This is a genomic window from Specibacter sp. BI4 (assembly GCF_056680095.1).
Window position 1 is genome coordinate 4243103 of record NZ_CM155265.1, and the last position, 57671, is coordinate 4300773.

General features: G+C 62.7%; 46 protein-coding genes and 1 pseudogene (2 of these 47 running past the window's edge). 25 read left to right on the forward strand and 22 right to left on the reverse strand.

The window, feature by feature from the left end; translation table 11 throughout:
* On the forward strand, positions 1 to 641 hold the 3' portion of the coding sequence (locus tag AC1L6K_RS19225; RefSeq protein ID WP_480950434.1) for an MFS transporter. 817 nt of this gene lie to the left of the window's left edge; the window shows 641 of its 1458 coding nt (coding positions 818–1458); the start codon falls outside the window, past its left edge; it ends in the stop codon at positions 639 to 641.
* A 57-nt stretch (positions 642 to 698) separates the two neighbouring features.
* On the opposite strand, the gene AC1L6K_RS19230 is transcribed toward AC1L6K_RS19225, so the two are convergent.
* The 4 genes from AC1L6K_RS19230 to arfA form a co-directional block, all read right to left on the reverse strand.
* Entirely contained in the window at positions 699 to 1610 is a 912-nt protein-coding gene (locus tag AC1L6K_RS19230; protein ID WP_480950435.1) for a carbohydrate ABC transporter permease, read from the reverse strand.
* A 16-nt stretch (positions 1611 to 1626) separates the two neighbouring features.
* Positions 1627 to 2568 carry a carbohydrate ABC transporter permease gene (locus AC1L6K_RS19235; RefSeq protein ID WP_480950436.1) on the reverse strand — a complete coding sequence of 314 codons (942 nt, stop codon included), beginning with the start codon at positions 2566 to 2568 and terminating at the stop codon, positions 1627 to 1629.
* Positions 2569 to 2678: 110 nt separating this feature from the next.
* Positions 2679 to 3992, reverse strand: coding sequence for an ABC transporter substrate-binding protein (locus AC1L6K_RS19240; protein WP_480950437.1), 1314 nt, complete (start codon positions 3990 to 3992; stop codon positions 2679 to 2681).
* Between the two features lie 188 nt (positions 3993 to 4180).
* Entirely contained in the window at positions 4181 to 5692 is a 1512-nt protein-coding gene (arfA, locus tag AC1L6K_RS19245; RefSeq protein ID WP_480950438.1) for an arabinosylfuranosidase ArfA, read from the reverse strand.
* A gap of 282 nt (positions 5693 to 5974) precedes the next feature.
* On the opposite strand from arfA, the gene AC1L6K_RS19250 reads away from it, so the two are divergent.
* Positions 5975 to 7024 carry a LacI family DNA-binding transcriptional regulator gene (locus AC1L6K_RS19250; RefSeq protein ID WP_480950439.1) on the forward strand — a complete coding sequence of 350 codons (1050 nt, stop codon included), beginning with the start codon at positions 5975 to 5977 and terminating at the stop codon, positions 7022 to 7024.
* A 43-nt stretch (positions 7025 to 7067) separates the two neighbouring features.
* Positions 7068 to 7889 carry an SMP-30/gluconolactonase/LRE family protein gene (locus AC1L6K_RS19255; RefSeq protein ID WP_480950440.1) on the forward strand — a complete coding sequence of 274 codons (822 nt, stop codon included), beginning with the start codon at positions 7068 to 7070 and terminating at the stop codon, positions 7887 to 7889.
* Between the two features lie 21 nt (positions 7890 to 7910).
* On the opposite strand, the gene AC1L6K_RS19260 is transcribed toward AC1L6K_RS19255, so the two are convergent.
* On the reverse strand, positions 7911 to 8927 hold the full coding sequence (locus AC1L6K_RS19260) for a LacI family DNA-binding transcriptional regulator (protein WP_480950441.1): 1017 nt from the start codon (positions 8925 to 8927) through the stop codon (positions 7911 to 7913).
* Positions 8928 to 9059: 132 nt separating this feature from the next.
* Between AC1L6K_RS19260 and AC1L6K_RS19265 the strand changes: the two genes are divergently transcribed.
* Complete coding sequence (locus AC1L6K_RS19265; protein ID WP_480950442.1) at positions 9060 to 10973, forward strand: glycoside hydrolase family 127 protein; 1914 nt, start codon at positions 9060 to 9062, stop codon at positions 10971 to 10973.
* Positions 10974 to 11042: 69 nt separating this feature from the next.
* Here the strand turns inward: AC1L6K_RS19265 and AC1L6K_RS19270 are convergent, their stop codons facing one another.
* Positions 11043 to 11510: a winged helix-turn-helix transcriptional regulator gene (locus AC1L6K_RS19270; protein WP_480950443.1), complete on the reverse strand. Its 468-nt coding sequence runs from the start codon at positions 11508 to 11510 to the stop codon at positions 11043 to 11045.
* Between the two features lie 494 nt (positions 11511 to 12004).
* Here AC1L6K_RS19270 and AC1L6K_RS19275 point away from each other — a divergent pair, with 494 nt between their 5' ends.
* The 4 genes from AC1L6K_RS19275 to AC1L6K_RS19290 all read left to right on the forward strand — a co-directional run bounded on the left by AC1L6K_RS19275 (position 12005) and on the right by AC1L6K_RS19290 (position 15940).
* On the forward strand, positions 12005 to 12520 hold the full coding sequence (locus AC1L6K_RS19275; RefSeq protein WP_480950444.1) for a PaaI family thioesterase: 516 nt from the start codon (positions 12005 to 12007) through the stop codon (positions 12518 to 12520).
* Positions 12517 to 13785: an MFS transporter gene (locus AC1L6K_RS19280; protein WP_480950445.1), complete on the forward strand. Its 1269-nt coding sequence runs from the start codon at positions 12517 to 12519 to the stop codon at positions 13783 to 13785. The genes AC1L6K_RS19275 and AC1L6K_RS19280 overlap by 4 nt, the downstream gene beginning before the upstream one ends.
* Positions 13786 to 13974: 189 nt before the next feature.
* Positions 13975 to 14970 carry an NADP-dependent oxidoreductase gene (locus AC1L6K_RS19285; protein ID WP_480950446.1) on the forward strand — a complete coding sequence of 332 codons (996 nt, stop codon included), beginning with the start codon at positions 13975 to 13977 and terminating at the stop codon, positions 14968 to 14970.
* Positions 14971 to 15037: 67 nt separating this feature from the next.
* Positions 15038 to 15940, forward strand: a complete 903-nt coding sequence (locus tag AC1L6K_RS19290) for an alpha/beta fold hydrolase (protein WP_480950447.1) — start codon at positions 15038 to 15040, stop codon at positions 15938 to 15940.
* 136 nt (positions 15941 to 16076) lie between these two features.
* On the opposite strand, the pseudogene AC1L6K_RS19295 reads toward AC1L6K_RS19290, so the two are convergent.
* A pseudogene (locus AC1L6K_RS19295) lies at positions 16077 to 16789 on the reverse strand (SDR family oxidoreductase).
* Between the two features lie 111 nt (positions 16790 to 16900).
* A complete protein-coding gene (locus AC1L6K_RS19300) occupies positions 16901 to 17977 on the reverse strand; it encodes an alkene reductase (protein WP_480950448.1) in 1077 nt (358 codons plus the stop codon).
* Positions 17978 to 18144: 167 nt separating this feature from the next.
* Between AC1L6K_RS19300 and AC1L6K_RS19305 the strand changes: the two genes are divergently transcribed.
* Positions 18145 to 18744 carry a TetR/AcrR family transcriptional regulator gene (locus AC1L6K_RS19305; protein WP_480950449.1) on the forward strand — a complete coding sequence of 200 codons (600 nt, stop codon included), beginning with the start codon at positions 18145 to 18147 and terminating at the stop codon, positions 18742 to 18744.
* Between the two features lie 31 nt (positions 18745 to 18775).
* Here AC1L6K_RS19305 and AC1L6K_RS19310 read toward each other — a convergent pair whose 3' ends face one another.
* The 4 genes from AC1L6K_RS19310 to AC1L6K_RS19325 all read right to left on the reverse strand — a co-directional run bounded on the left by AC1L6K_RS19310 (position 18776) and on the right by AC1L6K_RS19325 (position 22788).
* Positions 18776 to 19549 carry a type 1 glutamine amidotransferase domain-containing protein gene (locus AC1L6K_RS19310; RefSeq protein ID WP_480950450.1) on the reverse strand — a complete coding sequence of 258 codons (774 nt, stop codon included), beginning with the start codon at positions 19547 to 19549 and terminating at the stop codon, positions 18776 to 18778.
* Positions 19550 to 19931: 382 nt separating this feature from the next.
* Positions 19932 to 21152 carry an MFS transporter gene (locus AC1L6K_RS19315; protein WP_480950451.1) on the reverse strand — a complete coding sequence of 407 codons (1221 nt, stop codon included), beginning with the start codon at positions 21150 to 21152 and terminating at the stop codon, positions 19932 to 19934.
* A 305-nt stretch (positions 21153 to 21457) separates the two neighbouring features.
* On the reverse strand, positions 21458 to 22147 hold the full coding sequence (locus AC1L6K_RS19320; protein WP_480950452.1) for a nucleoside/nucleotide kinase family protein: 690 nt from the start codon (positions 22145 to 22147) through the stop codon (positions 21458 to 21460).
* Positions 22144 to 22788: an ABC transporter permease gene (locus tag AC1L6K_RS19325; RefSeq protein WP_480950453.1), complete on the reverse strand. Its 645-nt coding sequence runs from the start codon at positions 22786 to 22788 to the stop codon at positions 22144 to 22146. The genes AC1L6K_RS19320 and AC1L6K_RS19325 overlap by 4 nt, the downstream gene beginning before the upstream one ends.
* A gap of 316 nt (positions 22789 to 23104) precedes the next feature.
* On the opposite strand from AC1L6K_RS19325, the gene AC1L6K_RS19330 reads away from it, so the two are divergent.
* From AC1L6K_RS19330 to AC1L6K_RS19345, 4 genes are all read left to right on the forward strand, one after another.
* Entirely contained in the window at positions 23105 to 24622 is a 1518-nt protein-coding gene (locus tag AC1L6K_RS19330) for an APC family permease (protein ID WP_480950454.1), read from the forward strand.
* A gap of 127 nt (positions 24623 to 24749) precedes the next feature.
* Positions 24750 to 25973, forward strand: coding sequence for a saccharopine dehydrogenase family protein (locus tag AC1L6K_RS19335; protein WP_480952826.1), 1224 nt, complete (start codon positions 24750 to 24752; stop codon positions 25971 to 25973).
* A gap of 68 nt (positions 25974 to 26041) precedes the next feature.
* Positions 26042 to 26626 (forward strand): TetR/AcrR family transcriptional regulator, encoded by a 585-nt coding sequence (locus AC1L6K_RS19340; protein WP_480950455.1) that lies wholly within the window; start codon positions 26042 to 26044, stop codon positions 26624 to 26626.
* Positions 26627 to 26768: 142 nt separating this feature from the next.
* Positions 26769 to 28307 (forward strand): multicopper oxidase family protein, encoded by a 1539-nt coding sequence (locus tag AC1L6K_RS19345; RefSeq protein WP_480950456.1) that lies wholly within the window; start codon positions 26769 to 26771, stop codon positions 28305 to 28307.
* Positions 28308 to 28347: 40 nt separating this feature from the next.
* Here AC1L6K_RS19345 and AC1L6K_RS19350 read toward each other — a convergent pair whose 3' ends face one another.
* On the reverse strand, positions 28348 to 28989 hold the full coding sequence (locus tag AC1L6K_RS19350) for an ATP-binding cassette domain-containing protein (protein ID WP_480950457.1): 642 nt from the start codon (positions 28987 to 28989) through the stop codon (positions 28348 to 28350).
* Between the two features lie 53 nt (positions 28990 to 29042).
* Between AC1L6K_RS19350 and aztB the strand changes: the two genes are divergently transcribed.
* From aztB to aztD, 4 genes are read left to right on the forward strand one after another with little or no spacing between them, the layout of a single operon-like run.
* On the forward strand, positions 29043 to 29951 hold the full coding sequence (gene aztB, locus AC1L6K_RS19355) for a zinc ABC transporter permease AztB (protein ID WP_480950458.1): 909 nt from the start codon (positions 29043 to 29045) through the stop codon (positions 29949 to 29951).
* Entirely contained in the window at positions 29948 to 31180 is a 1233-nt protein-coding gene (locus tag AC1L6K_RS19360; protein WP_480950459.1) for an ABC transporter, read from the forward strand. Before aztB ends, AC1L6K_RS19360 begins: the two co-directional genes overlap by 4 nt.
* The gene (gene aztC, locus AC1L6K_RS19365; RefSeq protein ID WP_480950460.1) at positions 31177 to 32133 is read left to right on the forward strand and encodes a zinc ABC transporter substrate-binding protein AztC; all 957 of its coding nucleotides are present in this window, start codon (positions 31177 to 31179) and stop codon (positions 32131 to 32133) included. Before AC1L6K_RS19360 ends, aztC begins: the two co-directional genes overlap by 4 nt.
* A gap of 36 nt (positions 32134 to 32169) precedes the next feature.
* Positions 32170 to 33396 (forward strand): zinc metallochaperone AztD, encoded by a 1227-nt coding sequence (gene aztD, locus AC1L6K_RS19370; protein WP_480950461.1) that lies wholly within the window; start codon positions 32170 to 32172, stop codon positions 33394 to 33396.
* Positions 33397 to 34065: 669 nt separating this feature from the next.
* Here aztD and AC1L6K_RS19375 read toward each other — a convergent pair.
* From AC1L6K_RS19375 to AC1L6K_RS19390, 4 genes are all read right to left on the reverse strand, one after another.
* The gene (locus tag AC1L6K_RS19375; protein ID WP_480950462.1) at positions 34066 to 34662 is read right to left on the reverse strand and encodes an RraA family protein; all 597 of its coding nucleotides are present in this window, start codon (positions 34660 to 34662) and stop codon (positions 34066 to 34068) included.
* A 29-nt stretch (positions 34663 to 34691) separates the two neighbouring features.
* Entirely contained in the window at positions 34692 to 35855 is a 1164-nt protein-coding gene (locus AC1L6K_RS19380) for a RidA family protein (protein WP_480950463.1), read from the reverse strand.
* Positions 35852 to 37228, reverse strand: a complete 1377-nt coding sequence (locus tag AC1L6K_RS19385) for an MFS transporter (protein ID WP_480950464.1) — start codon at positions 37226 to 37228, stop codon at positions 35852 to 35854. Before AC1L6K_RS19385 ends, AC1L6K_RS19380 begins: the two co-directional genes overlap by 4 nt.
* Positions 37229 to 37402: 174 nt before the next feature.
* On the reverse strand, positions 37403 to 38563 hold the full coding sequence (locus AC1L6K_RS19390; RefSeq protein ID WP_480950465.1) for a helix-turn-helix domain-containing protein: 1161 nt from the start codon (positions 38561 to 38563) through the stop codon (positions 37403 to 37405).
* 263 nt (positions 38564 to 38826) lie between these two features.
* Between AC1L6K_RS19390 and AC1L6K_RS19395 the strand changes: the two genes are divergently transcribed.
* The 6 genes from AC1L6K_RS19395 to AC1L6K_RS19420 are packed head-to-tail and all read left to right on the forward strand — an operon-like array spanning position 38827 to position 47461.
* Positions 38827 to 40152: an MFS transporter gene (locus AC1L6K_RS19395; RefSeq protein ID WP_480950466.1), complete on the forward strand. Its 1326-nt coding sequence runs from the start codon at positions 38827 to 38829 to the stop codon at positions 40150 to 40152.
* On the forward strand, positions 40149 to 41765 hold the full coding sequence (locus tag AC1L6K_RS19400) for a thiamine pyrophosphate-dependent enzyme (RefSeq protein WP_480950467.1): 1617 nt from the start codon (positions 40149 to 40151) through the stop codon (positions 41763 to 41765). Before AC1L6K_RS19395 ends, AC1L6K_RS19400 begins: the two co-directional genes overlap by 4 nt.
* Positions 41766 to 41777: 12 nt before the next feature.
* Positions 41778 to 43184 (forward strand): gamma-aminobutyraldehyde dehydrogenase, encoded by a 1407-nt coding sequence (locus AC1L6K_RS19405; protein ID WP_480950468.1) that lies wholly within the window; start codon positions 41778 to 41780, stop codon positions 43182 to 43184.
* A gap of 9 nt (positions 43185 to 43193) precedes the next feature.
* The gene (locus tag AC1L6K_RS19410) at positions 43194 to 44897 is read left to right on the forward strand and encodes an amidohydrolase (RefSeq protein WP_480950469.1); all 1704 of its coding nucleotides are present in this window, start codon (positions 43194 to 43196) and stop codon (positions 44895 to 44897) included.
* Positions 44898 to 44927: 30 nt separating this feature from the next.
* Entirely contained in the window at positions 44928 to 46211 is a 1284-nt protein-coding gene (locus AC1L6K_RS19415) for a M20 family metallo-hydrolase (protein WP_480950470.1), read from the forward strand.
* Positions 46208 to 47461 carry an aminotransferase-like domain-containing protein gene (locus AC1L6K_RS19420; RefSeq protein WP_480950471.1) on the forward strand — a complete coding sequence of 418 codons (1254 nt, stop codon included), beginning with the start codon at positions 46208 to 46210 and terminating at the stop codon, positions 47459 to 47461. Before AC1L6K_RS19415 ends, AC1L6K_RS19420 begins: the two co-directional genes overlap by 4 nt.
* Before the next feature lie 573 nt (positions 47462 to 48034).
* Here AC1L6K_RS19420 and AC1L6K_RS19425 read toward each other — a convergent pair.
* Positions 48035 to 49621, reverse strand: a complete 1587-nt coding sequence (locus tag AC1L6K_RS19425; RefSeq protein WP_480950472.1) for a glycoside hydrolase family 68 protein — start codon at positions 49619 to 49621, stop codon at positions 48035 to 48037.
* 271 nt (positions 49622 to 49892) lie between these two features.
* Between AC1L6K_RS19425 and AC1L6K_RS19430 the strand changes: the two genes are divergently transcribed.
* A complete protein-coding gene (locus AC1L6K_RS19430) occupies positions 49893 to 51524 on the forward strand; it encodes a glycoside hydrolase family 32 protein (protein ID WP_480950473.1) in 1632 nt (543 codons plus the stop codon).
* A gap of 3 nt (positions 51525 to 51527) precedes the next feature.
* Here the strand turns inward: AC1L6K_RS19430 and AC1L6K_RS19435 are convergent, their stop codons facing one another.
* Positions 51528 to 52562, reverse strand: a complete 1035-nt coding sequence (locus tag AC1L6K_RS19435) for a LacI family DNA-binding transcriptional regulator (RefSeq protein WP_480950474.1) — start codon at positions 52560 to 52562, stop codon at positions 51528 to 51530.
* Between the two features lie 186 nt (positions 52563 to 52748).
* On the opposite strand from AC1L6K_RS19435, the gene AC1L6K_RS19440 reads away from it, so the two are divergent.
* Positions 52749 to 53633: a VOC family protein gene (locus AC1L6K_RS19440; RefSeq protein WP_480950475.1), complete on the forward strand. Its 885-nt coding sequence runs from the start codon at positions 52749 to 52751 to the stop codon at positions 53631 to 53633.
* A gap of 65 nt (positions 53634 to 53698) precedes the next feature.
* Here the strand turns inward: AC1L6K_RS19440 and AC1L6K_RS19445 are convergent, their stop codons facing one another.
* The 3 genes from AC1L6K_RS19445 to AC1L6K_RS19455 all read right to left on the reverse strand — a co-directional run.
* Complete coding sequence (locus tag AC1L6K_RS19445) at positions 53699 to 55258, reverse strand: glycoside hydrolase family 32 protein (protein WP_480950476.1); 1560 nt, start codon at positions 55256 to 55258, stop codon at positions 53699 to 53701.
* Positions 55259 to 55339: 81 nt separating this feature from the next.
* A complete protein-coding gene (locus AC1L6K_RS19450; protein ID WP_480950477.1) occupies positions 55340 to 56809 on the reverse strand; it encodes a glycoside hydrolase family 32 protein in 1470 nt (489 codons plus the stop codon).
* A 10-nt stretch (positions 56810 to 56819) separates the two neighbouring features.
* Positions 56820 to 57671, reverse strand: partial view of a LacI family DNA-binding transcriptional regulator gene (locus tag AC1L6K_RS19455; RefSeq protein ID WP_480950478.1) — the 3' portion only. Its footprint extends 168 nt past the window's final position; only the last 852 of its 1020 coding nucleotides appear in the window; the start codon falls outside the window, past its right edge; its stop codon occupies positions 56820 to 56822.

Below are 57671 nucleotides of genomic sequence, written 5' to 3' on the forward strand. Positions count from 1 at the left end.
TCGCCTCGATCGCCCTGGGCTTCGCGTTCTTTTCCTCCGCCGTGTTGTTCCCCCAGATCCTGCAGCTTCCCACCAACACCGGAATTGGGCTGGGCCAGTCGCTGATTTCGATCGGCCTGATCCTTGCCCCCGCCGGCTTGGTGCAGATCGCCATGGCGCCGGTGGCCGCCCGGCTGAACCGCAACATCGGCGGACGGGCCACCTTGGTGATCAGCGCCGTCGTTATTTCCTTCGCCTATGTGCTGGCACTGCTGGCGTCCGCGGAAATCTGGCAAATCCTGGTGGCCAATGCACTCGTGGGGGCCGGCATCGGCATCGGCTATGCCTCCATGCCGATGTTGATCATGGGCGCCGTCAAAGCAACGGAAACAGGGGCAGCAAACGGGCTGAACTCGCTGATGCGCGCCCTGGGCACGGGCAGTGCCGCCGCAGTCATGGGCGCCATTCTCGCAGCCTCAAGCGCCGGCCATTCAGCCCCCACGGCGGCAGGATTCCAGCTGGGGTTCGCCATTGCCCTCAGCGCCACGGTGGCGGCGGGCGTGCTGGCCCTGTGCATTCCCAAACCGCCGCCCGTGCACGCACATCTCGTCGAGCTGCCGCTGGCTGCCGAGGCCGGGGACGACGGCGGCACGCGCCACTGAGCCGGCCTGGCACTGCCGTTCCCTGAAGCGGGCGGCGGTGCATGGCGCCCCGGGCGGTCAGTCCTTGATGGCACCGAGTGCAAGCCCCGACTGCCAGTAGCGCTGCAGGCACAGGAAGGCGACGACCAGGGGAATGATCATCAGCAGGGAGCCGGTGATGACGACGTTTTGGATCAGTTCGCCATTGCCGGCCGTGGAGCCCAGTTTGTTCCATTGGTTGATGCCGATCGTGAGCGGATACCAGGCGGGGTCCTTCAGCATGATCAACGGCAGGAAGTAGTTGTTCCAGATGGAGACCACCGAGAACAGCAGCACTGTGACAGTCGCCGGAGCCAGCAGCGGCAGCGCGATCCTCAGGAAGATGCGCAATTCACCTGCGCCATCGATGCGGGCGGCCTCGATCAGCCCGGTCGGCACCGCCTGATCGGTAAAGACCCACATCAGGTACAGCCCAAAGGGGTTGATGAACGACGGAATCAGGATTGCCCACGGCGTATTGGTGATGCCAAGTTGCGCGAAGAGCAGGAACTGCGGGATGGCCAGCGCGATCCCCGGCACGGAGATTGAGCCGAGCACGATCAGCAGGAACGCCCGCCTGCCGGCAAAGTCGAACTTTGCGATGGCGTAGCCGCCCAGGGCGGCAAGGAACGTTGAGACAAGCGCACCCACGACCACGTACAGCACGGTGTTCATCAGCCAGCGGGCGAAAATGCCGTCCTGGAACGTAAACACCTGCACGACGTTGTCCCACAGCGCGAAACTGTCGCCAAAGGACAGGCCGAAGGACGAGACGAAATCTTCCTGCGACTTGGTGGCGTTGATGATCAGCCACACGATGGGGAGCAGGCAGTAGAGCGCAAACAGCCCTGTCATGAGCGTCAGCACGGCGCTCTTCTTGGGATCGGTCAGCGAGAACTGCTTCTTCCGGCGCTCTGGTGGGGTGGACGCCGTCGACCCTTCAGTGTCCATTCGGGGCACGGTACGGCTACTTGTTAAAGACATTTTTCATTCCCTTAATCTGCACGGCGTACGCGATGACGATTGTGAACGCAGCCATGACCAAGGCGAGCGCGGCGGCGTATCCCTGCTGCGAACCGGTGAACGCGAGGTTGTAGGCGTACATATTCGGTGTGTAGTAGGAGGTGATCCCACTGTTGGAGACCAGTGTCGCCAAAATATTTGGCTCGTTGAAGAGCTGAAAGGTGCCAATGATCGAGAAGATGATGGTGATGCTCAGTGAGCCGCGCAGTGCCGGAAGCTTGATGTATCGGATTACCTGGAATTCGTTGGCACCGTCGATGGCTGCCGCCTCGTAAATTTCGCGCGGGACGGCCCGCAGCGCTGCGTAGAAGATCAGCATGTTGTAGCCGGTGAATCCCCACGTGACCATGACGCCAATCGAGATCATGGTCGTTTCGGGCGCGAAGGGGTTGAAGGACGTGCCGGCAACCTTGTTCAGGTTCCCGATGAGTCCGTAGCGGACGCCGAGCATGAAGCCCCACATGAGCGTTGAGACGATGGCCGGGATGGCGTAGGGCAGAAACACAATGATGCGGAAAAACTTGATGCCGTGCAGCTTCAGTGAGTCAATGGCCAGGGCCAAGGCGATCGCGCTCAGGAGCATGACGGGCACCTGGATGGCTGTGAACACCACTACGCGGATGGCGCCGTCGTAAAACTGGGGATCCTGGAAAAGCTTGAAGTAGTTGTCCAGCCCGATGAAGACCTTGCCGCCAATGAGCTTGTTCTGAAACAGGCTGATGTACGCCGAATAACCAATCGGAATGATGAAGACAAAGAGGAACAGCACGCTGAACGGTGCAATGAAGAACAAGCCGGCCTTGCTCCGCTTCTTTTGGCGAAATTGCTCGTGATGGGGGACGGCGGCTGCAGTCGGCTGGGAAGTGGCGAGCAGTTGTCGGCTCATGGGGAATTCCTTTCTCAGGTGTACATCGGCAAGGCTGGCGGGTGGTTGCCGCACGGCGCACGGTCGCGTGCATGACACGGTCGCGTGCGTCGTGCGGCAATCCAACGCGGCTACTTGACGGTGAAGCCCTGTTCGTTGCCGTAGTCGGTGCTGCGCTGCTTCCAGGTCGCCAAAACCTCGGCGAGGGAGCCCTTTTTGCTGTCATAGAAGGGAGCCGCAACATCTTCGTAGCTCGTGCGTGCCCAGCCAAAGAATGGCGGGTACTGCCAGCCGGTGCCGACAGTCTTGGATGCCTCGGCGAGAACCTCGTTGTACTTCTGGTCGCCGAAGTACTCGCTCGTGGCGTTCAGGAACGTCTCGTCGTTGAGGTTGGACAGATTCGGCACGAATGCGCCGGCATCGATGCGCGACTGCAGCCCGTCCCCGTGTGTGAAGTATTCAAGGAAGGCATAGGCAGCCTCCTTGTTCTTTGCATCGGCAGGAATGGCCATGGCACTGCCGCCGTTTTCGGCTCCTGACTTCTCTCCGGCTTCCCACTGTGGGAGTTGGGCGACACGGAAGTCCCCGGATGCCTTGGGGGCACGTTCGGGGAGGGTGGACGTGAACCAGCCACCGATGAGCTGCGTGGCGAGCGTGCCCTCGTTGAGTCCGCGGTTCCAGTCGTCAGACCAGCCGGAGACCTTGGTATTGACCAGGTCTTCGTCAATAAGTTTTTGCCAGTACTCCACGGCACGCGCAGTGCCGGCGTCCTCGAAGTCGATGGTGACGTTCGTGCCGTCCACCTTGAAGGGGCGTCCGCCGCCTTCCCACATCAGGGACATGAGCAGGAAAATGTCGGCAGAGTCGTTGGTGATGTAGTGGTCCCCGCCCAGGGCACGGACCTTTTTGGCAGCTTCGTAGTATTCGTCCCACGTGGCCGGCGGGGCAGCTACGCCTGCTTCGGACAGCACCTTCTGGTTGTAGAACATGGCTGCCGGGCCGTAGTCCGACGGCAGCGCATATGGCTTGCCATCGATCGACACGTTGCCCCATGCAGCGTCGACATAGTCAGGAGCCAGCTCCTGGGCACCGAATTCGGACAGATCCGTCAATTTTCCGGGGATCGCGAACAGCGGCAGGGAGAAGTATTCAAACATGGCGATGTCGGGGACCCCGGAACCGGCCTGGATCGCGTTGTCCAGGGCCGTATATTCATCCGTTGACGACCCGGCGTTGACTACCTTGACCGTGATGTTCGGGTACAGCTTCTCGAACCCCGGCACGGCCTCCTGGACGGTCCCGTCCCAACTCCAGACGGTCAGGGTGACGGGCTTGTCCGTGGGGACTCCGCCGCCGGCCGGCGCACCACTTGTTCCTGAACAGCCCGCAAGGGCCACGACGGTGGCGACTGTCGCCAACCCGGCGATGAGTTTCTTCTTAATCACTGCCAACTCCTTTGTATGAGTGTTTCTGTGTATGAATGTTCGACGTCGGCCCTCCCGCAGGTGCCCATGTCACGGGCGCGCCCCGCAGGGACAACGTTGTACCTCTTGTGCCAAAAAAAGCTGCCGCCCGTTCCTAAAGGCCCTGGCAGGAGCTGGCGTCTTCTGGCGGTCCGGCGGGTGTCCCGAATTTATTGCAGGGCCAGCGCGGTCCAGGACACGGGCGGCAGCGCCACCGTGACGGATCCGGCATCGATGCGGGCTGTTTCATTGCCGTGAGGCGTCACCCGCAGCGGATCCTGCAGGGTGTTCTTCGCGTGCATGTCCTCATCGTGGAGCGTTTGCGCGCTCTCGATGCGGGTCACGCCCAGGTGGCCCACGTCGATGCTGACCTCCACGGTTTCGGTGAGGCTGCGGTTGACCAGGAACACCGACGTTGCGCCCATCGCGTCGTCGAGGGTTGCCACCGAATCGACCATGGGGACGTCCCCGTAGGCGTCAGTGTGCACGGTCGGGGAGCTGAGCTTGAGTTCAAGAACAGTTCCCTGTGCCAGTTGTGACGTGATCGCGAACGGGTAAAACGTCGTCTGCCGCCAGGCCGGGCCGTTGGGTTCCGTCATGATCGGGGCAATCACGTTGACCAGCTGCGCCAGACTTGCCGACGTGACGCGGTCGGCATGGCGCAGCAACGAGATGAGCAGGTTTCCGAAGACGACGGCGTCCATCACCGAGTAGGAATCCTCCAGCAGTCGTGGGGCGTGGGGCCACTCATTGGCATCCGTGATCTTCTCAACGTTGTTGTACCGCGAGACATACCAAACGTTCCATTCGTCAAAGGAAAGGTTGATGGTCTTGTCGCTTTGCCGCACGGCCTTCACATGGTCGGCCGTGGCAATGACAGACTCGATGAATTTGTCCATGTTCACCGCTGACGCCAGGAAACTCGCAAAATCATCATTTTGAGGTTCGTAGTAGGCGTGGCAGGAGATGAAGTCGACGTCGTCATAGGTCTCGAGGAGAACTGTGCGTTCCCAGTCGCCAAATGTTGGCATGGTGGCGCTGGAACTGCCGCACACAACGAGCTCCAGATCGGGATCAACCTGGCGCATGGCGCGTGCCGTCTTGCCTGCCAGCTGGGCATAGTCCATGGCTGTGCCGTGGCCCAATTGCCAGGGGCCGTCCATCTCATTTCCCAGGCACCACATGCGAATGGCGTGGGGCTTCGGGGTTCCGTTGGCGATGCGCCGGTCCGACAGCGCGGTGCCCGCGGCAATGTTGGCGTACTCGAGCACATCCAGGGCTTCCTGCGTTCCCCGTGTTCCGAGGTTGACCGCATACATGAGCTCCGCGTCGACTTCCCTGAGCCACCCGGCGAACTCATCGAGTCCGACATCATTGTTTTCAATGGAGTGCCAGGCAAGATCGAGGCGGTTGGGGCGCTCTGCCCGGGGACCCACGCCATCTTCCCAGCGGTAGCCGGAGACGAAGTTCCCGCCTGGGTAGCGGATGGTGGAGGTGCCAAGCTCGCGCACAAGGTCAATGACGTCCTGCCGGAAGCCCCCGGCGTTCGCAGTGGGATGGCCCGGCTCGTAGATCCCGTCATAAACACACCGGCCCAGATGCTCCACGAAGGAGCCGAACAGCCGGCGGTTGATGCGTCCCACCTTGAAGTGGGGATCAAGGGTCATGTCAGCATTGAGCATGTTTTTCCTGTCAGGAAGAAGGTGGGCGCGCAGATTCCCCGCTTGGGTTCTGATTGGCACTAGGCTAGGTACAACGTTGTACCCAAAATGCTAAACGGCTTGCTGTTGAGCGTCAAGGCTTTCTTCACATCGCCGCCACACGGCAGGAAAAACGCGTCACATTCAATCCAACTGCCGGCCGCCCTGGACAGTTCAGGGTCACGGGCTGGCTATGATCTAGGAGTTGCCCATGCAGAGTGCCCCATCGCCGATGCCGCAGGGCCGGAGGAGCGTGAAGTCGTTATGAGCCCGACGATCCATGACGTGGCGCGCGCGGCCGGGGTGTCAATCAAGACGGTCTCCAACGTCATCAACGACAACCCAAAGGTGGGTCCCGCGACCCGGCTGCGGGTGCGCCAGATCATTGACGAACTGGGCTACCGGCCCAACCTCTCGGCACGCGGGCTGCGCTCGGGGAAAACCGGCGTGATTGGCCTGGCTGTGCCATCGCTGCGCGAGAACTACTTCGCAGAGCTGGCCGATTCGGTAATCCGGGCCGCGGAAAAACGTGGCCTGCGTGTCCTGATTGAGCAGACCAACGGGGACAGGGAGCAGGAAATATCCACCCTTTCCGGCGGGCAAATGCGTTACATTGACGGCTTGCTGTTCAGTCCGGTGGAAATCGGCCAGCAGGACGTGGATGTCCTGCGCACCGGGGACCCACTGGTTCTCCTCGGTGAGAGAATCTTTGGCGGGCCAACGGATCACGTCACCATGCACAACACGTCCTCCGCAAGGGCGGCTGTGGAGCATCTGCTGGAGATCGGCCGCACGCGCATCGCCTTGATCGGCGCACCGGACTTCGCCGACGATGATGCAAGTTCGGCAAGTTTGCGCGAGCGCGGCTACCACCAGGCGCTGGCCGCCGCAGGAATCGAGGGGGATCCGCAGCTTGTCGTCCGGGGCGGCAAATGGAACCGGGAAACCGGGCTCGCCAGCGTGCGCCAGCTGTTGCGCAACGACGTCAGTTTTGACGCCATCTTTGCCCTCAACGACACCCTGGCCCTGGGCGGGCTGCGCGCCTTGGTGCATGCCGGACGGCGCGTGCCCGAGGACGTGGCGTTGATTGGCTTCGACAATATTGACGAGGGCAGGTTCGCACTGCCATCACTGACGAGCGTCGATCCGGGGCGGCTTGAAATCGCGGAGACGGCCGTGGACCTGCTGGTGGAACGCATCAATGAAAAGGGCGACCGCTCTGCACCCCAAACCGTCAAGGCCGGATTCTCCATCGTGAAACGTGAGTCCACCGGATTCGCGAATGACGATTCCGGGACCCCGGACGCACGGTAGCCCTTCCGTGCCACACCCATCGCCAACAGAAAAGGCACACTCCATGATCCGCTCCCCCTGGCAGCCCGTCAGCATGTCCCGGCTCGAGTTGGGCGAAGGCCTGCGCATGATTGACGGCGCCGTCCACTGGGTCGACCTCCTGCGCGGCGAGCTCTATTCGTGGACACCGGGTTCCGGGCGGAAAGGCACACTGCTGCGCGCCTTCGATGCGCCGCTGGGCTTCGTCGAAAAGGCACCTGACGGGCGGCTGATCGGGGCGGTGGGGACCGGGCTCTCCTGGCTCCGCGAGGATGGCACCGCCGTCGAACTTGCCACGACCGGGCTCGACAGCACCCGGCACCGGGTCAACGACGGCTGCTTCGCCCCGGACGGGTCATGCTGGTTTGGCACCATGGTGCATAACGGTTCCACACCCGAAGGCCACCTCTGGCGCTGGGATCCCGAGACCGGAGACGTCACTTCCGTCATGAGCGGGCTCGACATCCCCAACGGCCCGGTCTTCCTGCCGGAAATCCAGGCCATGCTCATCGGCGACACCGTGGCCGGAGAAATTCTGAGCATGCGCACCGTGCCCGGTTCCAGGGTAGAACCGTTCGCCACGGTCAACGGCGGATCACCCGACGGCATGCACGTGGCTCGCGACGGCCGTCTCTGGAACGCCGTGTGGGGCGGCAACCGCCTCGACGTGTATGCGCCCGGGGACCGCTCCCCCACAACTGTCGGCCTGCCCGTCTCCCAGCCCACCAGCGTCCTCCTCACGGCAGGCCCCGATCCGCTCGTCATCGTCACCAGCGCGTCCATCGGTTTGGACGCGCCTGCGGAGTTGGATGGCCATACGCTGGCCGCCCCCTTGTCGCAGCTCTGACCTGGTCGGAGGCGGCACGTCCTAGGCAAAAGGCGCGGGTGTGGCGCTGGATTCGCGCATGACGAGTGCCGGCTCAACCTTCTCGCGGCCTTTGGGGACTTGTTCGCCGTTGATGGCATTGATGATGACAGTGGCGGCGCGGCGGCCAATTTCAGCGAGATTGAGGTCGATGGTCGTCAATGGCGGGCGTGCTGCGTCAACCATGACGTCCCAATTGTCGACGCCGACGACGCCGACCCGGGCGGGCACCGCGACGCCGGACTCCCGGAGCCCCGTCACGAAGCCGCGGGCTATCTGGTCGCTGCCGCAAAATGCGCCGTCGAAATCGACCCCGTCCCGGATGAGGCGCATGGCCGCTTCACGTCCCCATCGTTCGGACCATTCCCCAAACTGGGGCGGTGCGGCCCATTGGAGCCCGTGACGAGCCAGGGCGGCGGATGCGCCGCGGTGCCGTTCTGCGGTGGCGGCTTGGGACTCATTTCCGGCAATGTGAAGCAGCCTGCGCCGGCCGCTGCCCACCAGGTGGTCGATTGCGAGCGATCCAATTTTGTGGCTGTCCGGGACTATCGAATAGTCGTCAGCTCCGGTGGAGGGTGCATAGGCATAAACGACCGGGACGGATCCCGTTCCCCGAATCGGCGGCCTGGGGTCATTGCCGCGGCCGGTGACGATTATTCCATCCACCCGCCGTCGCATCAGGCTGTCGACGTAGAACTGTTCCCGCAGGGCGTCGCCGCGCCCGTCGCACATCAACACCGCCACCCGGCCCGGCCCGAGCGTGTCTTCGGCGCCCAGCATGATGGGCATGGTGAATCTCCCGAAGCTGTCGGAGGTGACCACGCCGACGGAATAGGCGAGATCAACCGATGCGCCCGGCTCTGCCCGGGTACGCGCCACGTACCCCAGGCGCGCCGCCTCGCGATGGACCCGCTCCCGGGTTTCGGGCGACACCCGGCCGGTTCCGTTGAGTGCCTTTGACACCGTTCCGATGGCCACGCCGGCGGCCTGTGCCACGTGGTTGATCGTTATTGCTTGCATGGCCACCCTCTTGGGAAAAAATAATCCGTTGAACTTTCCCTTTCTTTCCCATACTGTTCAAAACGCGGGCCGAAGTCAAGAGTGCCGCCGCCCCAATTCCTGGCCCAATCACTTACTTAGAAGGAGTCGTCAATGCAGACAATCCGCGCCGAGCAACAAGGCCCGACCGGCCTGACCCCCTCCAGCCGCACTGCCGTGCGGCCCCTGACCCGGGGAAGCGTGCGGTTCAGCGATGCCGGCTTCCTCGGGTCGTGGCAGGAGTTGAACAGGACAGCGACAATCCCCCATTGCATTCAACAAATTGAGGCAAGCGGAACCGTGGACAACTTCCGCAGGCTGATCGGAGAGTCGGCTGCTGCCTTCCGCGGCCCGCCATTCGCCGATTCGGACGTCTACAAGACGCTTGAAGCGATCGCCTGGGAGATCGGCCGCACGGGAACCTCGGACTACGACGCGTTCGTCGATGAGGTGGTTTCGCTGATCGGTCGTGCGCAGGCCGACGACGGCTACCTCAACACGTGGGTGCAGGGTGGCAGCTCGGACCAGAAACTTTCCGCCATGCGTTGGTCGCACGAACTGTACTGCCTGGGGCATCTGATCCAGGCAGCAATCGCGTTCGCACGGACCACTGGCAGGCGCGATCTCCTGCAGACGTCCATCCGGTATGTGGACCTGGTTGAGCTGGAGCTTGGGCCGGGAGCACGGCCCGATCTCGATGGGCACCCGGAGATTGAGACGGCCCTGGTGGAACTGTGGCGGCTGACCGGGGAACGCCGGTTCCTGCGGCTGGCGAAGCATTTCATCGACGCCCGTGGCTACCAAACCATGGGTCCGGACCATTTCGGAGCGGACTACTTTCTGGACCACCAGCCGATCCGGGAAGCCTCGGAGGCCGCCGGCCATGCCGTTCGGCAGCTGTACCTGACCGCCGGCGCCACTGATCTCGTGACCGAGGACGGCGACGCCGAGCTGGAGGCAGCACTTGAGCGAATCTGGGTGAGCGTCCACAGCCAGAAGATGTACATCACCGGCGGCTTGGGATCCCGCCATCGGGGTGAATCCTTCGGTGACCCCTATGAATTGCCGCCGGACAGGGCCTATTCGGAGACCTGTGCAGGGATCGCCAATTTCATGTGGAACTGGCGGATGCTGCTGCGCACGGGCGAAGCACGATTCGCCGATGAAATGGAACGCGGGCTCTACAACGTCATAGCTGCTTCGACTTCAATGTCGGGCACCGAATTCTTCTACGTCAACAGGCTGCAGCTGCGGGAAGGACACACCTCCGACGAGAATGCGTCGGCGACCCGGCTGTCCTGGTTTGGCTGTGCATGCTGTCCGCCCAACCTCGCCCGCCTCATCGCCTCGATTGACACCTACGCGGCCACAAGCAACGACGAGGGTGTCCAGCTGCACCTCTACGGCGACGGGGACGTGGTCTTGGGGGATGAACCGGACAGCCCGATCGCAACCGTCAGCACCGCGTATCCCTGGGACGGGCACGTCGGCGTAACGCTCGACCGCCCCCTCGGCATCGAACTGCGGCTTCGAGTCCCGGCATGGGCGGATGGCTGCTCCGTGACGATCGACGGGATTTCAGCGCACCCCGCACAGGTCGACGGATATCTCGTGCTTGAGCCGGGCTCGGTGAACAATTCCATCGAGCTCGATTTCCATGCCGCCCCCGTGATCGACCTGCCGCATCCGCGACTGGACGCGTCACGCGGGACCATGGCAGTGCGGCACGGCCCGATCGTCTACGCCTTGGAGCAGGCGGACCTGCCTGACGGCGTGGACGTCCAAGACGTCTACCTGCCCAGGGGGACCCGGCTCGAGGTCGCCGGGGCGCCCGACGGCTTGGATGTCCCCGCAATCACCGCCAGCGGAGCAATGGTCCGCCCCTCGGCCAACGACCCCTTGTACTGGAACCAGCGCCAAACCACACCATCAGGGGACCGGGAATTGGGCCCACTCACCTTGATTCCCTACTTCCGGTGGGGCAACCGCCGACCAGCGGCGATGCGTGTCTGGATCCCGGCTCTGTGATCCAAACTCCTCCTGCAATGACAAGAAAACCGCTGGATCCTCCCGTGGCGGTGGCTCTAATGGCTTGGGTCAGGGGGTGGAGACGCGAACGAAACCTACGTTCTCGTGGGCCTCGATCGTTCCACCGGCACTGACCAAACTTGCCCGCACACGCTGCTGGCCGTCCCGGGTCACGGGCACCACGGCCAATCCTTCGTCTCGCGGGAGGTGTGCCTCGCCCCATTGCTGCATTGCTATCAGCACGACCTTCAGTTCATCGCCGGCAGCGGTCAGTTCGTAGGCGTCACGTGTGCGTTGCCCTGGTTCCCGGTAGGGAATTCGTTCCAGGACGCCGTGCTCAACGAGCGCGTCCAGGCGCGCGCTGAGCACGTCCGTTGCGATCCCCAAGGAATCCCGGAATTGCGCGAATGTGTGCCTTCCAAGGTGTGCCTCGCGCAGCAGGAGGAAGCTCCATGAGTCGCTGAGAACCCCCAGGCTGCGTGCGATCGCACATTGGCCCGTCAACGCATTGGTCAACGCTTGCGACGTTCTAGGCATGTTCCATTCCTAACTCTGGCTTTCCATGGTCGATCCAGGGGCATCCGGTGCACAATAGGCCGCTGTGCGCCGGATTCAGCTGCCCGGCGCGAGCTGCAGTTCTCCCCTGCCGAAGGAAAAATTCTCCTTCGGCACCGCAGCAGGGATGACTGCATCGCCACTTCGACTCATCCCATATACCCGGGGTTCAAGTGAAGCTCGTCCGGGTGGTGGGAGGTGCTTGCGACGAACCGATCCTCGGGGACATGAACTTGAAATACAGGCATGGGCAAGAGCTCCTCATGTGACGTGGCTTGACGCGCAACTATATGAGCTGGGTTGCTATAACAAAGCTAGCACCAATAAGATCGAGCCAGCCGCCCGCACTACTTGATTTACCTTCCGTCAGGGAGCTGCGTGCGCTGCAAAACATCGGGGCAGCGGTAGCATCATCAACGACGCCGACCTGGTGCCGCTCGCAAATCCCGCTCTGATCGATCACCCGGAGGAAACCAATGACATCACCGCAAGACCCATTGACGAATCGATCGCGCACCATCCACTTCCACAGTCCCGAGGAAGACAAAGCGAAGCTGTTCGATCGGACCGGGCTCGAGCAGTTGCGCGCGCTGGCCGACGGTCGGACCCCACCACCCCCTATCAGCAGCCATGTCGGGCTGGAATTCGTGTCCGTCGCCGAGGGCGATGTGGTGATGACAGCACAGCCTGACGAGTCGCATTACAATCCGATCGGCTCGGTCCACGGCGGATTCTTTGCAACGGTTCTTGACTCGGTGTGCGGGTGTGCCGTGCACAGCACCCTGCCCGCAGGAGTCGGGTACACGAGCCTGGAAATCAAGGTGTCGTTCCTGCGGCCGATCACTGCCGGAACCGGGGCCGTCACCGCCCACGGCTGGGTCACCCGCCGCGGCAAGACCGCCGCCTTCGCAGAAGCCGACATCCGCGACAGTGACGGCAGGGTGTTGGCCACCGCCTCAAGCACCTGCCTGATCATCCACCCCACCCCATGAACCGCCTCAGCACGGTCCTGCCGGATTCCATGCACCCTCCCCGCATCCGACGTCGAATGGGAAAACGCGGGGCGTTCTGGGCGACGGCGGCCGTGCTCGCCTTGGTGCTCTGGTCTTCCGGAGCCCCAAGCACGCTGTACCCGATCTACGCGGCACAGTGGGACCTCAGCCCGCTCACCGTCACCACCGTGTTCGCGAGCTACCCACTCACGCTGCTCGTCGTGCTTCCGATCTTCGGGAATCTCTCCGACCGGTTCGGACGCCGACGAATCATGATTGCCGGCGTCGCGCTCATCGCCGCCTCGGCCATTGTCTTCGCGCTCGCCCCCAGCGTGGCATTCCTGTTCGCCGGGCGCGTGCTGCAAGGCGCCGGCACAGGATTGGCGATGGGAGCAGGGACCGCGGCGCTGATGGAGAACAACACCACCAACAGCCCTCGCTTCGCCAGCTCCATGGCAACCCTGTCCACCGCAACAGGACTCACCCTGGCCCTCGTAGTCAGTGGAGTGCTGGCGCAGTTCGTCCCGCTGCCCCTGTTCTGGAGCTACATCGTCCTGCTCGTCCTGTCCTTCGCATCAATCGCTGCACTGGTGTGCGCCCCAGACGACAAGCCAGACCATGCCCAACGTTGGCAACCCCGGGCACCCAGCGTGCCCCGAGGCATTCGACTGACTTTCTCCGTCGCCACCTTGTCGGTCACCCTCGCCTATTGCGTTGGCGCCATCTTCCTCTCCCTCGGCGCGCACATGATCACCCAATCCACTGACACCGGGAGCACAGCGATCGTCGGAGCCCTCCTGGGCTGCTCCGCGGCGGCCATCGGCATCACAGCACTTTTCCTGTCCCGCGTCCCGGCCTACGCCTCGGTCTGGATCGGCGCAGCTCTGACGATACTCAGCCTCGGACTCATGGCCGCGGCCAGCACCTTCGGGTCCATTTCGCTCTTTCTCGGTTGGTGCATTGTCGGCGGGATCGCCTACTCCTTCGCTTTCACCGGAGGACTCGGTCTCATCAACCAGGCTGCTCCCGCACATCACCGCGGTGCCACCATGTCCCTGCTCTACTTGATCGCCTACGCTTTCCAGGCAGGCACCGCCATCGGCGTTGGCGCACTCGCGACCAACAACGGATTAAGCGCGGCCGTCGGCATCGCCGCACTATCACTGGCAGGCCTGAGCGCCTCTCACTTCGTTCTTATGATCGTCGATGCCAGGACGCGAAGATCGACCCGCGACTCCCCACCCGCCTCACCCAAACGCACTTAACCCACCGCGAACGGTGTTCCGTTGTGCCAACCCGGCGCAGGATGGCTCCAGCCGCGGCAGCTGCCCACCCAAGTTGCCGGTAATCCTCACTTGCACAAAATTATGAGTATACTCAATTATGACTGTACTCTGACTTGCTTTATGGCAGGATTTTGGGGCAGGCATCATTGAACGCGAGGGAGACATGCCATGAAGGCTTTCGTTATCAGCCGGTACAAGGGTCCGTTGGAGGCAGCGGACGTGCCCGAACCCGTGGTTGGGGAGCACGAGGTCCTTATTCAAGTGCGGGCGGCGGGACTCAACCAGTTGGATGAGAAGATCCGTACTGGCGAGTTCAAGCAGATATTGCCGTACAAGTTTCCGTTGGTCCTTGGCCACGACGTTGCGGGTGTCGTACTCCGTGTTGGTGCGAAGGTGCAGGCGTTCAAACCCGGTGATGAGGTCTATGGGCGGCCTCGCAAGGAGCGTATCGGCTCATTTGCCGAGCGAATCGCCGTACCCGAAGCGGACCTGGCACTGAAACCAGCCTCGATCAGCTTCGACGAAGCAGGCGCAATGCCGCTGGTGGCCTTGACCGCATGGCAGGCGCTCATCGAGCGGGGCAATGTCCAGCCCGGGCAAAAGGTCCTGATCCATGCTGGCGCCGGTGGGGTGGGCTCGATTGCCATTCAGCTTGCCAAACATCTCGGAGCGACCGTCGCGACAACCGTCAGCACGGCCAATATGGACTTCGCGCGTGACCTTGGCGCGGACATTGTCATTGACTACCGCAATGAGGATTTCGAACAGCTTCTCTCTGGTTATGACCTGGTGCTGGACGGCCTCGGCGGGGAAAACCTGCAGAAATCCCTGCGTGTTCTCAAGCCGGGCGGCAAGGCGATCGGCATCTCCGGGCCGCCTACTCCGGACTTCGCCCGCGAGGCCGGTCTCAACCCTGTGCTGCGCCTGGCGATCACCGGACTCAGTGCCGGCGTCAGGCGTCAGGCCGGCAAGCTTGGAGTGAGCTACGAGTTCTTGTTCATGCATGCCAGCGGCGAGCAGCTGGGCCGGATCTCATCCCTCGTTGATGAAGGCGCACTTCGTCCAATTGTTGGACGGGTGCTCCCCTTCGACCAGACGGTCCAGGCCCTGAAAGATCTTGACAGGGGCGGCTTCCGCGGCAAGATCGTGGTCAGCGCACCCTGACCGCGTGCATCTGCCGAGTCCCGTCCAGGTCCGTTGAAACCGTTCGAAGCCAGACCACAGGAGCATCATGAGTACTAGTGGACATGCCCGAAATGGCGTCAGTTCCTCTTATGTGGACGCCCCGGAACGCACCATTACCGCCGGTGGCGTTAGCTACGCTTATCGGGAATTGGGTCCCACGGGAGGCGTCCCTGTCATCTTCTTTGTCCATCTGGCCGCGAACCTGGACAACTGGGATCCGCGCATCGTTGACCCCCTGGCCCAACTCCACCACGTCATCACCTTCGATAACCGCGGTGTGGGCGCTTCAACAGGCGAGGTGCCTGGCAGCATCGAGGAAATGGCCGACGATGCGCACTCCTTCATCAAGGCTCTCGGCTTCAACTCGGTCGACGTCTTTGCGCTGTCTTTGGGAGGAATGGTGGCCCAAAGCCTTGTGGACAGGCACCCTGCGTTGGTCCGCAAATTAATCCTCATGGGCACGGGGCCCAAGGGCGGCGAAAGCACTGACAGGGTTGCGGCAATTACCTATTTCGACATGGCCCGGGCCGCGTTGAGCAGATCTGATCCCAAGGAGTTCCTGTTCTTCAACCGGGACGAGGAGGGAAAGCAGGCTGGGAAGGCGTTTGTGAAGCGCCTCAAGGAGCGCACGGTGGACCGTGACGCGCCCATCTCGTTCAGGGCTTTTCAGTCACAACTGAAAGCCATAAAAGACTGGGGACGCGGACCCAAAATGGATCTGGCCAGGATTGCCCACCCCACCCTGATCGTCAGCGGCGATAATGACCGCATGGTGCCGACCCGATTCTCCCAAGATTTGCACCGGCGCATCAACGGCTCCGAACTGGTCATCCACCCAAATGCAGGCCACGGCAGTATTTTCCAGTTCCACGAACAATTCCCTCCGGTCGCCATCGAATTCCTCGACAGGCCGGCTGCCACCCAAAATCCTGCCATCGGGGATCACTGACCCGCCCTGCATCCCCAAGGACATGGCTCGAACGTCACACCACCAATGACCGGCAGCCAGCCCCGCGACCGCGGGGCTGGCTGCCGGTCATTGCCCGCCCGAAACGGGCACAGGCCTTGGGACCGGAGGACGCCGTTTACGCCGTTGTGCGGCTCAATTGGGGGTAGACCGCTTCGAGCGGGGCACTGAGCCCGGCCTTCAGCTGTGCCGATGCGGCATCGGCCAGGACCTCGTGCTCGCCGGCTTCGACGGCATTGAAGACGATGTTCACCAGATCCGCCGGGTCCGTCTTCGGATCCGTTGAGTGCGCGGCCATGGGCGTGTCGACATAGGCAACATGCACCCCGACGACCTGTACGCCCGCGGGGGCCAGTTCCAGGCGCAGTGAGTTCGTTGCCGACCACAAGGCCGCCTTGGTGGCACTGTAAATTCCAGCGACGGCATACCAGCTCAGTGCTGAATGCATGTCGATCAGCACCGCATTCCCCTTGGCCGACAGAACCGGTGCAAACGCCCTGGCAACAAACAAGGGACCGAGGAAATTGGTTTCCACGTTGGCCCGGATTTCGTCGTCCGTGTGGTTGAGGATTCCGGCGCCGCCCACCGAGGCTCCCGCATTGTTGATCAACACTGTCACGTCCCCGGCAGCTTCAACTGCGGCCTGGATTGACGCGGCGTCGGTGACATCCAGGGCAAGGGGGACGATCCGCTTGTCCTCCCATGGCCGGGGGTGCGGGCGGTGGCATAGACCTTGCTCGCGCCGCGGGCCAGGGCTTCGTGGACGAAATGGGTGCCGATGCCACCGTTTGCTCCGGTGACAAGGACAACTGCACCGTTAAGTGATGTCATGTTCATGAACTTTCTGCTGGTTGGGTGGCCGCACCGATGCGCACGGCCTTCAAGCGTGGGTTGTGATTCAAATTTCCCGCTGCTGCGGGCAGGGTGGTCCAAGATGCCAGGTCAGACGTGGGCCAAGGCGGGATAGTCGACGTATCCGGCTTCGCCGCCGCCGTAGATGGTTGCGGGGTCCAGCTCATTGAGCGGGGCATCGGTGCGCAGGCGCTCCACGATGTCCGGGTTGGCCAGGGCAAATCGGCCCAGCGGGGCAATGTCGGCAAGGCCGGCGTCGATGTCATTGGCAATCTGCTCGCGGGTGCGGCCATAGCGGACCACCAGCACCGCCGTGGGCCAGACATCCCGGAAGGAGCGCAGCAGTTCATCATCACCGACATGGTGAAGGTGCAGGTAGGCAAGGTTCAGCTTCGCCAGTTCACCGACCAGGTGCCGGTATTGTGCCCGCACGCTCCCGGTGTCACCCTCGTCGATCCCGCCTAGGGGCATGGACGGTGAGAGCCTGATGCCAACGCGGTCGGCTCCGATCTCGTCGGCGACGGCCTGGGCCACCTCAACAACGAACCTGGACCTGTTCTCCACCGAGCCGCCGTAGGAGTCGGTGCGGTGGTTGGCGTTCGGGGAGAGGAACTGATGCAGCAGGTAGCCATTGGCGCCGTGGATTTCCACGCCATCGGCGCCCGCGGCGATGGCGGAGGCTGCCGCATGGCGGAACTCGGCGGTCACGGTGGCAATGTCCGCGGAGCTGAGTTCACGCGGAACCGGCATCTTCTGCAGCCCGGTCGGCGTCGAGATGTCCTTGCCTGCGGAGATCGCCGACGGCGCCACCGGGGCACGGTGGTGGGGTGTGTTGTCCGGGTGCGCCGAGCGGCCGGCATGCATCAGCTGGATGAACAGCGACCCGCCGCCGGCATGCACCGCATCGGCAACCTGACGCCAGCCGGCGATGTGCTCAGGCGTGTAGATTCCCAGGGTGTTCAAATATCCCTGTCCGGCCGCCGAGGGCTGGACACCCTCGGTAATGACAAGACCAAGGGAAGCGCGCTGCCCGTAGTACGTCGCGGCGAGGTCGCCGGGGGTGCCATCAGGATTGGCCCGGTTGCGGGTCATGGGAGCCAGTGCGAGTCGGTGGGAAAGTTCCACGCGGCCGAGAGTGAACGGTTGCCAGAGAGAAGATAAAGCCATGGGAAGAGGTCCTTTGCCTTGTTCGATCACGGACGTCGGTACGGCAGGCCACCAGATGAATGTCCTGCACCCTCGTGGGAGAATGAGTGGACACATATCCGAGCCCACACAACACCGACTACACTCATAACTGAGTGTGATCATATTCTATTCCCGGAAGGATCCTTATGGCAGTCGTCTCCCAACCAATTGGCCGGCGCGAGCGAAACAAGCAGGACAAGCTGGACCGGATCGTGGCTGCCGCCCGAGAACTTTTCGCCGAGCACGGTGTTGCTGACGTGACGACGCAGCAGATCGCCGACAAGGCAGATATTGGCGCCGGCACCCTCTTCCTTTACACCAAGTCCAAGGGAGAGCTGCTCCTGCTTGTGCAAAACTCCACCTACGCGCAAGCGCTGACTAATGGCAGGGCCGCCGCCGAGTCAATAACCGACACCCTTGAGGCCGTCATGGCCATCGTCCGTCGGGTAGTGGAATGCAACCGCACCCAGGTCGACAACGGGCGGACCTACCTGCGGGAAATGGTTTTTGGCGATCATGAGGAACCGCGCCACCGCGATGCCCTGGCTCTCTCAGCCCAGACCGAGGAAGCCATTGCCGACGTGCTGCTGCGGGACAAAGGCATTCAACCCGAAAGCGCGCCAACTCTCGCGCACATCATCTCGGCGGTCATGTTCCTGGGCATGGCAGCCAGCATCAACGCCACCAAAACCGTCGACGAGATACTACAAGAACTCAGAACGCAGATCCGAGTCCTGCTGGCATAAACGCCCTGTCGGAGCAAACGTCCAGGCGGGATCAGTGCTCCGTGTGGGCGCGCGCCGCGGCAGCCTTCTCGGCATCCTTGCGCGCGCGCAGTTCCTCCGACTGGTGCTGCTCTTCAGCCTTTTCGTGGTGAATCACCTCGGCCAGGAGCTTTTCCATCTCCTTGGCGACTCCGGCTGCCGACGCCGGGTTCTGGCCGGTGACGAGCCTGTCGTCCACCACGACCTGCTCTTCGAAGACGCCGGCTGAGACGTGGGTGGCCCCCTGTTCCACGATCCGGTCGGCGAGGAAGAACGGGATCACCTTGTCCTTGCCCGCAGCCACTTCTTCGTCATTCGTGAACGCAGCCACCTTCCTGCCGTTGACGAGGTGGATGCCGTTCTCCATCACCACGTTGATCAGGCCCGCAGGTCCGTGGCATACAGCCCCGACCACGCCACCGTTGCTGTAGACGCTGGCGACCAGGCGCTGCAGGCCGTCGCTGTCCGGGAAGTCCCACATGGTGCCGTGGCCGCCCACGAGATAGACGGCGTCGTATTGTGCAGGATCGACGACGTCGACGCGGGCAGTGTTGTACAGGCCGGCACGGGTGGCCTCGTTCTCGGTGAAGGCAACTTGAATGGGATCGTCCCGGTCCACTTCATCGCGGGGTGGCTGGCCGCCCTGAATGGACGCGAAGTCGACAAAGTGCCCGGAATCCTTGAACACCTTCCAGGGATGCGCAGCCTCAGCCACGTTGTACCCCGTCTGCTCTGCCGTATCGCCGATCGTGGAAACGCTGGTCAAAACCATGAGAATTTTCTTCATGACTTGCTCCTTTCGTCCACTTTCCACCCTAAGCCGCAGCCGGGCACCCTGGCTAGGACCGGAATTTGGGCCATCCCGCTTGTTGCCCTTCCCTCTTTTTTCACAGCACGACGGCGGGAGGTCACCATTGTTGAAAAGGCTTGAGTTCCAGTGGTCGTGTTCTGGGAAAGTTGGCTAGCCATTCAGTGGACCCTGCCGTGGGCGGCCGTATCGATGTTGCGCGTCCACCTGATGGATTGGCGTCGGGGAACGCACGGGGCCTTGCCCGAATCGGGACCACCTTCACAAAAGGGACGGAGTTTGCGTAAAAAGCAGGTGGCAGGCAACCGTCCTTTGCGCAAACACCGGCCGATGTGGGCCGGCCCCACTATTTTGGGCCGGGTCAGGCGGAAACGGATTCCGGTTCGGTGGCGCCCTTGCGCTGCACCGGCTTGGCGGCGGAGGTGAGCAGGGATGCGAGCGTCACGACCACGAGGACGAGAACCATGGCGCCGCGCAGACCGAATTCTTCGCCCAGGAAGCCCAACAGCGGCGGGCCGACGAGGAAGGCCACGTAGCCGGCGGTGGCGACAGCGGCCACCGAGGAGGTGGGGTCGTCGCTGTCAGCCGCGGCAGACAAGGTCACCGGGAAGCCCAGTGCGGCGCCGACACCCCAGAGCAGCACCGCGGCACCAGCGACGATCGGGCTGTCGGAGAAGACGACGAGTGCAACTCCGGCGGCGGAGACGAGCGTGCTGGCGCGCAGGACTGTGGCATTGCCGAATTTCTTCAGCAGCGGCGCTCCCAGGAAGCGTCCGATCGTCATGGCGGCCGCGAATCCTGCGAAAATCGCCGAGCCGAGTGTGGGAGTGAGCCCGTGGCCGTCGACCATGAGCAGGGGCAGCCAATCCATGGCCGATCCTTCTGCGAGCGCAAGCGCGAGAATGATCATGCCCAGCATCAGCAGGCGCGGTTCGCGCCAGGCTGCAAGCCAGGGCTTCCGGGGCGCCTGCGCCTTGGCTGTCCGGGGCTGCCGGGTGACGCGGCCTGTCACCGGGGAGACGAAGCGGGTCAACAGGCCCAACACGCAGGCGGCGAGCAGTGCAACGTAAATGAGCTGCCAGGTGACGGAGAAATTGATGGCCGTCAGGATGATGCCGGCGGCGGCGCCTATCACCGTGCCGAGGCTGAAACAGCCGTGCAGGGCCGGCATGATGGATTGTCCCGACAGCGTCTCCAACGCCGCGCCCTCGATGTTGATGGCGATTTCCGAGACACCGATGCCGAAGCCCACCAGTGCCAGTCCGGCAAAGACGCCGGGAAAGGTGGAGAGGCCTGCGAAGATGCCGATCATGGCGACGCCCGCGATGAAACTGGAACCGCCGACGGCCACCGTGAGGCGCACGCCGTGGCGCCGGACAACGGCGGCCGAGGACAGCACACCGCTCATCGATCCGACGGACAGGCCCAGCAGCACCAGGCCCATTTCAGCTGTCGACGCCTCCAGCAGATCCCGCACCGCAGGGGTCCGCACAACCCACGAGGACATGCCAATGCCGAACATCAGCATGAAGGCGAAAATGGCAATGCGGCGCCGTCGGAAATCCGCGAGGGTAGTCGTCATGTGTAGGATCCTATGCCGTTATTGTGCGATCGTTTGCATGGTTACGGGGTGCTTCGCGGGAACGCTTCGACAGATGCCTGCCGCCATGCAGATCATCCACATCGGAGCGGCTGCCCCCTCGCCACTACAGGGCTTTCAAAGTTTGTTACAGGGCAGGAAGCACGACTCCTCAGCAATCGCCGCAGGAACCTACCCTCGAGATGGCAGTGGCCCTGGTTGTCACCACTGAATGGCGGTGACAACCAGGGCCACTGTTGATGTCAGCATGCGGCACAACAAATTTTGCCACGCTTCGATTCACACTGCTATTTTCCAGATCCAGTAGCCACAGCTGAGGGCGTGTGTTCGACGACAAGCGTGCTCCGGTTGTTTCCATCGGCGACCAGCCGCGCGTTCCGTTCGTCGTTGCCTGTGGCACGCCACTCCGCAACGGCAGCGTCGTTGTCGAAAAGCAGGTGCCGGGCTGTGAGCCGACGCAAGCGCTCATCCTGGTCGAGCTCGACGAACCAGGTCTCATCCAAGAGATCGGCAACATTTTTCCATGGGGCTTCATCCAGAAGGAGGTAGTTGCCCTCGGTGATAACAAGTCGTGTCTCTGGTGGGATGGCAATTGCACCGGCAATCGCGTCATTCACGTCCCGCCGAAAGGCCGGCGCATAGATCTCCTGAGTGGTTTGTGCCCGTATCTGAGTCAGCATCGCCACATAGCCGACACCGTCAAAAGTGTCAGGTGCGCCCTTTCTGTGCTCCAGCCCACGGGCTTCAAGCACCGATTGAGCCAGATGGTAGCCGTCCATGGGCACGAGTGCGACCTGGCGCGGATAGCGCGTGAGCAGGTGTTCAAGGAGCCATTCGGAGATGGTCGACTTACCGGCGCCAGGAGCGCCGGCGATTCCAAGAATGGAACGCCCCGGGGCTTGGATAAGCGCCTCGGCCCGTGCCAGCAAAGACTGCTGCCCGAGGTCGTTCCACCGCATATGCAAAGGAGCGTTCATGGTCGTTTTCCTACTCTGGCTTGGACGAGAACGACCATCAACAAGAACGCTCCACGAATGACTGATTGCCAACAGGAACTGATTTGCACAGTCCCCATTCCGTTTTCAAATACTATTACGTTGAAGATCAACTGCATGAGCATGAGTCCGATGAGTGTGCCGGCCACGGAGCCGATGTCTCCCGTGAGAAGCGTGCCACCAACGACGACTGCTGCAATGGCAATTGGTTCCCAACCAGTTCCGGTATCTGTACTGACAGACCCCGTCTGGGCAGCAAGTACGATCCCGGCAAGTCCGGATGGAAGACCAGACAGGACGTAGACAGACATTTTGGTTCCGGTGGTGCGGACTCCCAGAAGTTCGGCGGATTCCTCACTTCCGCCAATGGCAAGCACGCGCCTTGCCCAGGCAGTGTACTTCAGTGCAAAGGCGCCGAGTGCAAAGACTGCAAACATAAACCATTTCAAGCCGGGAGACCGACCCAGTTGGCGCTGCCGATCGCCAGGAGTGGACTGTCCTTTTGTACGACGGTTGGCTGGGCGGACGCCAGTTGCAGCCCAGATTCTTGCAGCGCCACAGCAGGTCCGGTACTGCGCTGCACGATCCAGGTGACACGGCGACCTCTGCCAGGCATTCGCCATCCGCCGCTCCACATTGGCTTCACCCAGGAGACTGCACCGTTCAGGGATTCGCGCCGCCTTGTTGGCGGCCCGTCGGCTTCACGCCGATTTCATGCACACGACACAATTCCCCACTCCCCCGCTAAGGCACCCCGGCGCGAAATCATGCCCGGCTCAGCCGCGCCCGGCCGCAAGCGACACCGCCACCAGGGCGGCCACCGCCAATTGTGCCAACCTGCCTTGTTGACAGAAATGTGACGCAGGCTATACCGTAGTGAGCGACCAACCAGTTGGTCGGTAACTTAAAGAGCCGTTACAAGAGACGATGAGGTCCCTCATGCAACAAAAATCCGTGACAGCCAGCCCCCAACGGCCGGCGGCAGCAACGGATAAGGGGCTTGCCGCCGGGAAGCTCGGCTTGATGTCCTCGACGGTCATTGGCCTGGGCTCAACCGCCCCCTTGTACTCGCTGGCCGCCACCCTGGGCTTCATCGTGATGGCGGCAGGCGCACAGGCTCCCGTGGCAATCATCGCCGCATTCATCCCCATGTGCCTGACGGCCTTCGCCTACCGCGAGCTCAACACCGCCGTGCCGGACTCGGGCACCGCATTCACGTGGGCCGCCAAGGCCTTTGGCCCACGCACCGGCTGGTTCGCAGGCTGGGGCGTGTTCGTTGCCGGCGTCATCGTGATGGCCAGCCAGTCGGAGGTGGCCTCCCGCTACCTGCTGCTGTTGATGGGCGACGGCTCACTGGCCCAGTCAAAATTCATCGTCACCACGCTCGGGGCGCTCATCATCATTGTCATGACCTGGGTGTCGTACCGGGCGGTGGAGGCCGGGGCATTCGCCCAGTCGGCGCTCATGGCCCTGCAATACCTGGCGATCATCGCCTTTTGCGTGGGCCTGGTCCTGGCGCTGGCCGAGGGCGGCGGCACCCTGCCGTTCGCCTGGGACTGGTTCAACCCCTTCGCCTCAGGCAACCCGGCCGGCTTCATGCAGGCAGTGCTCATCGCCATCTTCATCTTCTGGGGCTGGGACACGTGCCTGTCCCTGGCCGAGGAAACAAAGAACCCGCGCACCACCCCCGGTCTTGCCGCCCTGCTCTCCACCGTCACACTGCTCATCACCTACATTGGCATGACGGTGCTCGCCATGATGTTTGCCGGCGTCGGAACCGGCGGCAAGGGACTGGCAAATCCCGAAGGTGCCGAGGACGTTTTCTACGCGCTGCGCGGCGACGCACTGGGCCAATACGGGTGGGTCCTGGTCTTCGCCGTGTTCATCTCCGCCCTGTCGACCTGCCAAACCACGATCCTGCCCACAGCCCGCGGCAGCTTTTCGATGGGCGTCTACAAGGCGCTGCCCAAGGCGTTCGCGGGCGTCTCCCCCAAATACCAGACCCCCGCGTTCTCCACTGTCTTCATGGGTGTGGTCTCGGTGGCCTTTTATGTGGGCATGACGATCATCAGCGGCAACATCCTGGCCGACACCATCGAATCAACGTCCCTGGCCGTGGCGATGTACTACACCATCACCTCGTTCGCCTGCATCGTCTACTTCCGCAAAAACCTCTTCGATTCGCTGCGCAACACCGTGTTCCGCCTGGTCCTGCCCCTGATCGGCGGACTCACGATGGGAGCCGTCTTCATCTACTCGGCCATCAGCATGTTCGACCCGGACTACGGCACCACCACGCTCCTGGGCACCTCGGGCACGTTCGTCATGGGCGTCGGCTCACTGCTCCTGGGCCTGGTCGTCATGACCGTGTACTCCCGCTTCCGAAGCGGCCGCCAATACTTCTCGGGCGAGAGCCTCAACCGCGACACCGAGGTCCTGGTCCCCGAGACCAACTGACCATCCGCACCCACCCGGCCGGCCGCCGTCGTCAGTCCTTGCAAGACACGTACGACGTCGGCCTGCCACCTTCCAGCCTGCCGCGCCAACCGCGCGGGGAACCTCACCAGAAAGGGACACCATGTCCATGCATATCCTGATCGTTGGCGCCGGCGGCGTCGGCTCCGCGGCGGCCCGCATTGCCTCCCGCCGTTCATTCTTCGAAAAACTTGCGATCGCGGACTACGATCCGGCCCGCCCGGAATCCCTCGTGGCGGCCATCGGGGACCCGCGCTACACAGCAGCCCAGGTCGACGCCTCCAGCGAAGAGGCGATCGTGGCGCTCATCAAGTCGACAGGCGCCACGCACGTGCTCAACGCCGTCGACCCCCGCTTTGTCATGCCGATCTTCAACGCCGCACGCACAGCCGGGATCACCTACCTGGACATGGCCATGAGCCTGTCCACCAGCGACGCCGACAAGCCGTACGAGAAGACGAACGTCATGCTGGGCGACGAGCAGTTCGCCAAGGCCGGCGACTGGGAAGCCGACGGCCAGCTGGCACTGGTGGGCATCGGCGTCGAGCCCGGCCTCTCCGACGTCATGGCACGGTACGCGGCGGATGAACTGTTCGACGAGATTGACACGCTCTCGGTGCGCGACGGCGCCAACCTCACGGTTGACGGCTTCGACTTTGCCCCGTCATTCTCGATTTGGACCACCCTCGAGGAGTGCCTGAACCCGCCCGTGCTGTACGACGTCGACAAGGGCGGCTGGCACACGGCGGAACCCTTCTCCGATCCCATCGTCTTCGATTTCCCGGAGGGCATCGGCGAGGTCGAGTGCGTCAACGTAGAGCATGAAGAGGTCTCCCTCATGCCGCGCTGGATCAACGCAAAGAAGGTCGAGTTCAAGTACGGCCTGGGCAACGAGTTCATCGAGGTGCTCCGGACCATCGAAAAGCTTGGCCTGGCCTCCACCGAACCCGTCAACGTCAAGGGCCAGATGGTCTCCCCGCGCGACGTCGTTGCCGCCTGCCTGCCGGACCCCGCCACGCTTGGCCCGCTCATGAAGGGCAAAACCTGCGCCGGCGTCCACGTCACTGGCAAGCGCAAGGACGGCAAGGAGGGCGGACTGTACCTGTACCACGTGGCCGACAACGAAGACACGATGGCCCGTGACGACTCCCAGGCAGTGGTCTGGCAGACAGCGATCAACCCTGTCATCGCCCTGGAATTGCTGGCCAATGGCACATGGTCGGGTGCCGGTGTGCTGGGGCCGGAGGCGTTCACAGCCAAGCCGTTCCTGACCCTGATGGCTGCCTCCGAGCCCGAGGGCTACGGATCGCCCTGGGGTATCATCGAACGGTAAATGGCCTTGCTGTGGCGGCGCACTTCCGTGGATTTGCGCCGCCACAGATCATGCAGCAGAGGAAACAATTGGCTCACACCAAGCCTGAACTGATTATCGACACCTACGTCGCCCTCCTGGCCGACACGGGGGTCAAACAGGCAACCATTGACGCCGTCGCCAAACGCTCCGGACTCTCCAAGGCCGGGCTGCTGCACCACTTCCGATCCCGCGCCGAGCTCGACGCGGGCCTCGTCACGCACCTGCGCGAGCTGGTCACGGAGGACATCGCCCTCATGCGGGAATCGCCGCTGGGCGCTGCGCACTATTACCTGAGCTCTTCCTTCGACGCCGGCTCCGCACTTGAGCGGGCGGTGGTCGCCGTGACCCGCCTTTCGCAGGCGGGGAACACTCCTGCGGGCGAAACGCTGAGGTGGGCCCGCGGCCTCTGGTACTCCGTCCTTGACGACGAGCTTGCCGACCCGCTGCTGTCCCGCTTTGTGCTGCTGGCCGGCGACGGGGTCAGCTACCACACGGACATTGAGGGTTCAGGTGATGAGGCTTCGGGCCCCTTCATCTCGCAAACTGACATCGCCGCATTCGCGCAACTCATCGAGCAGCTGCGATCCAGAGGGGCAGCCGGAGGGACAACCGGCGGGACGGCGGCCGGGTAGCCGGGCGGCCGGGACACGCAGCGGCACCAAACGTCGACAGTGTCACGGCCCGGTAGCGTCCTGGCCCGCAGTGTCCCGGCCAGATGAGCATTTCCGCCAACTTCGCCCGATCCCCCACCAGCCGAACAACGAAGGCCAGTGCATGAGCAGCAACTCCCAAAACCATCCGACGCCGGCCACCGACGGTCCGCCTCCGATCCAGATCAAGCGCCGAACGCTCCTGATTGGGTTGGGTGCACTGGGCGCCATTGGCGGGATCGGGTATTGGGCCACGGCAGGAAAGCCTGACAACACCGAGGCCGTCTTTGCCACTCCCCTGCGGATCCCGCCGCTGCTGGAGGCAGAGATGCTCGACGGCGAACGCGTCTTCCGCTTGAACGCCCAGGCCGGTGAAACCGAGCTCGTGCCCGGCGTCCCCTTTGCGACGATGGGCTTCAACGGCACCCACCTTGGACCGACGCTTCGGGCTGCCCGCGGGGACAAGGTTCGCGTGCACGTCACGAACGAGCTCACCGTCGCAACCACTGCCCATTGGCACGGCATGCTGCTCCCGGCCAGCCAGGATGGAACCGCGCATCAAGCCATCGCCCCCGGCACCACATGGACGCCGGCGTGGCAGGTCAACCAACCGGCCGCAACACTTTGGTACCACCCACACCCCCACGGGCAGACCGAATTACAGGTCGGCAGCGGCATGGCCGGCATGTTCCTCATCGACGAGGAGACGCCGTCCGGCCTGCCGTCGGACTATGGCGTGGACGACATCCCGCTCATCATTCAAGACGTCACTGTGCAATCCGGGGGCCAACGCCAGGGAACGCCCACCACCGCACCCATCGGGCGGATCGGCAACACCGTGATCGTCAACGGCACCCATGAACCGCACTTTGCCGCGACCACCCGCCTGCTGCGGTTCCGAATCCTGAACGCCTCGGCAGCACGCTGCTACAACCTTGAGCTCTCAACCGGGGACGAGTTCCAGCTCGTGGGCACCGACGGCGGACTGCTTCCCGCCCCGACTCCGCTGAGCAGCCTGCTGCTCTCCCCTGCCGAACGCGTCGAAATCCTTGTCACGGTGCCGCAGGGTGCCGATCTGCTCCTGCGCTCGGTGCCGCACGACCTTGGCATGAACCACGGCGACAACATGACCTCCGGCGCCGAGGACACCTTTGGAATTCTGCGCATCACGGGCGCGGGCGCGGACGCCGCCACCTCCGGCGCGCTGCCCACGGCGCTCCCGTCGGCAGCGCATCCCGGGCGGGCGTCCGGCGTCGAACGTCATTTCATGCTTGGGGACACGACGATCAACGGCAAGTCCATGGACATGAGCCGCATCGACACGGTGGTTGCGGCCAATTCCACCGAGTTGTGGACGATCGAAAACACGTCCAAGCGCGCCCATAATTTCCACATTCATGGGACGCAGTTCGTCGTCGAGGCGGAAAATGGCGGCAGTCCGGCACCCCGGAACCAGGGCTGGAAGGACACCATCTTCATCGCGCCGGGTGGCACCGCCGAACTGACTGTCCCCTTCGGCAGCCACGCCGACCCCACCACCCCGTATATGTACCACTGCCACATGCTCTGGCATGAGGATCAAGGCATGATGGCCCAGTACGTTCTCACCGACGGCGAGCCTTCGCCCGAGCCAATAATGCTCGACGGCGCGATGCACCACTGACGACCCGCCCGCGTTCCGCCGCAGGAAACCGGCGCACGCGCTAGCTGACCCGCCGGCCGCCCACCAGCCTCACCACGGCGTCGGCGGCGGCAATGGAATCCTCGTCATGGCTGACACAGGCGACTGCAGCACCGAGGCGCGCTTCTTCGGCGAGCATGGCCCGCGTGCGTTCCCGGCTCTCTGCATCGAGGCCCGCTGCCGGTTCATCGAGCAGGAAGATCCGCGCCCGGCGGGCAATTCCCTGGGCGAGCAGCGCGCGTTGGCGTTGGCCGCCGGAGAGGCCGTTGAAGGGCGCTGTCGCGAAATCGGCGAGGTGGACGCGGTCCAGTGCCTCGGCAACCCGGGATTTTCGCTCCATGGCGTCGATTTTCCGTGAGCCTCGCGGCGAACCACCCCAGGTCCCCATCGTGACCACTTCCCGCACGGTCAGGGGCAACGAGCCAGGGGTGGTCACCCGCTGGACCACCAGCGCCACCCCGGCCGCGCGCTCCACCGCACCCGCCAGGGGCTGGCGCACGCCCGCAAGAATCTCGATGAGGGTCGATTTGCCGGCGCCGTTGGGCCCGGAAATGGCTGTAACGCTGCCCCACGCCAGCTCGACGTCGACATTCTCAAGAACGGGAAGCCCGCCGAAGGCAAAGGACAGGTCTCGCCCGCGGAGGGCGTATTCAGAAGTGATCACACCTCACCCTACCCCTATTTGATAATCGTTCTCATTATCATTAGTCTGATTTCATGCATTGGCTTATGGAACCCTTCTCCGCAGACTTCTTTCTGCGAGCGCTGCTCGGCGGCGCCCTCGTTGCGATCATCTGCGGGGTGGTGGGCACCTGGGTTGTTGTCCGCGGCATGGCATTTTTAGGCGAAGCGATTGGCCATGGCATGCTCCCGGGTGTTGCGCTGGCAACAATTGCCGGAGCCCCAGCCGTCGTGGGCGGTGCGGTCAGTGCCATTGTCATGAGCGCGTTGATCAGCGCGCTGCAGCGACGTGGCCGGCTGTCGTATGACACAAGCATTGGCCTGCTGTTTGTTGCGATGTTGTCCCTCGGGGTCATCGTCGTCTCGCACTCGCGGTCCTTCGCCACCGACGCAACGGCCATGCTTTTCGGCGACATCCTGGCCATGAACAAGGGTGACTTGATCGGCCTGCTCAGTGCCGCGATCGTTACAATCGTTGTGGCCGCGGCCCTGCGCCGCAGCTTCGTCGCCGCCGCGTTCGACACCCGCATAGCCCAAACGCTGGGGCTTCGTCCGCACGTGGCGCAGCTGGCCCTGGTGGGCTTGGTGACGCTTGCCGTCGTCTCCTCCTATCAAGCCGTCGGGTCCTTGCTGGTCGTTGGCCTGCTGCTGGCGCCGGCCGTCGCAGCCACCCCGTGGACAGCCGGCATCCCCGCCCGCATGGTGGCCGCATCCGTCTTCGGCACACTCGCCGTCGGCCTGGGCCTCCTCTGTTCCTGGTACGCAGGCACGGCGGCGGGGGCCTCCATCGCCGCGGCAGCCATCGCCCTGGCTGCCCTCTCAAATGCGACAGCAAGCCTCATCGCCAGGCGGCACCGCCCGGCAATGACTGCCTGCGCAGCCACCACCGAAGAAGAACCCGCTCCCCTCCCCGTTTCCGCGTCACTCCCTGGAAAGTTGTCATGAACATCCGAACACCACAGGCGGCACTGGCCGCCCTTGCCCTTCTTGCCCTCGCGGGCTGCAGCAGCGCACCCTCCCCGCAACCAGCGGCGGATGCACCTGCCCGGCCGGGGCACGGCGCGATTACTGGAGCAGCCCAGGTTGCCGAGCCACAGCTACATCTGGTGGCCATCGACGCCGCGGGCAAAGCCTCCATGCTCGACCTGCTGACCGGCACGGAGGCCCAGCTTGAATCCGTGCAGCCGCCGGCCAGTGTCACCAGTGACGGGCGCTATGTTTTCGCGGCCAACACCAACGGCGTGGAGATCATCGACAGCGGCGTGTGGACGTGGGATCACGTGGACCACTTCCACTACTACCAGGCCGAACCCGCGGCGCTCGGCACAGTCGCCGGCGGGGGCACGGCAACTGTCGCGACGGGGCTGCTCTCCACGGCCGGCACCACTGGCATGTTCTTCCCGTCCTCCGGTTCCGCCGTCCTTGTTGACAATGCGGCGCTGTCGGACGGAACGATTTCCGAGACCCTCCGCCTGGAGGTTGCACCGCATGCGGGCCTCATCGCTCCGCTGGGCGACGGCGCGGTCGTCACCGAGGCGGATGCAAGTGGCACGGCCGCCCGCCTGCGTGCCATTGACGTCAACGGCAAGGAACTAGCGACGGCGGAGTGCCCGGCTGCCGCGGGCACCATCACCACCCGGGTCGGTCTCGTCGTCGGATGTGCCGACGGTGCGGTGGTCGCCACCAGCGATGGGGCCACCCCGGTTCTGGAGCTTGTTCCCTACCCGGCAGGAGCGGCCGCACCGGCAACGGCATTCGACGCACGCAAGGGCCGTCCCACCGTGGCCGGCATCGGGCAGGACGCCGGGGTGTGGTTGCTCAACACCCGTGAGCGGGAGTGGGACTGGCTTCCCACCGCCACCCCGGTGCTCGCCGCTGCCGCGGTGGACGACGAGGCCGGGCACGTCGTCGTCGTCGGCACCGACGGCACGGTCCAGGTGTATGGGGAAGGCAGCAAGGAGCGCACGGCAACGACAAAGCCGCTGATGCCCAAAACCCTGGCCAGCCCGGAACTGGCGGAGAAGGTTAGGCTCACCGTTGACGGCGGGCGCGCCTACGTCAGCGCACCGGCGGAGGGCGTGGTGTTTGAGATTGACTTCGCTGATGGCGCCCGCATTGCCCGGACCCTTGAATTGCCGACACAGCCCGTGCACCTCGTGGAGACCGGCCGATGAGGCGCCCCGTGCTGCTGACCGTCGCAGTGGTGGCGGCCATGGTCGTGTCGGGGTGCTCGCAACCGGCATCATCACAGGGGCCACAGGCACAGGATCCGGCGGCACAGGATCCGGCGGCACAGGCTCCGCAGATCGTGGTCACCACGAACATTCTGGGCGACGTGGCCCGCCAGGTCCTTGGCGACCAGGCAACCGTGACCACGCTGATGCAGCCCGAGGCTGACCCGCACTCCTTTGAAATTTCCGCCCAACAGGCTGCCAGGATGGGCGACGCGGACCTGCTGGTGTCCAACGGCCTGGGCCTGGAAGAGGGATTGCAGCAGCATCTCGACAGGGCTGCCGCGGCCGGCACTCCCCTGCTGGCCGCCGGTGACGTGATCGGCGTCGTGCCCTACAGTTCCGGGGACGCGGAGGGTGCGCCGGACCCCCATTTCTGGACCGATCCGGCCGCCATGCTCAGCGTCGTCAACGCCCTTGAGGCCGCCGCATCCACGATCGACGGGATCGACGCCGGGAAGCTGGCCACCAGCGCGGCCGCCTACCGGGCCCGGCTGGCGGAACTCGATGCCGAGATGACAACGGCCTTCGCGGCACTCCCGGCCGAGCGCCGGGCGTTGGTCACCAACCACCACGTCTTTGGCTACCTCGCGGAACGGTTCGATTTCCGGGTCGTCGGGGCCGTCATTCCCGGCGGAACCACGCTCGCCGCACCCAGCGCCGCCGATCTGCGCCAGCTCAGCGAAGCGATCAGCAGCGCCGGAGTGCCCACCATTTTTGCCGAATCATCCCAGCCAGACCGCCTGGTCCAGGTCCTGGCCAGTGAGGCCGGCATCGACGTCGAGGTCAGCGAACTGTTCACGGAATCACTGAGCCGCCCCGACGGTGAGGCACCAACGTACGTGGACATGATGCGCACCAACACCCAACGAATCGTCCAGGGACTTTCGCCCTGATCACGCTCACACAATTGCTCTTTCACCCAATAGAAAATGAGGAATCATCACATGCTCCGTCCAAGAAATACCCGATTGGGAGTCACCGCCGCAATCGCCGGGATCCTGCTTGTGGCCACAGGCTGCGCCAACGGTTCGGGAACCCCCGGCGCCGTAGCGGAGGCGCCGGGGACCTCCGCCGCTGATGCGAACGGACGCGTCGCCGTTTCCCACGAAGGCGGCATCAGCGTCCTCGACGGCAAGACGCTCGAGGTCGTCAAGAACTTCGAGTCCGAGGAGTTCACCCGGCTGAGCGCCGCCGGAGACGGCAGGCACGTCTTCGTCACCACAACGGCCGGCTTCCAGCTGCTGGACATGGCCGAACCACAACTCACCGACGTGGTGGTCGATGCAACCGCGCCGGGCCACGTTGTCCGGCACGCCGGAAATACTGTCCTTTTCGACGATGGGACGGGCACCACCACCATCTTCAAATCCGGGGACCTCGCCAACATCAGCGGAGCACTGCCCGAAACGCGGACGCACACGGCCGAATCGCCCCACCACGGCGTATCAATTGTGCTCCAGGACGGGAAACTCCTGACCACCTTGGGTGACGATTCCGCACGCCCCGGGGCTGTTGTCCTGGAAGCTCACGAGGATCATTGGGACCCCATCGCCGAGAGCAGGGAATGCCCGGGGATTCACGGTGAAGGCACCGCCGCCGATGAGGCGGTAGTCTTCGGTTGCGAGGACGGTGCGCTGCTGTACCACCACGGAAAATTCGAGAAGTTCACCGCCCCGGACAAGTACGGCCGGATGGGCAACGCGTTCGTCTCCGAAACCAGCCCGATCGTCGTTGGCGACTACAAGAATGACCCCGACGCCGAAGGCTACCTCCTCAACTCCGTGGCCCTGATCGATACCGAGAAGCACAGCTACAACGTGGTCAAGCTTCCCGACACCGTCAACTACACGTTCCGTGACGTTGCCCGGGGGCCCGGGGACCTGGCCTACATTCTGTCCACGAACGGTTCCATTCACGTGCTGGATCCGAAAGACGGAAAGATCACCGATGAATTCCCTGTGATCGGTGCGTGGGAGGGTCCCGCCGAATGGCAGGACGCCCATCCCGCCATCATGGTCAACGGCACCACAGCTTATGTCACCGAACCCGCCACCAGCACGATCCATTCAGTTGACCTCACCACCGGCAAGATCACCGCATCCAAGAAAATGGACGTCGTCCCGAACGAAATCGCCATCACCGTCGGAGCACACTAGCTCCTCTTAACCCGGCAGGTGCCGCACCCTTCGGGGTGCGGCACCTGCTTTATTTTTGCCGACAACTGCCGCCGGAGAATCTTCCCGGACCATAAACGGGAAAATCAGCAGGGCAGGCTCCGGCATCAATGCAGTGGATGCCGAGGTCGAAACGACCGGGAGCGAACTCCTCGCGAAGCGATCGATGGCTCCTTCATGAATGGAGATGCCAGACCGGTTGGCCGTTGACTGCCACCTTCGTTCGTGAAGGAGCCACTGGGCAAAGCTCAGACAACCTAACGGACGCAGTTTTCGATTCGAGGCCGCGGCAAAATCACCCTTTCAGGCCACCCGAGATCAAATCGAGCTTCCAGTATCTCTGCAGGAAGGGCACGAGAGCCATAAGCGGGATGATCGACACCGCGGCGCCAGTAATCGCCACGGAATAAAGCGCCGGTGCACTCGACCCCTTCGACAACAGAGTAAACAGCCCCACAGTGAGAGGGCAATAATCTTGACTTGAGAGCATAATGTACGTTGGGTCGTGGCCCTCCCCCGAGCCAACAGCCATGGCCGAAGCAAAACCACCCGGGTGCCCCAAGGGGCACCCGGGTCGCTCAGTGCCGACCCGGTTCAGGGCCCGCGCGGCGTTGCAACTGGTCCCGAGTTATTGATTCTCAAGATCCAGGTTCATCGGACTGGAAGTACGCTTGCGATGGCCTCACCCGATTGGATACGTGCCAAGATTCCAGGCTCAGCCAGGTCAGTGGCAATTGCTCGGTCAACGATGGCCGCCGCCACTTCAAGTGTCAGGACCAGAACTCCGTTGTCATCCGCCATGACCACGTCACCTGGATGGACCGTCACCCCACCACAAACCACTGGGACGTTGACGGCGCTGCGGGCATCCGTCTGGCGCTTGGTGGTGAGTACGCTGGTGCCGCGGGCGAAGACAGGCAGTCCCGCTTCGCGCAGCTCCACGATGTCCGTCACCACACCGTCGACGACTATGCCGGCGGCACCAGCAGTCCGAGCGGCGCATGCCGTCACTGCCCCCACTGGTGCGTGCCGCAGGTCGTTTCCGGTTTCAATGACCAGAACATCCCCCGGCTCCAACATGGCCAGTCCCTGGTTCGTTGCGAAGGCGTCGGCCCCCGCAATTCGCACAGTAACTGCCCGCCCTACAACATGCACATTCTCGAGCAGGGAACGGATGCCAGTGTCAAGGAATCCGTCTTCCAAAAAATGCCCAATCGTGGGGAAACTGACTGATTGAAGCCGAGCCATGAGGTCGGCATCCCAAGCCGCAGTTCCGCTCACGCTGTATCAGCCCCGACCGCAATGCACTGGATCTCAAAGGTGAAGTCCCAGATGCCCACGCACACCGATGTGGTGGCTGGCAGGTGCGCGCCAAAAACCTCGGCGTAAATTCTGTCGTATTCTTCCTGCTGTTCAAGGCTGGTCAGATACGTGGTGACGTTGACAACCGATGCCAGTCCCGACCCGGCCCCCTCCAGCACTGTTTTCAAATTCAACAGCACTTGCCGCACGCTGCCAGCAAAATCTTGCGGCCGGTCATCGACCGTGCTGATCAGCGGGATTTGGCCGGTGGTAAAGATGAAGCCGTTGGCCAAGACTGCCTGGGAAAACGGGCCCACAGAGTCAGCCAGTCCCGGGAACGTCGCGTATCTCGTGATGTTCCCGGCCACCGGAGATGGATTTTTCAGGGCCGCAATGCACTCTATTTCGAGGGCAATGTCCCAGATGTCCACGCAGCATGACGTCCGGGCGGGCAGTTCGGCGCCAATGGTTTCGGCGTAAATGTCATTGTATTCAAGCAGCTGCTCGGGATCGGTCAGGTACGTTGTCACCTTTGCCATGTGGTCCATGCTTGAACCGGCGGCTGTCAACACTGTGTCCAGGTTCGCCAGCACCTGTCGCACTCTTCCGCCGAAGCTTTCCGGCTGGTCAGCCATGCTGGTGATTGCCGGGGTCTGCCCCGACGTAAATACGAACCCATTGGCCACAACAGCTTGCGAGTACGGCCCCAGCACCGGCGCCATTCCAGCCACGTTGGCAATCCGCCGAATACAGTCCGGGTGATCCGAGTCCCCCGCCACAGCAATACACTGGATTTCAATGGCATGGACGCTGTCCGCAACCATGACAGTCGTCCTAGCCGGCAAACTGGATCCAAACGCCTCCGCGTAAATCGCGTTGTAGTCGGCAAGCCGGGGATCGGTGAGGAATGTCGTCACCTTGACGACCCGGTCCATGCTGGATCCAGCTTCCTCCAACGTCCGTTCAAGGTTGGCCAAGGCCTGCCGAACCTGGTCATCAAAGCCGGAGGGACCTTCCGCCGCTCTTGACTTGTCCGGGACTTGGCCGGACACAAATACGAATCCATTCGCAATGACAGCTTCTGAGGACGTCCCCAATGTCAGCACGGTTCCGTTGTCTCGTTCAATGCGCCGGATCATACGGTGACACCTTCTTCAACAACCGGCAGGTGGGAAGCCGCCTTGGCGCCTTCATCATCAACCACATTGATGTTCTTTCGCAGTGTCTCACTCAACATGAGCAGGGCGACCAGCGATACAGCGGCCGAGCCAATAAGGAACCATGCAACTGAGGATCCCTCGCCGGTTGCGCTGAGAAGGGCAGTGGTAACTACAGGCGTAATGGCACTGCCCAGAAGGCCCGCAAGCATGTAGGAGACGGACAGCCCCGAGTAGCGGACTCGTGGCCCAAACAGCTCGGCCAGGAACGTCGCGATGGGACCATAGTTGGCACAGAATGCCGTCATCATGAGGGCGTAGCCGAGTAGCAGCCCGAAGACGGTTTGGGTGTCCATGAGCCAGAACAGGGGGAAGGCCAGGACAATCTCAGCCACCAATCCGCCAATGATCACGGGCTTGCGGCCAATTTTGTCAGAGAGCCGGCCGAACAGTGGGAGCATTACGAGGCCAACTCCGCATGCGACGAGCACCGCCAACAGCATGGTGTCCGTGTGGAAATTGAGTTCGGTCTTGCCATAGGTCAAGCCAAAGGCAACCAAGACGTTGAATGCTGTTCCTGAAGAGACTGTGGCCAGTGCCCCGAGAATAACCTGCTTCCAGTACTTGCGCAGCAAATCGAAGAGAGGAATTTTTGCCTTGGCACCGGCAGCCTTGACGGCCTGGAACGACGGTGTCTCCTCAAGTGAGAGCCGGATGTAGAGGCCAACAGCAACCAAAATGACGCTGGCAAGGAAGGGAATGCGCCAGCCCCAAGCAAGCAGTGCTTCTTCGGGCATGACTGCAGCAACGAGCAGAAAGGCCAAGTTCGCGATCATCGTTCCGCCGGGAACTCCGAGCTGGACCAGTGATCCGTAGAAACCGCGCTTTTCCTTCGGCGCGTGTTCAACGACCATCAATACTGCACCGCCCCACTCGCCGCCGAGCGCCAGTCCCTGAATGACTCGAAGGACCAACAGAAGAATTGGGGCCGCGATTCCGATGGTTGCATAATCTGGAAGGAGTCCGATGGCGAAGGTGGCCGCGCCCATCGTCAGCAGCGAGGTAAGGAGCATGGACTTGCGCCCCATGCGGTCCCCAAAGTGGCCGAACAATGCAGCACCGATGATTCGGGCCACGTAGGCGGCGGCGAATGTACCGAAAGCCAGCATGGTGCCGATGAGTGGGTCAAAGCTGGGGAAGAAGATCTTGTTGAACACAAGAGCGGACGCGGTGGCGAAAAGGAAAAGATCGTACCACTCGACCGTAGTGCCAATCACGCTGGCGACAGCGATCTTTCGCATCTTGGCCACCGGAGTGGACGACACTGCTCCGCCGGCAGCTGGAATATTAGGCATGGAAGCTCTCCAACAAATGGATTAGGGGAAGAATTCTGCGGTGGAGTCACCGCTTCCCTTAAACTCTGATGTGTTGCCGATCACAATTCAATGGCAAATCCCACCGGCTTTGAGGCCGAACAATGGGCCTCTGCCCAATTTTTTTGCATCAGCCCTGTAATTTTGGAGAATCTGTCAATCCGGCCAGGCGATGGCAATCCTTGCAGCCTGGGCCGGCACCATCAGGTCGAATCCAGTGACTTCCCTGAACCTTGCAAGGCGGTTCAGGATGGTGTTGCGGTGGCAAAACAGCATCGTGGCGGTTTCTGCGACGCTCCCCGTTTGCAGGAATGCCCTCACCGACTCCTCCATCCGCTGCTTCTCGCCCTCCCGGCACTGGGCCAGCATCACCTGAAGGTCCCGTTCCAGATCCAAGCCGGTTTCACGAAGCTTTTCCCGCGCCAACCGTCGCCATCCGGACTCAATGGTCAGGGGAAACTCGTCCTCATCAGTCAGCAATTGTGCCAACGCTGCAGCCGTTGCCCCGGCAGCTGCAAGGGACCGCAACCCGGGAACGCGTTGCACCAGGCCGCAAACCGTCACCGGTGCGCCTGTCGCAGTTTCCGAGTGCATGGCCCGGGCGTGGGATCGGCTGAACGGCTGCCAGAACATGAACGAGACATTGCCGCTCTGATACATGAAGGGCCCCTTCACGCGGAACGTCAACAGTTCCTTTTGAAGTGCACGCACCGCCTCGCCACTGGCAGCTGCAATCTCAAACTCCCCCTCCGGGTCGACTTCCAATGCAGAAGCTGCCTGGGCAACCACATCCACAGTCTGACCGGCCGGCCCAAACAGCTTGGCGATAAATTCCTGTCGGTAATTCGATTCCTCCTGCGCCATGCGGACCCGTTCGGACAGGTAGCTCATATGGGTTTGGGTTGCGTATTCGTCAACCACCCTCCACACATGCTCCACCTGCCCAGCCAACAACACGGCATCGTCACTGCCGCAGTGCTCTAAGAGATCGGTCCACACAACACTGAAATCCAGCCTAATCGCCGTGATCAGCGACTCTGGAGGAATGCCCTGCCGCGCCCGCTTTTCACCCAGCGCCGACGCGTAGTCCAGCAGCTCAACACCCGCCCTTCCATCGGAAAGGCTCTGAGCCAGCAGTCGCAGAGACTCCAAAGCCGTCTTGCGGACGTCGGCTGGATCAACCATTTCCGTGGCATAGCTCGGGACACTGGAGACACGCGTAAGGAAACGCTCGGCCAGTTCATCAATGCGATCACCGAGCTCCTTGACAATCGAGCTCCATCGTTCACCATTGCTGGCATCCATAAAGTTGTGCATTCGCCCACCTTATCCGGTGAAGAGGACTGGGTAAATCTCTAGTTCTCCAACTTACGGCAAGAAGTTGACGGTCGTTTTGCCTGGACGCACGACAGAGAATTGTGAAATTACACAATTTTCTCCACCATTTACGCGGCACCGAACCAGTCCAATTTGCTGAATCTCCTGACAAAATGGAAGCAACGCTGCGGTGACCCCAATCACACAAAAACATCGCCTGCGGCATCTACGAAAACATTTAGAATTCATCGGAGCAATTATTCATGTCAACAAAGGCCAACACGCACCAACCGGCCGCACCTGGTGAAGTTAGCGAAAGCGTCACCCGCAAGGTGGCACTCGCCGCCCTTGTCGGTACCGCTCTGGAATGGTACGACTTCTTCCTTTTCACTACCGCTGCAGCCTTGGTATTCAACACCCAGTTCTTTGTTTCGCATGATCCCTTCCTAGCGGCCATGGGTTCGTTTGCAACTCTGGCTGTAGGTTTTGTGGCAAGGCCCATTGGCGGGTTCATTTTCGGCGCCCTCGGAGACAAGGTGGGCCGCAAGAAGATCCTCATGGTGACAATCGTCGGCATCGGCGTCGTTACTGGCCTGATCGGCTTGCTGCCAAACTACATGAGCATCGGGCTGGCCGCCCCCCTACTGCTGGTGGTCTTGCGTATCGTCCAGGGACTGGCTGTAGGCGGGGAGTGGAGCGGGGCGGTGATCATCGCGGTTGAAAATGCTCCAGCTGAGAAGCGCGCCCGCTACGCTGCTCTCCCGCAGATTGGCTCCCCCATCGGCACCATCCTTTCTTCAGGTGGCTTCTTCGGAATGCTGTACCTGGTGGGGCAGACCAACTTCGACGCTTGGGGCTGGCGCATTCCGTTCATCGCCGCCATTCCCCTACTCGCAGTTTCCCTGTGGATCCGCGGCCGACTCAGCGAATCACCCGAATTCGCCGCCCTCATGGAATCCGGGGAAACCGAACATGCACCAATCCGGGGCGTACTGAAGAACAGCTGGCGCCAAATCCTGGTCGGCATGTCCTCGGCACTGCTCGGCATTGGCGGTTTCTACCTCATCACAAGTTTCGTGGTGTTTTACGGCACGAAGGTACTCCATCTCTCGTACGGTTTGCTGCTCATGGGGACGCTGCTTGCCGCTGTCTTGCAGATCGGCGTGATCATCTGGGCGGGCCGCATGGGAGAAAAATTCGGTCCCAGCAAGGTCATTCTATGGGGCGGCCTCGCCTCGGCTCTCGTAGCCATCCCCGTCTTCCTAGCCATCGACAGCCGCATCCCCGTGCTGGTGATCGCCGGAATGATGCTCGGGGTTGCCGTTCTGACCGCCCCGTACGCAGTCTCCGGGGCGGCCCTGACATCGTTGTTTGCCACCAAAGTCCGGTACACGGGCGTCGCCATCACCTCAAACACGGCCGGTGTTATTTCGGGTTTCGTGCCGTTGATCGCCACTGCCCTGGTGGCCGCCAACGGAAACTCGTTCTGGCCCGGTGCAGCCATCCTCATCGTCATCTCAATATTAACCGCTCTGTCCGGCATCTTCCTGCCGCCGCTGAGCATCAAGGAAGAAGGAATGAAGCTGTGAGCACCACTACTGCAGGCCACCTGATCGTTGCCCAGCTGGAGCGCGCCGGCATCAAGCGCGTCTACGGCGTCCCGGGCGAAAGTTACCTGGATGTTCTGGACGGACTTCATGACTCATCCATTGAAACCGTGGTGACTCGCCAAGAAGGTGGCGCCGGATTCATGGCACTGGCCGAAGGCCGGCTCACAGAGTTGCCGGGCATCGCGATGGTGACCCGCGGTCCCGGCGCCGCCAACGCCTTCATCGCCATCCACACCGCATATCAGGATGCCACTCCCCTGATCATGTTCGTAGGTCTCATCCCGGTCGCTGACCGCGGGCGTGAGTCCTTCCAGGAATTCGACATTAACGCCTGGTTTGGCAGCACCGCCAAAAAGGTTGTCACGCTCGACGACGCCGCCTCCGCTGCACGGGTGGTGGACGATGCCATCTTCACCGCATTGAGCGGACGACCTGGTCCCGTCGTTGTCGGCCTGCCCGAGGATGTGCTGGTCCATGTCATTGAGGCTGGCACCGTGGAACCGCGCCGGGTGACCCGCACCGCTCCGGCGGTCCCTGCACTGGATGAACTGCAGTCCCGGCTCGGCGCTGCATCAAAACCGTTGATCGTGGTGGGCGGCGAAGGGTGGACGCAGGATTCCGGCACGGCCATCGCCGACTGGGCGGCCCGCCAAGGCATCCCCATCCTCGCCGATTTCCGTGCATATGACGCCGTCCCGCACACCTCCGACGCCTACGCCGGATACCTTGGCTATGGGCGCAACGATGCCAACGCCGCCAGACTGGACACAGCGGACCTGGTCCTATTTATTGGCTGCGTCCGCAGCGACGTCCTCTCCGACGGCTATACTCGCGGACTCGGCGCCGAAACGGTCGTGGCCAACTCCGACGCGGACCTCCTGGGCCACTTTGGTCGGCTGGACCAGCACATCATTGCGGACGTCTCCGCTTTCTCGCTGGCCCTGGCAGCAACGGAGCCGGCCATGGACAGCACGGCCGGGTGGTTCTCTGAGGCAAGGGCGGACCAGCTGAAGTTTGCCACCGCCCATCCCGACGGCGGGACCGGCGTCGATCTTGGCGTCGTCATGGAAATCCTCAAGCAAGAGATGGACGACGACGCCATCCTCACCTTTGGCGCCGGGAACCACACCCTCTGGCCTGCCCGCTACCTGACCCACACCAGCGCCAACTCGCTCGCTGCCCCGCGCAACGGCGCAATGGGCATGGGCATCCCCGCCGCCGTGGCCGCCTCGCTTGCCTACCCGGGTCGGCAAGTCATCTCCGTGGCAGGCGATGGCTGCTTCATGATGAACGGCCAGGAAATCGCCACGGCAATGGCTTATGGGGCACCGTTCATCGCACTCGTGGTGGACAACGGCATCTTCGCCACCATCCGCGAACACCAGGAAAACCACTACCCCGGCCGCCCTTCAGGGACACACATGACCAACCCCGATTTCGCCGCACTGGCCCGCTCCTACGGCGGCTACGGCGAACGCGTGGATACGGCCGGCGACTTTGCCGCCGCGTTTCGCCGCGCTGTCGAGTCCGGCCTGCCAGCCGTGCTGCACCTCCCGCAAGACCCTGCCACCCGTTCCCCCAAGAGCAACTAACTGGAGCCCCTCATGATCACGCTCAGCAACATCATCAACGGCGAAGCCGTGGAAACTGCGGACACGCTGCCATTCTTCGACCCGGCAACCGGGGTACAGATCGGCACTGCGCCGGACAGCGACGCCGCCATCGTCGATCTGGCATTTCAGGCGGCGGCACAAGCCTTCGCCGCATACAAGCGCACGACACCGGCCGAACGCCAGGCCCTGCTGCTCCAGTTCGCCGATCTCATCGAGGCCAACGTCGATCGGCTTGTGGACGCCGAGGTGGCGTGCACGGGCAAGCCCCGCGCGGCGACCCGGGAACTGGAAATCCTGCGCGGCGCCGACCAACTGCGCTTCTTCGCCGGCGCCTGCCGCGTCGTCTCCGGGACCGCCTCCACCGAGTATGTCCGGGGATTCACCTCCACCGTCCGGCGCGAACCGTTGGGTGTGGTCGCCCAAATCACGCCGTGGAACTACCCGTTCATGATGGCCATCTGGAAGATCGCCCCGGCCCTGGCCGCCGGCAACACTTTGGTCCTGAAGCCGGCAGACACCACGCCGTGGTCTAGCGTCATCCTGGGCGAGTTGGCCCAGGAAGTGTTCCCGCCCGGCGTCGTGAATGTCATTTGCGGCGGACGTGACGCCGGTGCGGCGATGGTGGAGCACGAGATCCCTGAAATGGTCTCCATCACCGGCTCAACCCGGGCCGGAGAGCACGTCATGTCGGCGGCAGCCAAGACGCTCAAGGACGTTCACTTGGAACTTGGAGGCAAGGCCCCGGCCGTCGTCTTCGCCGACGTTGACGTTGACCGCACTGCCTCCGAGATTGCCCTGGCAGCCTTTTTCAATGCCGGCCAGGACTGCACAGCCGTCACCCGTGTCCTCGTGGAAGCCTCAATCCACGCCAAGTTTTCCGCCGCTCTGGCCGCAGCAGCCGACGCCCTGAGGGTGGGTGGCGACGGCGCCGACCTTGGCCCGCTCAACAGTGCCGCCCACTTGGAACGGGTGGAGGGATTCATGGCCCGCCTGCCGGACAATGCCCGGATTCTTGCCGGAGGCAAGCGCACCGGCACCGGCTACCACTTTGCACCCACCGTCATTGACGGCGTCGTCCAGACTGACGAGGTGGTGCGTGAAGAGATCTTTGGCCCCGTGCTTACCGTGCAGCCGTTCACCACGGAGGCCGAGTCGATAGCACTGGCCAACGGAACCAAATATGCGCTGGCCTCCAGCGTCTGGTCCGAAAACCACGGCGTGGTCACCCGTGTCTCCATCGAACTGGACTTTGGCTGCGTCTGGATCAACTGCCACCAGGTGATTCCGGCCGAGGCCCCGCACGGCGGCTTCAAGCACTCCGGCACCGGCAAGGACCTCTCCGTTTACGGGCTCGAGGACTACACCCGTCTCAAGTCCGTCACCACCTCCCACCGCTAAGGCATCGCCGTGAAACTAGATCTATTGTTGCGCAACGCCAACATCATCACCATGGACGCCGAACGGCCCTTCGCCAGCTCGCTGGGAGTCTGGCAGGGCCGGATCGTTGGCCTCGACGACGACATTGCCGGTTTGGAGGCCGCCACGGTCCTGGATCTCAACGGCGCCACCATCACCCCGGGGTTTATCGATGCGCACTGCCACACCGTGTGGTTCGGGCTGGGCCTGGCCGAGCTCGATGTTTCCGCCGCCCGTGGGCTGGCGGAGTTGTACGCGCTGATCGAGCAGGAGGTTGGCTCCCAGTCGGCAGCCGGTGTCAGCTCGGGCTGGATCATGGCAACCGGCTTCAGCGACCAGCACCACCAGGGTGAGTTCCCGGACATTGGCACCCTTGATGCCATTACGGGGGAACGGCCGCTGTTTATCAGGCACAACTCGGGCCACATGGCCGTGGTAAATACCGCCGCGCTTCGCCTGGCCGGTGCCCACTCCCTCGATTTCACGGACCCCGACGGTGGCGTCATCGTCCGGGATGCTTCCGGCCAGCCCACAGGACTCGTCCAGGAAACAGCCCAGGCCCTAATCCAGGCACTGATACTGCCGTACTCGATTGAGGATTTGGAATCGGCGCTTGACCGCGCCACCCTGCATTACGCCTCTGAAGGGATTACAAGTTTCACTGAGGCGGGGGCCGGGGGCGGGTGGATCGGGCACAGTCCGGCCGAGCTTGCTGCCTACCAGCGGGCTGCAGCCTCCGGGCGGCTCCACGCCCGCGCACAGGTCATGCCGGTCCTCGATGCGCTGCACCGTTTGGAGGGGCACGCCGCCGACGGCGGCGGACACGATGCACCCTCGGGGCTGGATCTGGGCATTGCCAGCGGCTTCGGCGACGACATGCTGTCGCTGGGCCCTGCCAAGGTCTTCCTTGACGGCTCGCTCATGGGCGAAACGGCAGCCGTCAGTGCAGAATATTGCAGCCACGGGCATCGGGACAATGCCGGAAACCTGGGCTACTTTCAGGCCAGCCCGGTGCAGTTGCAGGAGAAGATCGAATCCGTGTACGCGGCCGGATGGTCCATCGCCGCCCACGCCATCGGAGATCGCGCCGTGGAACTGGCCATTAACATCATCGGCACCTGTGAGCTGAAATACGGCCGCCACGCCATGCCGAACAGGATCGAGCATGCCTCCCTGACGCGGCCTGATCAGTTGGGACGAATGGCGGCAGCCGGCATCGCCGTCACGCCCCAAGCCAGCTTCTTTCACGACGGAGGCGACGGCATGGCGCTCTCCCTCGGAACTGACCGCTTGCCCTGGGCCTACCGGGCGGCTTCGTTCCTGGCCGCGGGCATCACCTTGGCCGGAAGCTCGGACCGACCAGTGGCCAACGGCAATGTGCTGCGCGGGATGCAAGCCTTCGTGGACCGCAAAACATCATCCGGCGCTGTATTTGGCAATCCGCATGAACGACTCACGCCCCACCAAGCCCTCGCCGCCTACACCACCGGTGCCGCCCGGGCCACCGGAACAGAGACCGTCAAGGGCTCCCTGTCCATCGGGAAGTTCGCAGACTTCACGGTGCTGTCAGGTTCACCGCTTGCCGTCGCTGACATCGGTGAATTGGCGGTGTTGGCCACCGCTGTGGGCGGCATTTTCAGCTACAACACCCTGCCCAGCCAACATCCCGTGCCGGTTCCGGCCCACGCGTCCTAACACTCCAATCGCCACCCCGAAGGGAAAGCCATGACATCAACTGCCAGCTTCACCGACCAGGACAATGCCTTCGTGGCGGATTTCCACACCATGGGCGCCTTTGGTGCCACCGGAAACGGTGGTGTCGACCGCCAAGCAGCCAGCGCCCCCGACGGCGAGCAGCGGCACTGGCTTAAAACCTTGCTGGAGGCACAAGGTTTCAAGGTGCAGTTCGATCAGGCCGGCAATCAGTGGGGGCTCTACGAGGCTGTGCCGGGTGCTCCGTTCGTTGTGGCTGGATCGCACATGGATTCCCAGCCAACCGCCGGACGGTATGACGGCGCTTATGGGGTTCTGGCCGCGGCGCACGCAGCGTTTCGGCTCAAGGCTGCGTGGGGCGAGGCAAACGGTGAAGCACCCAAGTACAACATCGCCGTCGTCAACTGGTTCAACGAGGAAGGCTCCCGCTTCAAGCCGTCCATGATGGGCTCCTCCGTGTACACAGGGAAGCTGGAGCTGGACACGGCGCTTGCGACGACTGACGCCGCCGGTGTTTCCGTCTGCGACGCCTTGGATGAAATTGGGTGCCGGGGCGACTTTGCCGGGCCCGAGGCAGCATTTTGCGCGGAGATACATATCGAACAAGGCCGCGGCATGGAACGGGAGGGTGTCACGATTGGTCTGGTGTCCTCTAACTGGGCCGCCAACAAGTACGAATTTGTGGTCCACGGCGAACAGGCCCACACCGGGTCCACCGTGATCGAGGATCGCAAGGACGCGCTGCTGGGCGCTTCCATGCTTGTGGTCGCTGCACGGGAGCTGGCCAACCAGTTCCCGGGAGTCCTGCACACCTCCGTCGGGCAGCTCAATGTCTACCCGAACTCGCCGGTCGTGGTGCCATCGCGAGTGAGTCTGCTGCTTGACCTGCGCAGCGCCGATGAAACCGTCCTGGCAGAAGCGGACGCACTGCTGCACGGCCGCATCGCGGACATTGAGGCACTGGCCAGTGTCTCAGTCGAAAAGCACCACTCGCATTCCTGGCCCGTTACGCCATACCAGCGCGAGGGCGTGGAACTGGCGGCGAAGGTGGCCGCGGATCTGGGCCTGTCAAACAAGGAGGTCATGACCCTGGCCGGCCACGACTCCACCAACATGAAGGACCTGGTCCCCACAGTCATGTTGTTTGTGCCCAGCGTTGACGGGATCTCTCACAATGAGCACGAGTACACCACCGATGAGGACATCGTTGCCGGGCTGACAATGCTGACCGAAGTGCTCCACCGGCTTTGTGCAGGGGCCCTTGCCCCCGACGTCACACACACCGAGAGCGCATGACGATGCCCCAGATCCTGGACGGACTCGTTCATTCTGCACCTGCGTCCCGGCACGAACGCCTCTTCGCAGACTGCGCCACGGGGCCGATTTCAACGGCGGTTGCAGAAATATTTGCGACAGCCGCCCGCCCCGGGCTGATCTCCCTGGCAGGAGGGAACCCCGACCTCAGCTTTCTTCCCATGGCCGGTCTGGGCCTTTCGGCAGACGCCATCATTGCAAATGACGGCCAGCATGCGCTGCAATATGGTGCGGGTCAAGGCACGGAGGAACTACGCACCCAGATCTGCGAGCTCATGGCGTTGGAAGGAATCACCGACAGCTCCCCCGCCAACGTGGCCGTGACCATCGGCTCCCAATCGGCCTTGGACACCGTCACCAAAATTCTTTGCAATCCCGGGGACACCATTCTGACCGACGATGCCACCTACATGGGTGCTCTCGGAACATTCGCCGGGTATCAAACCGACGTACAGGCAGTCCGGACAGATGAAGATGGGTTGATTCCTGAAGAGCTTGAGCGGCGCATTGCCGGTCTGAGGGATGCCGGAAAGAACATCAAGTTCCTATACGTCATTCCCAACTTCAACAATCCGACCGGAATCACCCTGGCTGCGGACAGGCGCAGCCAGATTGTGGCGATCTGCCGCGAATTCAACATCATCGTGGTGGAGGACAACCCCTACGGCCTGTTGCGCTTGGACGGCGACACCCTGCCTGCGCTCCGCGCGGACAATCCGCAAGACGTGATCTACCTGGGATCATTTTCCAAGATCTTTTCCCCTGGACTACGAATCGGGTGGGCGCTGTTGCCGCCGCATCTGGTGCAGAAGTTCCTGATCTTGGGCGGTTCGAGCACCCTGTGCCCGCCCGCTTTGAGCCAAATGCTCATCTCGGCATACCTTCGGGACTACGACTGGCGGGCCCATCTTTCGACAGCCATCGACGCCTACCGGGAACGCCGTGACGTCATGCTCACAGCCCTCGCCGGAAATATGCCGACAGGAGTCACCTGGACCAAACCGCAGGGTGGCTTCTTTATTTGGCTGACGCTTCCACATTCAATCGATACCCAGACCCTGGTCTACAGCGCCTTCGACGCAAATGTTGCCTACTTTCCGGGTACTGTCTTCCTGCCGGGAGGAGAACCATCGAGCTGTCTCCGCTTGGCCTTTAGCGCCCTCCCCGCAGAAATGATCAAGGCGGGGGTTCAACGCCTTGCTGCCGTAATATGCGCAGCTGCCACTGCGTAGGGCATTCGCGGCTGCTTGGCCGGTCCTGATGTCGGCCGGTTGGAGCACTTGGGTGGCTCAGGCCTGCGGGGTGTTGGGAACATTGACGCGGAGGCCAGAGCCAGAAACGGATGGGTTCAGATCGAAGCACGAGCCTTCAACGATCGCGCCAAGGACTCCAACTAGTCTTGGCAGCGCTGTGTGCCGCCCCAATGGCTTGATTTGGCGGAGGAATGCATTGCAAACTGGCGCCACTCGACCGCACCGTAGTTGGGGGGGGCTGATTACTGGCTTCTGGCTCTCATCCCACGCGCAGGGTAGTGCCCATACTTTGAGATGCAGCGACCACGACGATAAAACATTGAAGAAATGCATGCAAGCTCCGCTTGCATGCATTTCACAGTCATCATTTACGCTTACGGCCGGGCAGGCCACTGACCCGCCGCGGGCTTGAATGAGATTGTCATTCGCACCGAGCCGCTTCGGATCAAGAAGACGTCAGGACACTCAAATCGGTCGGTGCGCCTTCACGGGTGATGAAGGTGCACCGACCGAATTTGTCAGCTCAGTAATGCGGCATGCGGGCTACGCCAATTATTTGGCTACACCGTTGTTGACCTTGAGCTCACGGTTCGCGGGGATGTCCGCCCAGCCGCCGAGTCCCAGGTTGCCGTAGGAACGGTCCACAGTGGCCGAGGCGCCCTCAATATCCAGGCGAACTGTCGGGCCGAGGGTACCGCCACGCACGAAGTTGTCATTGGTTCCGATGGTGTCGATGAATGACTGCACCAGACCGTTGGGCATCACGTAGTGCGAGTAGGCCTGGAACTGTCCCGGGTGCTGGTTTTCGTCAGGAGCAAACGGCGTACCAGCAGGATAGTTCAGGTTGGTGGGGCTGCCCAGGGCCAGGCCCGAACCGCGGTTCAACGGCTGGTAGTCGCTGCGGATGCCGTCACCCACAAAGCCGTAGACGCCTTCCGGGCCGTCGATGCCGGCGGCGAAGGTTGAGCGGTGGCTAATGGTGAACAGGTAGTACTTCCCGTCCTTCATGTAAACCTGCGGACGCTCGGTCTGGTCGGTGACGCAATTAGCCGACAAAATTGGCGGCAGGAACTCCCACTTGGTCAGCTCCTTGTTCGTTGCACGGGCCAGGCCCACGTTGCCGATCTGGTAAGTTGCACCGGATTTGTTGACCTCGGCGACGGTTTCGCCGTTGGTCTCGCCCTCGCGGTAGCCGAGGTCTTCGGCAGTGCACTGGGCTTCGTCACGCTTCTGGGCGGTGTTGCCTTCGAAAACCATGTAGGTCTCGCCCGGGTGGGCCGGATCTTCAAAGGTGAAGGGGTCACGGAAGTTGAAGAACTGGTTCTGCTCGGCGTTCTGGTAGAGCTTGCCGTCAGCCTGCAGCAGGTCGGTGACCTTGTCGAAGCCGGTGAACTTCACGCCATTCTTGTTGGCGTGCACGTGCCCGACGCTCAGTGCGATGCGCGGGTCATAGGCCTTGACGTCGTTGCCGGCTGCGTCGCGGTAGAACGCAACGTCGGTGAAGAACAGCTTGACTTCGCCGTTTTTGGTGACACGCGCCGAACCCGACCACTGGGTCTGGTGGCTGAAGGACTGATCCTCAAAGATCTTGCCCGTGACGCCTTCATCGAAGACCTGGCCGCCGTAGGTCCAGCCACCGTTTTCGGGACGCTCATCGGCAGGTACACCTGCGGGACGGTAGAAGTAGCCGATGCGCGCATATTGGTGTCGCTCATCGAAGCCCAGCTTGCGGTCGGCAACGAGCGAAAAGATGATTTCCTGGCCACTGACGCTGTACTGGTTGGCGTTCTCGTCAACCAATGGCCAGGTATCCCAAACCCAGACCTTTTCGTTGCTCATGTCAGGGAAGTCCTGAGATACTGTCGGCATCGTGAAGTCCTCGGGCATGGAATTCTCACGAGGAGCGGCGTCCGGGTTGGACATGGCCTTCAGCTGTTTGGCGTCGGCGCGAGTCCAACGTGCAGTGAAGTCATCGGTTGGGCTGTATGCCTGTTGGGTGTGTTCAGTTGGTGCCGGGAACCCCGGCGCAACGTCCGGTGCAGCTACTGCCGGCCCGGCGATCAGGGCCGCACCGAGTGCTCCCAGACCTAATACGGCGACCAGCCGGCCGTGTTTGGTGCGTGTTTTCTTCACAATCATGTGCCTTCATTCGATTGGCAATCGGACAATCACTCGAACGGGACACACATTCTCTCCACAGCCAAAACTAAGCATCCACACAGGAAAAGTCAAACGATGCAAAACGTTTTGGAACCTTGGTCACATTTGTTGGCAAAACGTTTTGGATGTCGGTTACGGTGGTTCCTGGTCACTCCAAGTGATGCACGTTCTCTCCCCCACATTTTTGCGACGAAGCAGAGTCCCTGCCGTCCGCCGGCGGAGACCCTGCACCCATCCCTTCGAAAGACCAATGCCCATTTCAAGACGCCGCTTCCCCTTGTCCTTTTTGGCTGCAGCCGTGATCTGTGTCCTGGTTCTCGGTGCGATCACAACCGTGGTGCTCATGAGGCCCGCGGAAGAGGCACCCAACCCCGCGAACCAGTCCCCCGCCACTGGCGCCGAAGAATTTCAGCGGCCGGACGACTGGTCGCAATATCGCCCGGCTACGCACTTGACCCCTGCCCAAGACTGGATGAACGATCCACAGCGCCCGTTTTTTCTCAATGGCCTTTGGCACTTTTACTACCTCTACAACGCCGATTACCCGGAGGGAAACGGCACCGCCTGGTATCACGTCACCTCAACCGACCTGGTCCATTGGAAAGACGAAGGCGTTGCCATCGAGAAGTACACCAACGGTCTTGGCGACATCTGGACCGGAAGCGCGGTGGTTGACACGAAGAATACGGCCGGATTTGGCAAGGATGCCGTGATTTCCCTGGTCACCCAGCAAATTGATGGGGTGCAACGCCAGTCGCTGTTCTTTTCGACAGACGGCGGCTATTCGTTCACTTCCTATGAAGGCAACCCTGTCATGGACAACCCCGGCACGGAAGCCTGGCGTGATCCGAAGATCGTCTGGGACAAAGAACGCTCCCATTGGCTCATGCTGTTGGCCGAGGGCAACAAGGTTGGTTTTTACACGTCCCCGGATTTGAAGGCTTGGACCTACCAGTCGGGATTTGAGCGCAATGATCTTGGTGTCATTGAATGCCCCGACTTGTTTGAGATGGCCGTGGATGGCGACCCGGAGCGCACGACCTGGGTGCTGGGAATCAGCGCCAACGGCGAAAGCACCGGTCGTACCACCGGCTACACCTACTGGACCGGCTCATGGGACGGAAAGAACTTTGTCCCGGAACAAGATGACCCCCGCTGGCTTGATGCCGGCTCTGATTTCTACGCGGCCGTCACCTGGGATGACCCGAATGCTGACAATCCGCTCGCACAGCGCTATGCAATCGGCTGGATGAACAACTGGGCGTATGCCGGAGCACTGCCAAAAGAAGACTGGTCCGGTGGCAGCATGTCAACAGTGCGCCAGCTGACGTTGCGCACTGTTGACGGGCATCCAGAGCTGAACTCACAACCCATCGACGCCATCGCCGATCTCGAAGGCGAGCCCGAACACGCCGATGCCCAGCAGATTCAGCAGCACAACCCCATCAGCTTGCCGCAACCGGCCACGGCTGCCTATCGGCTGCGCCTGACCATGGCACCGGATGCGGGACATCCGGCCAAGGAAGCGCGCGTGAAGTTGGAAGATCACGATGGATCGTTCATCACGCTCAATTACAACTTCCATGACCAGACGTTGTCCCTGGCCCGTGATTCCGACAAGATCGCCGCCGGCATGCCGGAAAGCTACCGCCAGGTCCGCAGCGAAAAGGTTCCCCTGCGTGATGGCGGGCTCAGCCTGGATGTGGTTGTTGACACGACGTCGATTGAGGTCTTTGCCCAGGACGGCGAAGCCGCCCTGAGTTCGGTATCCGTCCTGTCGCCGGGACAACACACGCTCAGTGTCGAATCGTTGGGTGGCGATACCCAGCTGCTGTCGGCCACCCTCAATCCGCTGGCCGTGGCCGCCCCAACCCGCAAGTAATTTTTAACTGGAGGGTGGCGCAACCGAATCGCGCTTGACCAGGGTGCAGGGAAGCTGCTTCTGAATGGCGTCCGGTTGTCCCCCATCCACATGCTGGAAGAGCTGGGACACCGCCCAGCGCCCCATTTCATGGTGCGGCAACGCAATGGTGGTTAACATCGGCACCAAGGCACGCGAAATCAGTTGCAGGTCATCCACACCAACAATCGAAACATCATGCGGGATGGACAAGCCAAGTTCCCGGGCCGCCTGGTAGACGCCCATGGCCGCTTCATCGTTAAAGCAGAAGATGGCGGTGGGGCGGTTGGGCCGATCCAACAGGAGGCGGGCGGCAGCACGCCCACCGGCCGCGTCGCCGCTGGTCGCTGCGATCAACGATTCGTCCACAGTGATTCCGGCTTCTTCCAATGCCTGGCGATAGCCGCGCTCGCGACCCCGGGACGCCGGCACCGATTCGGGAACAGTGGTGAAGCCAATCCGGCGGTGCCCAAAGCTCGTCAGGTGCCGGGTCGCGTCCAGACCAATCCCCACCTCATCCGGAACGATCGAGGAATAACGAGGATCGCCGGTTGAGGCATTCGCCAATACCACCGGCGCACTGTCCAGCTCCTGCGGCACCGTGACCTCCTGGTGGTACATGCGCGCATAGATCACGCCATCCACCCGATGATTATTCAATATGCGGATGTCCAACAGTTCCCGCTCGGCCATTGCATTTGAGTCAAGGACCACGACGGCGCTCTGATTTTCGGCGGCCGCATCCTGCGCACCGCTGATCATGAGTCCGGCATAGGGAGTCACTGCAATGGTGTCGCTCAGGAGCCCAATCATGTAGGTGCGTGCGCTTCGCAGACCGCGTGCCCGCGGGTCTGGCGAATAGCCCAACCGCTCTGCAGCAGCCAACACCCGCGCCCGCGTGTCAGCTTTTAATGCGCGAGCCCCGCTCAGCGCATGCGACACGGTCGTAATCGAAACACCCGCTGCTGCTGCGACGTCACGGATGCCCACCCGGGGCGTTGCTCCGAGCTTTTTATCCATGCCTCATTATATTCAGGTTCGGGGGTCCCTCGCGGCATCCCGGCCGATGTCCAGTTCACGTACGCAGGCATGCAGGCCGATGACTCACTGAGGCGGCTTTGAACTGCACCGATACGGCGTCGCCGCTATTGATGCGAAGGTGCGGCAGTGGCATGCTGAAATGAGTCACTTCGAGCAGGAGGAATCATGCAACGGATCGTGCCCAATGTATGGTGTCAAGGCAACGCGGTGGAGGTCGGAGAGTTCTACTCTGCGGTGCTTCCGCAAACGTCGGCGGAGACAACAATGAACTATCCAACGGAAGGTTTGCTGGACTTCCAACGCGATTTTGCGGGGCAGCCCCTCGTCGTTGATGTGTCAGTCAGCGGTTACCAGATCCGCCTCATCAATGCCGGCAATGAGTTCCGTCCAACACCTGCCATCTCGTTCATCCTGAACATGGATCCGCGCCTGTTCGACGGCGGCGAGGATGAGGCCCGCGCCCGCATCCAGAGCATGTGGGAGGCCTTCGCAGAAGGCGGCCAGGTGCGCATGGAGTTGGGCGAATATCCGCACAGCAAGCTGTATGGCTGGGTCGAAGACCGCTTCGGGGTGAACTGGCAGCTGATGTTGGGCGCCCCCGCCGGAGACCGGCGGGCAGTCGTGATTCCACAGTTCCTTTTCACCGGGCCTGTTGCCCAGGCCCAGCAGGCGATCGAGCTCTACACCGGGCTTCTGCCGGATTCCAGCACCGGCATGTCCATGCCCCATCCGAATGCGGCGGACGGCATCATGTTCGCAGAGTTCACGCTGGCCGGGCAGTCGTTCTCCGGCATGGATGGCGGCGCGATCCACGACTTCACGTTCTCACCGGGGCTCTCACTGGAAGTCTCCTGCGCAGACCAGGAGGAGATCGATCGTCTGTGGGAGGTCCTGTCCAGCGTGCCCGAGGCAGAACAGTGTGGCTGGGTGGTTGACCGCTTCGGCGTGAGCTGGCAGATCGTGCCGCAGAACATGGGCGAGCTCATGCAGCATCCGGGTGCCTTCGCGCGGATGCTCGAGATGAAGAAAATCATCATTGCCGAGCTGTGAGACGCCGCCCCCGGGGAGCGCCACTACAGGGTGGCGCTCCCCGGGGGAGCACGTCTCCACCCTCGTCAGCTGGAGGCGTCGATTTCCCGGATGGTGATGCCGGTGAACGTTGCCGCCCCGCCGTCGGAGTAGAACGATATGCCGGTGTCTCCTTCGGCGAAGTGCACCTGTTGGGAAAGCACCGTGTGGCCGGCATTGACGAACACCTCAACACTTTGGGTGTCAACGAAGACTCTCAGGTGCATGGAGCGGGCATTGGCATCGATCGGCGCCGCGGCCCGCGAATAAGGTGCCAGTGAGTATCCGCCGAGGTCCGACGGCGCCCGGTCAACGTAGAGCTCGCTGCCGTACTTGCCAATGTTGGTGTGCCGGGATCCGTCGGCGGAGCGCCCCACGGCAACCCCAACGTTGCTCGCGGCATCCCAGCTGATGTCCAGTTCAAGCTCGTAGGCGCGGCCGTTGAAGGGCACAGTGAAATTTCCGTTGACAGTCTGGTCAGGCACAGCCTTGGTTGCCGTCGTGTAGTTCGCCAGCGATACAACGGGGCTGCTCAGGAGGCTGTAGCCGCCGTCGCCCTGATGCGCAAGGCGCAGCTCGCGCGCAATGGAGTTTTGGCCGTTGTAGCCGTCAGTGGCGTCGGTCGGCACATCACGTGCGGCGTATTTCCAGTTGTTCATCCACGCGATCGCGAGACGGCGCGTGTCCGGCTCGTCGGTGGATGGCCAGGTGACGGCGGCGTACCAGTCCCAGCCCCAGTCCAGCCACTGCGGGGTGAGGTCGTCGGCAATGAACTCGTCACCGTCCCAGACGCCCATCCAGTAGGCGTAGGTCATGGGCAGGCCAATGCTGTAGGCATCCATGCTGGCTCCGAGCACCCAATGACGGGTGCCGTCGTCGGCTGTCATTTCGAACAGGTCGGGGCATTCAACGCCGCCGAGGGCGTGGTTGGGGTAGTCGAAGTTGAGCTTGAGGTGCCAATCACGAAGGTTCGTTGAGGTGAAGAAGCTTGCGTAGCGTGCCCGCCCGATCACGCACACCCATTCACTGCGGGCGGCATCCCAGTGGATCTTGGGGTCACGGAACCACTCGGCGTTGTCAATTTCGGCCTGCGTGGTTGCGGTGCGCCCGTCGGTGTTGACAATGACAGGGTCGGCGAGCGCCGTGAACGTGAATCCGCCGTCGGTTGACCAGTACAGGTACTGCTCCTGGTATTTGCGGATGCCGTCGGTTGGTTTCGTGGCCAGGGCGACGACTGCTCCCGCACCAAATCCGGCGGTGTTCGCGGTATCGACGACGGCGGATCCCGACCAGACGGGGAAGTCAGGTTCCAGCGGCATCACGGTGCCGTGGTGGGTGAAGGTGACTGCGTCGCTTGTGGTGGCGTGGTCCCAACCGCCCGGGCCGTTGTTCTGGCCGGCGTGCAGGTAGTAGAGCTGGTAGGCGCCGTTGGTGGTGACGGGTCGTTGCGGGTCGCAGAGCCAGCCGGACGGCGGGGTCATGTGATATTTGGCGCGGAGGGAGACCTGGGCTTGCGCGGCGGCGGGCAAGCCTCCGCTCGGCACGAGCGCCAGGGCGCCGGTTCCGGCGCCCTGGAGGAGACTCCGGCGGGAGATTTTGGGCATCATGATTTGCTTCCTTTCAAGGCCTGGCGGGCGCGCGGGGGCGCCCGCCAGGGTCAATTGGCAGTTGCAGAACAGAGAGGTGGATCAGGCCAGGCCTTGTGAGCTTCCTGGCGGAGAAGGCCGTGCAGGCGTTTCAGTTTCAGGGACATCGCGCAGTAGCACCGAAACATGCCCTGGCAGCCCCGCTTCAATCCGAGCCGTCACTGCGCCGGAGCCCACGACAACAAGGTTTGAAACGGTCGCTTCGCCGTCGTTGATAAACAGTTCCAGCAGCGGTCCGTCAAGGCTCAGGAGCAGCCGCACCGGCGCCAAAGCATCGAGGGCAACGGTGCTCGTCGAGGGAAAGGCGGCATGGACAGCTTGCGCAGCGGCGCCTTGGCGGGTGACGCGCAAGGCGCCGGTTTCGGGCGCGTGATCAATGACGACGTCGGACTCGGCGTCCCCTCGAAGGGTCAGCCGAAGCGTCCCTGTAGTAGTCGGATCCCAGTGAATTTCCATGAGCGAGTGTCCGCTCAGGGCCATCTCGACGGGTTGGGCCAGGCTCATGCGGGCTGCGGGATCTGCCGCGGCGAGCTGTTCCTGGATGAATGTTGGCGGTTGTTGGATGAGCCGCGGGGATCCGCCGACGGTGCGCAGCGACAACTGGCGCGGCAGCGACATGGCTCCCCGCCACGGGGCCGATGGGATGGCACCGGCGTAGCTCCAGTTGCTCATCCAAGCCATCATGACTTTTTCGCCGGCCGGGGCGTTGTCGAAGGTGACGCCGGCGTAGAAGTCTCGGCCTAGATCGAGGCGGGTCAGCTCGGAGGAGTCCGGGGTGAATGTGGTGCCGTCAAAGTCACCGATGAGATAGCTCATCGAGGAACCCTCCGGATCCGCATCCCCGCCCACGGGGTTGGTGCTGAGCAGCAGCACCCAGCGGATGGTGTCAGCGTTTCCGTCCACGGGCAGCGGAATGAGATCCGGGCATTCCCAGACAACCCCGTCCACCCCCAACGGACCAAAGGTGCTCTCGTGCTTCCAGGTGCGCAGGTCGGTGGATGAGTAAAAGAGCACCTGCCGGTCTTCCGCCTCGACGGCCAGCAGAATCCACCGGGGCTCTCCCCCGGCATCCGCACAACGGATCACCTTGGGGTCGCGGAACGCGCTGGTGTTGCGATCCAGGACGGGGTTGCCGGGGTCCGTCTCCCAGGTGAAACCACCGTCGGTACTTTCCGCCCGGGACTGTGCCTGGTGTCCGTCGTCGTACGCGCTCGTATAGTGGGCGGTCAGAAGCGGTCCGGCGTCGGACTCTGTGGCCACGATGGAGCCGGAGAAGATCTGCTCGCCCTGGCGATATGGCAGCGCCACGGGATGCTCGGTCCAGTGCTGCAGATCGGCGCTGGTGGCATGGCCCCAGCTCATGTTGCCCCAGTCCGGGCCCTCGGGATTGTATTGGTAGTAGAGGTGCCAGAGGCCGCGATCGTGGACGAGCCCGTTGGGGTCGTTCATCCAGTTGCGTTGCGGGGTGAAGTGGAAGGCAGGCCTGGGCATCAGTTGATCTGTTTGGTTCATGGGGGCTTCCTTAGATCGACTGCCGCGAGATTGGTGGGCAGGCGATGCGTGTGGGAACGGTGTCGGAGGAGTTGTCGATGCCAAGGAGCATGCGCACCCCGGCCGCACCCAGCTCGTAGTGCGGCAGGGCCACCGTCGACAACGGCGGACGCAGGTGGGCGGCAATGACGTACTGGTTGTCAAAGCCCATCACGGCAATGTCCTCGGGAATGCGCAGCCCCTGTTCGCGCAGCCCGTCGTAGAGGCCCATGGCCACTCGGTCGTTGTGGCAGAACACCGCCGTGGCTCCGGATTTCATGATGCTGGGCGTGGACACGTATCCCCCTTCCTGCTCGGGAGCTGCGGGGAACACGAGCGATTCGTCGTAGCTGATGCCGGCCGCTTCCAGTGCGGCGCGGTAGCCGGCGAGGCGTCCGCTTTGCGCCGGTGAGGGCGTGGTGGTGTTGATGAAGGCGATCCTGCTGTGGCCGGCGTCCAGAAGTTCCTGGGTGGCTGTCCGCCCACCTTCCTCTTCGTCAGGCACGACGGCGGGAAGCCCGCTTCCAGCCGCGAAGCAGTTCACGAGCACCGTGTCAGTCTGGTGGAGCGTGGCAGGAACGGTGATCTCGCGGTGGTACCAGCTTGAGTACAGGATTCCGTGGACCTGGTGCTCCAGCATCATGGCGATGGCCTCGTCCTCGGCCGCCTGGTTGCCGTCGGTGTTCGCCACGAGGAGGACGTAGCCGTTTTTCCACGCTTCGTCCTGGGCCCCGTGGATGATCTGCCCGGCGAAGGGGGTGGTGGCAATGGCGTCGGCCACCAGGCCGATGAAGCGGGAGGTGCCGTTGGCGAGGGTTTGTGCCAGCATATTGGGCCGGTAGCC

Excerpts from the sequence above, each read along its gene's own strand:
- AC1L6K_RS19415 (WP_480950470.1), top strand. The coding sequence starts at position 44,928 with ATGACATCAACTGCCAGCTTCACCGACCAGGACAATGCCTTCGTGGCG.
- AC1L6K_RS19285 (WP_480950446.1), top strand. The coding sequence starts at position 13,975 with ATGAAGGCTTTCGTTATCAGCCGGTACAAGGGTCCGTTGGAGGCAGCG.
- AC1L6K_RS19325 (WP_480950453.1), bottom strand. The coding sequence starts at position 22,788 with ATGGCGAATGCCTGGCAGAGGTCGCCGTGTCACCTGGATCGTGCAGCG.
- AC1L6K_RS19280 (WP_480950445.1), top strand. The coding sequence starts at position 12,517 with ATGAACCGCCTCAGCACGGTCCTGCCGGATTCCATGCACCCTCCCCGC.
- arfA (WP_480950438.1), bottom strand. The coding sequence starts at position 5,692 with ATGCTCAATGCTGACATGACCCTTGATCCCCACTTCAAGGTGGGACGC.
- AC1L6K_RS19330 (WP_480950454.1), top strand. The coding sequence starts at position 23,105 with ATGCAACAAAAATCCGTGACAGCCAGCCCCCAACGGCCGGCGGCAGCA.
- AC1L6K_RS19275 (WP_480950444.1), top strand. The coding sequence starts at position 12,005 with ATGACATCACCGCAAGACCCATTGACGAATCGATCGCGCACCATCCAC.
- AC1L6K_RS19435 (WP_480950474.1), bottom strand. The coding sequence starts at position 52,562 with ATGGATAAAAAGCTCGGAGCAACGCCCCGGGTGGGCATCCGTGACGTC.
- AC1L6K_RS19235 (WP_480950436.1), bottom strand. The coding sequence starts at position 2,568 with ATGAGCCGACAACTGCTCGCCACTTCCCAGCCGACTGCAGCCGCCGTC.
- AC1L6K_RS19345 (WP_480950456.1), top strand. The coding sequence starts at position 26,769 with ATGAGCAGCAACTCCCAAAACCATCCGACGCCGGCCACCGACGGTCCG.
- AC1L6K_RS19255 (WP_480950440.1), top strand. The coding sequence starts at position 7,068 with ATGATCCGCTCCCCCTGGCAGCCCGTCAGCATGTCCCGGCTCGAGTTG.
- AC1L6K_RS19290 (WP_480950447.1), top strand. The coding sequence starts at position 15,038 with ATGAGTACTAGTGGACATGCCCGAAATGGCGTCAGTTCCTCTTATGTG.
- aztD (WP_480950461.1), top strand. The coding sequence starts at position 32,170 with ATGAGGAATCATCACATGCTCCGTCCAAGAAATACCCGATTGGGAGTC.
- AC1L6K_RS19315 (WP_480950451.1), bottom strand. The coding sequence starts at position 21,152 with ATGACGACTACCCTCGCGGATTTCCGACGGCGCCGCATTGCCATTTTC.
- AC1L6K_RS19420 (WP_480950471.1), top strand. The coding sequence starts at position 46,208 with ATGACGATGCCCCAGATCCTGGACGGACTCGTTCATTCTGCACCTGCG.
- AC1L6K_RS19270 (WP_480950443.1), bottom strand. The coding sequence starts at position 11,510 with ATGCCTAGAACGTCGCAAGCGTTGACCAATGCGTTGACGGGCCAATGT.
- AC1L6K_RS19385 (WP_480950464.1), bottom strand. The coding sequence starts at position 37,228 with ATGCCTAATATTCCAGCTGCCGGCGGAGCAGTGTCGTCCACTCCGGTG.
- AC1L6K_RS19425 (WP_480950472.1), bottom strand. The coding sequence starts at position 49,621 with ATGATTGTGAAGAAAACACGCACCAAACACGGCCGGCTGGTCGCCGTA.
- AC1L6K_RS19380 (WP_480950463.1), bottom strand. The coding sequence starts at position 35,855 with ATGATCCGGCGCATTGAACGAGACAACGGAACCGTGCTGACATTGGGG.
- AC1L6K_RS19450 (WP_480950477.1), bottom strand. The coding sequence starts at position 56,809 with ATGAACCAAACAGATCAACTGATGCCCAGGCCTGCCTTCCACTTCACC.
- AC1L6K_RS19375 (WP_480950462.1), bottom strand. The coding sequence starts at position 34,662 with ATGGCTCGGCTTCAATCAGTCAGTTTCCCCACGATTGGGCATTTTTTG.
- AC1L6K_RS19430 (WP_480950473.1), top strand. The coding sequence starts at position 49,893 with ATGCCCATTTCAAGACGCCGCTTCCCCTTGTCCTTTTTGGCTGCAGCC.
- AC1L6K_RS19300 (WP_480950448.1), bottom strand. The coding sequence starts at position 17,977 with ATGGCTTTATCTTCTCTCTGGCAACCGTTCACTCTCGGCCGCGTGGAA.
- aztB (WP_480950458.1), top strand. The coding sequence starts at position 29,043 with ATGCATTGGCTTATGGAACCCTTCTCCGCAGACTTCTTTCTGCGAGCG.
- AC1L6K_RS19405 (WP_480950468.1), top strand. The coding sequence starts at position 41,778 with ATGATCACGCTCAGCAACATCATCAACGGCGAAGCCGTGGAAACTGCG.
- AC1L6K_RS19310 (WP_480950450.1), bottom strand. The coding sequence starts at position 19,549 with ATGAAGAAAATTCTCATGGTTTTGACCAGCGTTTCCACGATCGGCGAT.
- AC1L6K_RS19320 (WP_480950452.1), bottom strand. The coding sequence starts at position 22,147 with ATGAACGCTCCTTTGCATATGCGGTGGAACGACCTCGGGCAGCAGTCT.
- AC1L6K_RS19335 (WP_480952826.1), top strand. The coding sequence starts at position 24,750 with ATGCATATCCTGATCGTTGGCGCCGGCGGCGTCGGCTCCGCGGCGGCC.
- AC1L6K_RS19390 (WP_480950465.1), bottom strand. The coding sequence starts at position 38,563 with ATGCACAACTTTATGGATGCCAGCAATGGTGAACGATGGAGCTCGATT.
- aztC (WP_480950460.1), top strand. The coding sequence starts at position 31,177 with ATGAGGCGCCCCGTGCTGCTGACCGTCGCAGTGGTGGCGGCCATGGTC.
- AC1L6K_RS19360 (WP_480950459.1), top strand. The coding sequence starts at position 29,948 with ATGAACATCCGAACACCACAGGCGGCACTGGCCGCCCTTGCCCTTCTT.
- AC1L6K_RS19250 (WP_480950439.1), top strand. The coding sequence starts at position 5,975 with ATGAGCCCGACGATCCATGACGTGGCGCGCGCGGCCGGGGTGTCAATC.
- AC1L6K_RS19445 (WP_480950476.1), bottom strand. The coding sequence starts at position 55,258 with ATGATGCCCAAAATCTCCCGCCGGAGTCTCCTCCAGGGCGCCGGAACC.
- AC1L6K_RS19395 (WP_480950466.1), top strand. The coding sequence starts at position 38,827 with ATGTCAACAAAGGCCAACACGCACCAACCGGCCGCACCTGGTGAAGTT.
- AC1L6K_RS19230 (WP_480950435.1), bottom strand. The coding sequence starts at position 1,610 with ATGGACACTGAAGGGTCGACGGCGTCCACCCCACCAGAGCGCCGGAAG.
- AC1L6K_RS19305 (WP_480950449.1), top strand. The coding sequence starts at position 18,145 with ATGGCAGTCGTCTCCCAACCAATTGGCCGGCGCGAGCGAAACAAGCAG.
- AC1L6K_RS19260 (WP_480950441.1), bottom strand. The coding sequence starts at position 8,927 with ATGCAAGCAATAACGATCAACCACGTGGCACAGGCCGCCGGCGTGGCC.
- AC1L6K_RS19265 (WP_480950442.1), top strand. The coding sequence starts at position 9,060 with ATGCAGACAATCCGCGCCGAGCAACAAGGCCCGACCGGCCTGACCCCC.
- AC1L6K_RS19440 (WP_480950475.1), top strand. The coding sequence starts at position 52,749 with ATGCAACGGATCGTGCCCAATGTATGGTGTCAAGGCAACGCGGTGGAG.